Raw genomic sequence first — 57,671 nt, 5'->3', positions numbered from 1 at the left:
ATCCTGGCGCCGCGCGCGGCGTTCACGGTGAGCTCCGTCGGCCACACCATCGGCCAGGTCATCGCGAAGAGCTTCTCCTCGAACTTCGAGACCCACCAGAACCTGCTACCGAGCAGCTCCTGCGTCCCGCCGCCGCCGCCGACGCCGGGCACCCCGGACGTCACGATCACCAAGTCGGCGTCGACCGTGACGCCGACCGGCGGTGACACCTTCACCTACACGCTGACCGCGACGAACGTCGGGGACGCCGGCGCGACCGGGGTCGTCGTCCACGACACCCTGCCGGCCGGAGTCACGTTCGTGTCCGCGTCGGCGCCCTGCACCCAGACCGCGGGCGTCGTCACCTGCGCCGTCGGCAACCTCGCCGCCGGGGCGTCGAGCACGGTCACGATCACGGTGACCGCGAACCCGATCGCCGGCGCCGGCCCCGTCGGCGAGACCGGCGACGAGCACTGGATGACGCCGTACCACCCCGAGGTCCAGGTCGACCTCGAGCCGGGTGAGCAGAAGTCGGTGTCGGTGTCCTGCGACCCCGGGGACATCCTCTCCGACGGAGACTTCCGCATCGACCACGTCGACCAGGGGACCGGCACCTTCTCCGACGTGCAGATCCTCAGCGCGCAGAGCACGGGCCTCGGCACCTGGAAGGGCGTCATCCGCAACGACGCCGCGGGCCGGGTCCAGGCGAAGGCGTTCACCGTCTGCCTCCCGGGCCGGACCGAGGGCGGCAACAACGGTCACCGGCACGACCTGCTCGCCGACGGCGCCCTCGTCACCGCCTCGCAGGCGCTGGCTCCGGGTCGCGCCTCCGTGACGCTGACCTGCCGCACGGGCACCGTCCCGATCGCGCCGGGCTACGACCTCTCGTCCGCGGCGGCGGTGCTCGTCGGCTCGGAGGCCGACTACGCGAACCGCACCTGGACCTTCACCTTCGACGCCTCGTCACCGGTGACCGCCGCCGTCAGCGCCCGGTGCCTGTCGACGACGACCAGCCCCTACGCCGGGCACACGCACCGGCTGCGGTTCACCCACGTCGTGGACACGGTCTCCGTCCCCGGCGACACGGCGGACGAGGGCACCGAGTTCAAGGTGACCTGTCCGGACGACGCGAAGGGCGTCGTCGCGACGTTCGACCTGCCACCGGGCGTGCAGCACTGGGGCAACGACCCGCGGCTCAAGGAGCGCGCCTTCCGGCTGTTCAACCAGTCCGGGACGGCGAAGAGCGCCACGCTCGACCTGCTGTGCCTCAACGACCGCACGGGCACCGAGATGGGCACGCGCGTCCCGGTGACCGTCGTGAACGTCGCGACGGTGACCTCGACGTCGACCGACGCCAACCCGGCGAACAACGCCGCGAGCGCCACGGTGACCGTGCAGCCGGGCTCGGACACCGCGGGCTTCGTCGGCGCCCCACGCCTCGCGGGCTCGTCGTTCTCGATGCGGGTCGTCTCCTCGATGCCCGGCCGGGGCGCGGTCACCGTGAAGGCGGGCGCGAAGGTGCTGGCCCGCGGCACCGTCGGCCTGAAGCCCGGGAGGTCCTCGACCGCGTCGTTGCCGCTCAGCGCCGCGGCGAAGCGGCACCTGGCGAGGCTCGACGCGGTGACCGTGACCGTCGACCCGAGCCGCGGTCGCGCGGTGTCGCGGACGGTGCGGGTCGAGCGCTGATCACACGGGCAGGCCGCGGCTGCGCAGCTCGGTGCGGAGCGCGGCGGCGTCGGTGAAGAGGATCGCGTCCATCCCGAGGGCGCGTGCGGCCGCGACGTTCGCGGGGCTGTCGTCGACGAACACCAGGCGGTCGAAGGGCTGCCCGGCGCGCTCGGCGGCGATCGCGTAGGCGCGCGGGTCGGGCTTGGCCACCTTCACCTCGCCCGACACCACCACGTCGTCGAGCAGCCGCAGCACGGCGAACTCCTCGGCGGCGTACGGGTAGTAGAGCTCGTCGGACCAGTTCGTGAGGCCGACCATGGGTACGCCGGCGGCGTGCAGGTCGCGCACGACGTCGAGGCTGCCCGGGACCTCGCTCAGCGAGGCCGGGAAGTGCTCGAGGTACGCCGCCGCGTGCTCGGCCCAGTGCGGGTGCGTCCGGCCCACCTCCGCGACCCCGTCGGCCCAGCGTCGGCCGCTGTCCTGCACGTGGTTCCACGCGAAGAAGTCGAAGTCGTCGGCGGCGAAGAACCGCGCGGTCTCCTCGGCGCCGACCCCCGCCGCGACGGCGAGGCGGGGGTCCCAGGCGATCAGGACGTTGCCGAGGTCGAGGATCACCGCGGCCGGGGTGTCGGTCACGGCGCCACGCTAGCGAGGTGGGCAACCTCCGTTGGCGTGCACGCGGAAGCGGTGCGACGCCGCCGTCGGGTCGGCGTTGCCGGCGGGGTCGGTCGCCCAGACCGAGAACGTGTGGCGGCCCGGCGCCAGGCACGGGAAGTCGACGCCGGACACGCAGTCCGCACGCGCGCCGCCGTCCATCGAGCACTGGAACGTCGAGCCCTCCTCGGTCGAGGCGAACCGGAACTGCGAGTGGTCGTTGGCCGGGAAGCGCGGCACCGAGGTGATCAGGGTGTCCGGTGCCGACGTGTCGGCGGGTGCGGGCACCGTGAACGTGGCCGTCACGTGGCGCGCCTTGTCCATGGTCACGGCGCAGGGTTTCCCCGAGCAGCCCCAGAACCCGGCGAACTCCGAGCCCGCAGCCGGCCTGGCGGTCAGGGTGACGACCGTGCCCTGGTCGTACGCCTCCCAGCAGTCGGCGCCGCAGTCGATGCCTGCGCCGTCGCTGGTCACGGTGCCCGTGCCGGCGCCCGCGGTCGAGACACGGAGCGTGTTCGAGACCGTCGGAGTGGCCGGAGCGAAGGTGGCCCGGGCCCGCGGGTCCCCGGTCACGGTGAAGGTGCAGCTCGGGGCGGCGCCGGAACAGGCGGGCTCCGGGGCGTCGCGACCGCCGGAGCGGAGCAGGACCGGAGCCGTCCAGCCGGTGAACCGCTGGCCCGCGTCGGGGACGGCGGTCAGCGTCACCTCGGCCCCCCGGAGGAAGTCGCCGTAGCAGGAGGTCTTCTTCCCGCGGGCACGCTGCTGGTCGTCGCCCGCCCGGCACTCGATGCCCTCGGGGTCGGAGACGACCGTGCCGCCCCCCTGGACCTGCACACCCACCACGCGGGTGTCCACGACGAACGTCGCGGTGACCGAGCGGTCCTGGGTCATCGTCACGGTGCAGCGGTTCCCGTCGACGGTCCCGCAGCCCGTCCACTCCAGGAACCGGTGGTCGTCGTCAGCGGTCGCGGTCAGCACCACCGCGCCGCCGCCGTACGTCGACGAGCACGTGGAAGGCATGGCGCGGTGCGCCCGCGGCGGCGGGACCTCGCGGCAGCTGATGGCGGGGTCGCCGGGGGCCGTGACGGTCCCGGCGCCCGACACCGTGACCGTCAGCACCGAACCACACGCGCGGGCCGCCCCGGCGCCGGGGCGGCACCGGGCGTCGTCGGGCGCCGCGGAGGCCGTGCTCGGCTGCCCCACCAGCACCAGGGCCGCGGTGACGACCGTGGCGAGCGTCGCGAGCACTGCTGCGAGACGCGTCCTGCGTTGACTCATCGTGTGTCCCCCGTCGAAGGCGTCGTACGGACGCGCGCCCGAGCGGGCCGGCGACGAAGCGGTCAGATCCCCCGCCGCAGGATGGATGGCGCACCGGCCCGCAGCAAGCGACCGCGCCGGATCGGCGGCCGCCGGTGCAGACCACGGGTGCGCGGAAGGGTGAATTCCGGTCGGTTCTGGTCCGGGCGGCGTCGTGGCGGGCTATGGGGGCGCACGAGCCCGGACGCGACAGGAGCCCCACCGCTGCTGCGGTGGGGCTCCTGTCAGGGCGTGCCGGAGATCAGCTCCAGCGCTCGGACGCGGGGCTTGGTTTCGATACGTGGGTCACGGCTTCGCGGGCTCAGCCGTGCCACTACTCAACCCGGCCCGGGCTTCGTCCGAGCGCTGGGCCTCGCTCCGCTCAGCTCCAGCGCTCGGACGCGGGCACGAAGTCCAGGTTGCGGTCGCCGGTGTAGATCTGCTTCGGCCGGGCGATCTTCTGCTCCTTGTCCTGGACCAGCTCGAGCCACTGGGCCAGCCAGCCCGGGGTGCGGCCGATCGCGAACAGGACCGTGAACATCTCGGGTGGGAACTGCAGCGCCTCGTAGATCAGGCCCGAGTAGAAGTCGACGTTCGGGTACAGCTTGCGGCTGACGAAGTACTCGTCCTCGAGCGCGATCTTCTCCAGCTCCTGGGCGATCTCGAGGAGCGGGTTCACGCCGGTGACCTCGAAGACGTCCTCGCACGCCTTCTTGATGATCTTCGCGCGCGGGTCGTAGTTCTTGTAGACCCGGTGGCCGAAGCCCATCAGCCGCTCGTTGCCGTCCTTCACGCCCTGGATGAAGGCGGAGATGTTGTCCTTGGTGCCGATCCGGCGCAGCATCCGCAGCACCGCCTCGTTGGCGCCGCCGTGCAGCGGCCCGTAGAGGGCGCCGACGCCGGCCGCGACCGCGGAGTAGGGGTCCACCTGGGTCGACCCGACGGAACGGACCGCGTTGGTCGAGGCGTTCTGCTCGTGGTCGGCGTGCAGGATGAACAGCACGTCGAGCGCCTTGACCAGGCGCTCGTCCGCCTCGAACCGGTGCTCGCTCATCTTGAACAGCATCGAGAGGAAGTTCGCGGTGTAGCTCAGCTCGTTGTCCGGGTAGACGAACGGCTTGCCCTGCGCGTGGCGGAACGACCAGGCCCCGAGCGTCGGCATCTTGGCGATCATCCGCACGATCTGCATGTGCCGGTTGTCGGCGTCACTGATGTTGCGCGCGTCCGGGTAGAACGTCGACAGGGCCCCGACCGACGCCATCAGCATCCCCATCGGGTGCGCGTCGTACCGGAAGCCCTGCATGAACTCCTTGACGTTCTCGTGGACGAACGTGTGGTACGTGATCTCGTGGACCCAGGACTCGTACTCCGCCTTCGTGGGCAGGGAGCCGTGGATGAGGAGGTACGCCACCTCGAGGAACGTCGACTTCTCGGCCAGCTGCTCGATCGGGTAGCCGCGGTACTCCAGGATCCCCTTGTCACCGTCGATGAAGGTGACGGCGCTGCGGCAGGACGCGGTGTTGACGAAGCCCGGGTCGTACACGGCCAGGCCGGGGGAGTCCTCGGCGGCCTTGATCTTGCCCAGATCCGCGGCCTTGATGGCGCCGTCAGCGATCGGGACCTCGTACTCCTGTCCGGTGCGGTTGTCGCGGACGGTGAGAGATTCAGTCACGCTCTCAACTTAGACTGCGCCTCCAGCGTCCGCGAAACCCGGTGTCCGAGGACCGTTCACTCCGAGCCTGCGAGGAGGGAACGCCGGCCGAGGAGGTCGAGGAGCGTCGGCGGGGACACGCGCGCCAGCGCGAGGCTTCGCGACGCGTCTCGAGACCCTGGGACCACCGGTCCACGACGGAGCCCGCCCTGCGGTTTTGACCTGCGCAGACGCACCCCCGTACTCTTGTCAGTCGCGCCTCCTGCCGCGCTCCGACCCGCCACGGGATCGGGGTGCAGACCCGGACGCCACCCACGTGGGGAGCCGGGCAGTGTTCGTCAGAAGGCGTAGCACCACCCCCCGGCCGGCACCGAGTCGACCGGGCCCTACGAACGAAGGAAGCTCCTCCGTGCGCACGTACAGCCCCAAGCCCGGCGACATCTCGCGCGAGTGGCACGTCATCGACGCCACCGACGTCGTCCTCGGCCGCCTCGCGGTGCAGACCGCGAACCTCCTGCGCGGCAAGCACAAGCCGATCTTCGCCCCGCACGTCGACACCGGTGACTTCGTCATCGTCGTCAACGCGGAGAAGGTCGCCCTCTCCGGCGACAAGAAGACCACCAAGATGGCCTACCGCCACTCGGGCTACCCGGGCGGTCTGTCCTCCACCCCGATCGGCGAGGTCCTCGAGAAGGACGCCCGCAAGGCCATCGAGAAGGCCGTGTGGGGCATGCTGCCGAAGAACAAGCTCGGCCGTCAGATGCTGAAGAAGCTGAAGGTCTACTCCGGGCCCAACCACCCGCACCAGGCCCAGAAGGCCATTCCGTTCGAGATCAAGCAGATCTCCCAGTAATCATCTGAATCGCCTACGAAAGTCTGAGTGAGGAACATCGTGGCTGACACCACCGCCGAGGTCGAGGAGACCTACGAGGCCGACGAGCAGGGCATCGCCTACAGCTCGGAGAGCGCCCCGTCCGCTGACACCCCCGCCCGTCCGGCGACCATCGCCCCCGCCGCGGCCACCGGCCGCCGCAAGGAGGCCGTCGCCCGCGTCCGCATCGTCCCCGGCACCGGTCAGTGGACCGTCAACGGCCGGACGCTGGACTCGTACTTCCCCAACAAGCTGCACCAGCAGGTCGTGAACGAGCCGTTCGCCGCGCTGCAGCTCGAGGGCCGCTTCGACGTGATCGCCCGCATCCACGGCGGCGGCATCACCGGCCAGGCCGGCGCGCTGCGCCTGGGCGTGGCCCGCTGCCTGAACGCCGTCGACGTCGAGGCGAACCGCCCGTCGCTCAAGAAGGCCGGCCTGCTCACCCGTGACGCCCGCGTCATCGAGCGCAAGAAGGCCGGTCTGAAGAAGGCCCGCAAGGCGCCTCAGTTCAGCAAGCGCTAAGTACGACGCGCATGCCGCGTGTGTTCGGCACGGACGGGGTCCGGGGCCTGGCGAACGGTCAGCTGACCGCCGAGCTGGCCCTGGACCTTTCCGTTGCCGCCGCCCGTGTCCTGGCCGACCGGGGCGAGTTCGAGGGTCACCGCCCGCTCGCCGTGGTGGGCCGGGACACGCGCATCTCGGGCCAGTTCCTCGAGCACGCCGTCGTCGCGGGGCTCGCGGCGGCCGGGGTCGACGTGTTCCGGCTGCGGGTGCTGCCGACCCCAGCCGTGGCCTACATGACGCAGGCGTTGGGCGCCGACCTCGGCGTCGTCATCAGCGCGTCGCACAACCCGATGCCCGACAACGGCATCAAGTTCCTCGCCCGCGGCGGGCTCAAGCTCGACGACCTGGTCGAGAAGCAGATCGAGCAGCACCTCGACGAGGACTGGGACCGGCCGCTGGGCGGTCAGGTCGGGCGAGTGACGCCGTACGGCACCCCGGTCGAGGAGTACGTCGAGCACCTCGTCGGCACGATCGACAAGCCGCTGACCGGCATCAAGGTCGTGCTCGACTGCGCGCACGGCGCGGCGTACGAGGCCGGGCCGGCCGCGCTGCGCGCCGCCGGCGCCGAGGTGATCGCGATCAACGTCGAGCCGGACGGGCTGAACATCAACGACGGCTGCGGTTCGACGCACCTCGAGCCCCTCCGGGCCGCGGTGGTCGAGCACGGCGCCGACGTGGGCTTCGCGCTCGACGGGGACGCGGACCGCTGCCTCGCGGTCGACCACGAGGGCAACGACGTCGACGGCGACCAGCTCATGGCCGTCCTCGCGATCGGCATGGCCGAGACCGGCCACCTCGCGAAGAACACCGTCGTGGCCACCGTGATGAGCAACCTCGGCTTCGTGCACGCGATGCGGGCCGCCGGCATCGGCGTCCGCCAGACCAAGGTCGGCGACCGGTACGTGCTGGAGGCGATGCGGGTCTCCGGCTACTCGCTCGGCGGCGAGCAGTCCGGCCACGTCATCATGAGCGAGTACGCCACGACCGGCGACGGCATCCTCACCGCGCTGCACGTGCTGGAGCGGATGGCCGCCACCGGCCAGAGCCTCCAGTCGCTGGCCTCGGTCGTGACGCGGCTGCCGCAGGTGCTCGTGAACGTCCCCGACGTCGACAAGACCCGGGCCGACGAGGACGCCGTGCTCGCGGCAGCGGTGGCCGAGGAGGAGGCCGTGCTGGGCGACACCGGCCGGATCCTGCTGCGGCCCTCCGGCACCGAGCCCCTGGTGCGGGTGATGGTCGAGGCGGCGACGCAGGAGGAGGCGCGCTCCGTCGCGGAGCGGCTCGCCGGCGTGGTCAGGCGCCAGCTGGCCCTGTGACATGGCCGCCGGGCCCACCCTCTCCGTCGAGGGCCTCGCGAAGAGCTTCGGCTCCGTGCGAGCGGTCGACGGCCTGACGTTCACGATCCGGTCGGGCGCGGTCACCGGGTTCCTCGGCCCGAACGGCGCCGGGAAGACCACCACGCTGCGGATGCTGCTCGGCCTCACCCGGCCCACCGCGGGCCGCGCCCTGGTCGGAGACCGGCCGTACGTCGAGCACGAGCGGCCCGCCCGCGTGGTGGGCGCCGCGCTCGAGGCCTCGTCGTTCCACCCGGGACGCACGGGACTCGGCCACCTCGAGGTGTTCGCCCCGCAGGTCGGCGTCGCCCGGCAGCGGTGCCGGGAGCTGATCGAGTTCGTCGGGCTCGGCGCCGCGGCGGACCGCCGGGTCGGCGGCTACTCCATGGGCATGCGGCAGCGGCTCGCGCTCGCCACCGCGCTCCTGGGCGACCCGCCCGCGATCGTGCTCGACGAGCCCGCGAACGGCCTGGACCCCGAGGGCATCGTCTGGCTGCGGCGGCTGCTGCGCCGGTTCGCGGACGAGGGCCGCACGGTGCTGGTCTCCAGCCACGTGCTCGCCGAGGTGCAGCACACCGTCGACGACGTGGTGATCATCGCGCAGGGCCGGCTGGTGCACGCGTCCTCGCTGGAGGACCTCGCCCATTTGGCCGCGCCGGAGACGTACGTCGAGTCGCCCGACCTCGGCGGGGTCTCGCGGCTGTGCGAGGAGCGGGGGTGGCCGGCGCGACCGGCCGACCGCGGGCTGCTCGTCGGCACCGCGACCGCGGCCGAGGTCGGCGCGGCGGCGTACCGTGCCGGCATCGAGCTGCACCAGCTGGCCAGCCGCGGCGGCGACCTCGAGGACGTGTTCCTGCGGCTCACCGGAGGCACCCGGTGAGGCCCGCCCTCGTCGCGGAGTACCGCAAGCTGGTCAGCACCCGGATGTGGTGGGTGCTGCTGATCGCGCTGGCGGCGTACCTGGCCTTCATCGGCGCGGTGCTGGCGTTCTCGCTGGTCTTCGCCCCCGAGGACCGGTCCGGCGGGGTCACGCTGCACGGCGTGGACGCCGCCACGGCGGTCTACGGGCTCACCAACGGCGTCGGCTACGTCTTCCCCTTGGTGATCGGGAGCCTGGCGATGACCACGGAGTTCCGGCACCAGACCATCACCCAGTCGCTGCTGGTCGAGCCCCGGCGCTCGGTCTTCCTCGGCGCGAAGCTCCTGGCGACGGTCCCGGTGGGCCTGCTGTACGGCCTGGTCGCCACCGCCGCGGTCGTGCTCGGCAGCGCGCCGCTGCTGGCCGGCTGGGGCGACGGTGCGTTCCTGACCGACCCCGACGTGATCGAGGTGCTGCTGCTCAGCGTCGTCGTGACCGCCCTGTGGGCCGTGATCGGCGTGGCGTTCGGCAGCGTGCTGCCCAACCAGGTCGCGGCGATCGTGGTGATCCTGGCGTTCACGCAGTTCGTCGAGCCGATCGCGCGCTTCGCGCTGGGCGCGTTCGACCTCACCGACGGGATCGCGAAGTTCCTGCCCGGCGCGGCCGCGGACGGCGTGATCGGCGCCAGCTTCTTCGTGGCGTACGGCGGCGGGTCGGGCGACCTGCTGCCGCGCTGGGCGGCGCTGATGGTGCTGCTCGGGTACGGCGCGGTGCTGGCGCTGGTCGGGCGGCTCACCACGCTGCGTCGCGACGTGGGCTGATGCGCGGTTTCGGCTGCTGGCAGCCGAAACCCGCACGACACGCCGTGTGCTGCCGGCGTGTCGTGCGGGTTCTGGCTGCTGACCGCCGAACCCCGCGACCGGTCAGAGCTTGCGCAGCCGCACGTAGCGGACCGAGTGGTCGCGGTCCTTGCGCAGCACCAGCGTCGCCCGGGAGCGGGTCGGCAGCACGTTCTGCGCCAGGTTCGGGCCGTTGATGGTGTCCCAGATCCGGCGGGCCTCGTCGACGGCCTCGTCGTGGGACAGGGCGGCGTACCGCGAGAAGTACGACTCCGGGTCGCGGAACGCCGTCTCGCGCAGCCGCAGGAACCGGTCGACGTACCAGTCGCGGATGTGGCTGGTGCCGGCGTCGACGTACACGGAGAAGTCGAAGAAGTCGCTCAGGGTCAGCCCGGTGCGGCCGTCCTCGCGGACCCGGGCGGGCTGCAGCACGTTGAGCCCCTCGATGATCACGATGTCGGGCCGCTTGACCACGACCTTCTCGTCGGGCAGCACGTCGTAGGTCAGGTGCGAGTAGACCGGCGCCTCGACCTCGTCCTTGCCGGACTTGATGTCGACGACGAAGCGCAGCAGCGCGCGGCGGTCGTAGGACTCCGGGAAGCCCTTGCGCTGCAGGAGGCCGCGGCGCTCGAGCTCGGCATTCGGGTAGAGGAAGCCGTCGGTGGTCACGAGCGCGACGTTCGGGTGCTCGGGCCAGTGCGCGAGCATCTGCTGCAGCACGCGGGCGGTCGTGGACTTGCCGACCGCGACCGAGCCGGCGAGGCCGATGACGAACGGCGTGCGCTGCGGCTGGACCTGGTGGAGGAACTCCTCCTGGTGCCGGTAGAGCGTGCCCGCGGACTCGACGTACAGGCTGAGCAGCTTCGACAGCGGCAGGTAGATCTGCTGGACCTCGTCGAGGTCGAGCTGGTCGCCCAGGCCGCGCAGCTGCCGGATCTCGTCGGCGGTGAGCGGGTTCTCCACCTCGGACGCCAGCGCCGCCCAGGCGGAGCGGTCGAGCTCCAGGTACGGCGATGACTCTTCCGGCGGCCCGCCGTTCGAAGACATGGGCGCGATTGTTGCAGGGGCCCGCAGCTAGGGTGACACCCATGTGCGGGATCGTGGGTTACGTGGGTCACAGGGGAGCCCAGGACGTGGTCGTCGAGGGCCTGCGGCGCCTGGAGTACCGCGGCTACGACTCCGCCGGGATCGCCCTCGTCGCGGACGGGCGGCTGGCCACCGAGAAGCGCGCCGGCAAGCTCGCGAACCTCGAGAAGGCGATCGCGGACGACGCGCTGCCGCCGACCACGGTCGGCATGGGGCACACCCGCTGGGCGACCCACGGCGCGCCGAACGACGTGAACGCGCACCCGCACACCGGGGCGACGCGCCGCGTGGCGCTGGTGCACAACGGCATCATCGAGAACTTCGCCGAGCTGCGCGCCGAGCTCGAGGCGGGCGACCACCACCTCGTGTCGGAGACCGACACCGAGGTCGCGGCGCAGCTGCTGGAGCTCGAGGTGCTCGCGGGCGCGGACCTGACCTCGGCGATGCTGGCGCTGGTGCGCCGCCTCGAGGGCGCGTTCACGCTGGTGGCCGTCGACGCCCTCGACCCGTCGCGGGTCGTGGCGGCGCGGCGCAACTCGCCGCTCGTGGTCGGCGTCGGGGAGGGGGAGAACTTCCTGGGCTCCGACGTGGCGGCGTTCATCGAGCACACCCGCGAGGCGATGGAACTGGGCCAGGACCAGGTCGTGACGATCACCCGGGACTCGGTGGACGTGCGCAACTTCGACGGCACGCCGTCCGACGGCCGGCGCTACCACGTCGACTGGGACCTGTCCGCGGCCGAGAAGGACGGCCACGACTGGTTCATGCGCAAGGAGATCTTCGAGCAGCCCCGCGCCGTGGCCGACTCGCTGCTCGGACGCCGTACCGCGGAGGGGCACCTGCAGCTCGACGAGATGCGGCTCTCGGACCAGGAGCTGCGCGACGTCGACAAGATCATCATCATCGCGTGCGGCACGTCGTTCTACGCGGGCCTGGTCGCGAAGTACGCGATCGAGCACTGGTGCCGGATCCCGGTCGAGGTCGAGCTGGCCTCGGAGTTCCGGTACCGCGACCCGATCCTCGACTACTCCACGCTGGTCGTCGCGATCAGCCAGTCCGGCGAGACCGCGGACACGCTGCAGGCGATCCGGCACGCGCGGGCGCAGAAGTCGAAGGTGCTGGCGATCTGCAACACCAACGGCTCGACGATCCCGCGCGAGTCCGACGCCGTCATCTACACGCACGCCGGCCCCGAGATCGGCGTCGCGTCGACCAAGGGCTTCCTGACCCAGCTGGTCGCCTGCTACCTGCTCGCGCTCTACCTCGCGCAGGTCAAGGGCACCCGGTTCGGCGACGAGATCTCGCAGGTGGTGCGCCAGCTCGAGGCGATGCCGTCGCACATCGAGTCGGTGCTGGCGTCGGCCGACGACGTCTACGCCCTGGCGCGCGAGCACGTCGGCACCCGGTCGGTGCTGTTCCTGGGCCGGCACGCCGGCTACCCGGTCGCGCTGGAGGGGGCGCTCAAGCTCAAGGAGCTCGCGTACCTGCACGCCGAGGGCTTCGCCGCCGGCGAGCTCAAGCACGGCCCGATCGCGCTGGTCGAGCAGGGCCTCCCGGTGCTCTGCGTCGTGCCGCCGGCGGGACGGGACCAGCTTCGCGACAAGATGGTCAGTGGCATCCAGGAGGTGCGCGCCCGGGGCGCGCGCACGATCTGCCTGGTGGAGGAGGGCGACGACGCGATCACGCCGTACGCCGACGTGGTGCTCCGCCTGCCGAAGGTGCCGGTGCTGCTGCAGCCGCTGGTGGCCGTCGTGCCGCTGCAGCTCTTCGCGTGCGAGCTCGCGACCGTGATGGGCCACGACGTCGACCAGCCGCGCAACCTCGCCAAGTCGGTCACCGTCGAATGAACACCCCACGAAAACGCGCTTCGCTTGCCTTTTCGCGGGGACCCCGATGATCCTCGGGGTCGGCATCGACGTCGTCGACATCGAGCGGTTCGGGGAGTCGCTGGAGCGGACCCCCGGCTTGGTCGGGCGCATCTTCACCCCCGCCGAGGCGTCCCGGCCGCTCGCGTCGCTGGCGGCCCGGTTCGCGGCCAAGGAGGCGCTCGCCAAGGCGCTCGGCGCCCCCTCGGGGATGCACTGGCACGACGCCGAGGTCGTCTCCGAGTCCTCCGGCCGCCCGCTCTTCGAGGTCCGCGGCTCCGTCGCCGCCCGCGCCGCCGAGCTCGGCGTCTCCTCCGTGCACCTCTCGCTCTCTCACGACGCCGGCATCGCGTCGGCGGTGGTGGTGCTGGAGTCCGCGTGACTTCGGGTCGTGTGCCTGAGCACGCGCTATGCCGCGTTCCCAGGCACACGACCCGGTAGTCCGAGGGCGATCAGGTCGGCGGCGACCTCTGCGGGCTCGAACCGCAGCTCGAACGCCGAGCACCGGATCACGATCCGGTTCGCGGTGGTGAGGCGGCGCCCGCGCCGGTGGTCGCTCATGGACTCGAGCACGTCGAGGTGAAAGGACCCTTCGACCTCGAGCACGAGTGTGGTGCCGTCGGGCAGCGTCCACTCGCAGTCGGTCCACCGTCGCTTGCCGGACCGGTCGACCCGGGCCTGCTGGCCCGTGGGCATCGGGATCCCGTAGCGGCGGCACATGCGTCGCACGTCGAGCTCGGCCCCCGAGTGCGCACCCCCGGCGATGTCGCCCAGGGTGCGCTTGAACGGCTTCGCCCAGCGCAGCGGCCGGAGGACGTCGATCCACTCGACCATGCGCTCGGCCGTGGTCAGCCGCTGCTGGACGCTCGCGGCGATCACGCCGTGGGCGGGCCGAGGGGTCGTCTGGTACGCCGCGAACAGCAGCACGGCGGGCTCGAGTCGGCAGGTCGGGATGACCGGGCGTGGGTGCCGCAGCAGGTCGAACGGGCGGCGACTGCGGAAGAACCGGACCCCGTCGACCGGCTCGAAGCTGAGCTCGTCGTCGACGTAGACCGTCACCGCGTCCCGGTGCCACCCCGTCAGTCCGTGCCGCTCGGCCGCCGTGAGTCCGCCGAGCATGCTGCGCTCGCCGGCGTGGAGGACCGCGAGCCACTCCCGCTGGGCCCGGGTCAGCTCGCCGGTCACGGTGCTGATCACGCGGGGAGTCCGCTCCACCCAGCGTCGCGCATAGCCATGGTCGCGCACCCGGTCCCAGTCGACGCCGTGTCGGTTCAGCTGCCGGCGGGCGACCATGCCGTGCTGCGACGCGATGAGTGCTTCGAGGACGTCGTTCATGCCGGAACGCTTCCCCGATCGCGCGGGCGGGCTCGTCGTTGTCCACAGGGGTCGGGTCGTGTGCCTGAGCACGCGCTATGCCGCGTTCTCAGGCACACGACCCGATGAAAGCGGGCCCGCTAGCGTGAGCCCATGAGGAGCGCGCACACGGTCGAGCAGGTGCGGGCGGCGGAGGCGGCGCTGATGCGGACGCTGCCGGAGGGCGCGCTGATGCAGCGGGCAGCGGCCGGGCTGGCGTACGCCGTCATCGACCTCCTCGGCGGCGCGTACGGCCGGCGGGTGCTGCTGCTGGCCGGGTCGGGGGACAACGGCGGGGACGCGCTGTACGCCGGCGCGCTGCTGGCCCGGCGCGGGGCACGGGTCGAGGCGCGGCTGCTGTCCGACCGCGCCCACGAGGGGGGCGTCGCGGCGCTGAGGAGCGCCGGGGGGCGGATCACCGACGACCCGACCCGCCCGGACCTGGTGGTCGACGGTATCGTCGGGATCGGCGGCCAGCCCGGGCTGCGGGAGGCCGCGCAGCAGGCCCTGGAGGGCGTCCGAGGCGTCCCGGTCGTCGCCGTCGACACGCCGAGCGGCGTCGCCGTCGACACCGGCGAGCTCGACGGCCCGCACGTGACCGCCGACCTGACCGTCACCTTCGGCACGCACAAGGTCTGCCACCTCGTCGACCCGGCCGCGCAGGCGTGCGGCGCGGTGCACCTCGTCGACATCGGCCTCGAGCTCCCCGAGGCGCCGGTCGAGGCGCTCCAGCCCCAGGACGTCGCCCGCCTGCTGCCCCGGCCGGCCCCGGACGCGCACAAGTACACCCGCGGCGTGGTCGGCATCCGCGCCGGCAGCGCGCAGTACCCCGGCGCCGCCCTGCTGAGCGTCGCCGGCGCCGACAGCGGGCTCTGCGGCATGGTCCGGTACGTCGGCGCCGCCGCGGACACCGTGCGCGAGGTGCACCCCGAGGTCGTCGGCGAGGGGAGGGTTCAGGCCTGGGTGGTCGGCTCCGGGGGTGGGGCCGGCGCGCGGGAGGAGCTCGCGGCGGCCCGCGCCGACGGCGTCCCGCTCGTCATCGACGCCGACGCCCTCCAGCACGTCACCGGCCCCGAGGACGCCGCCGTGCTCACCCCGCACGCCGGCGAGCTCGCCGCGATGCTCGGCCAGGAGCGCGCCGACATCGAGGCGCGGCCCCTCCACCACGCCCGGGAGGCCGCGGCCCGCTACGGCTGCACCGTGCTCCTCAAGGGCCGGCACACGCTGGTCGCCCGCCCGGACGGCCGCACCCGGGTCACCACCACCGGCACCCCCTGGCTGGCCACGGCCGGGGCGGGCGACGTGCTCGGCGGGCTGGTCGGCGCGCTGCTCGCGGCCGGCCTGACGCCGTACGACGCCGCGTCGGTCGGCTCGTGGTTGCACGGCGCGGCGGCGACGCTCGCGAGCCGGGGCGGTCCGCTGGTGGCGAGCGCCATCGCGGAGGCGATCCCGGACGCCGTGCGGGGGCTGCCGACCCCGTGATGGGACAATTGACCGCATGACCCCGGTCGCGCGCGCTGAGATCGTCGTCGATCTCGCGGCGATCCGGCACAACGTCCGCACGCTCCGCGAGCTGACCGGCGTGCCGTCGATGACGGTGGTCAAGGCCGACGGGTACGGCCACGGGATGGTCGAGGTCGCCCGCGCCGCGCGCGCGGCCGGCTCGGAGTGGCTGGGTGTCACGACCATCGACGAGGCGCTCGCCCTCCGCGCGAGCGGCGACGACGGCCCGCTGCTGTGCTGGCTCACGGTTCCCGGCGACGACTGGGCCGCCGCGATCGACGCCGGCATCGACGTCACCGCGTACTCGGTCGCCGAGCTCGACGAGATCGCCGCGACGGGCAGGTCCGCCCGCGTCCAGCTGAAGGTCGACACCGGGCTGTCCCGCGGCGGCGCCACGCTCGCCGACTGGCCCGCCGTCGTGGCGCGCGCCGAGCAGGGCGAGCGCGACGGCAGCTGGCGGATCACCGGCATCTGGTCGCACTTCGCGGCCAGCGACGACCCGGACCACCCCGCGAACGACGCCCAGGAGCGGGTGTTCCACCAGGCACTCGCGCTGGCGGGCGGGCTCACCCCCGAGGTCCGCCACCTCGCGAACTCCGCGGCCGGCATCCTGCGCCCCAGCAGCCGGCTGGACCTCGTGCGGTTCGGGCTCGCGTCGTACGGCCTGGACCCCGCGCCCGGGCGGACGCCGGACCTCGGCCTGGTCCCGGCGATGACCGCCCGCGCCACCCTCGCGATGACCAAGCGGATCCACGCCGGCGACGGCGTCTCCTACGGGCACACCTGGATCGCCGACACCGACACGACCGTGGGCCTGGTGCCCGCCGGGTACGGCGACGGCATCCCGCGCCACGCCAGCAACGCCGCCCACGTCCTCGTGGAGGGCAAGCAGCGCGCCATGCGCGGGCGCGTGTGCATGGACCAGTTCGTCGTCGACCTCGACGGCGACAGCCCCGCTCCCGGCGCCGACGTCGTGATCTTCGGCCCCGGCACCCACGGCGAGCCCACCGCGCAGGATTGGGCGGAGGCCGCCGGCACCATCTCGTACGAGATCGTCACCCGCATCGGCGGACGGTTCGCCAGGAGGCATGTCAACGCATGAGGATGCGCACCCACCTGCTCGGCGCCACGGCGACCGCACTCGGCCTGGCCGCCGCCGGCGCCGGCGTCGCCGCCCGCCAGCGCCGCGCGATCAGCCGCCGCCACCCGGGCGACAACCCGGCGTTCGGGTCGCTGCGCGCCGAGCCGGTGACGGTCGTGACCGACGACGGCACGCCGCTGCACGTGGAGGTCGACGAGGCGGACTCCCCGGTCACGCTGGTGTTCTGCCACGGGTACGCGCTGAACCTCGACTGCTGGCACTTCCAGCGCGAGCACTACCGCGGTCGGGTGCGCGCGGTCTACTACGACCAGCGCTCGCACGGCCGGTCCGGGAGGTCGCCGATCGGCCACGCCACCATCGACCAGCTCGGCCAGGACCTCCTGACGGTGCTCGACCACGTGGTCCCCGAGGGCCCGGTCGTGCTCGTCGGCCACTCCATGGGTGGGATGACCATCGTCGCGCTCGCCGAGCAGCACCCCGAGCTCTTCGGTGACCGGGTGGTCGGCGCCGCGCTCGTCTCGACGACCGCGGGCGGCCTCGACCCCAGCCGCATCCTCCTGCCGATGGTGCCGGGCTGGGCCGGCTCGCGCGGCGTGCACCGCGGCGTCGCCACGCTGGCCCGTGGCCACCGGGCGGTCGACGGGCTGCGCAGGATCGGCCGCAACATCGCCCTCGTGGCGACCGACGAGCTCGCCTTCGGCGACGACGTCCCGGCCAGCTACGTGACGTTCGTCGACCGGATGCTCTCGGCCACGCCGTTCGAGGTGGTCGCGGAGTTCTTCCCCGGCTTCAGCGAGCTCGACAAGTTCGACCACGTCGGCGTGCTCGCCAAGGTGCCGACCGCGGTGATCTGCGGGACCGACGACAAGCTGACCTCCATCGGCCACAGCCGGAAGCTGCAGGCCAGGATCGGCGGGTCCACGATCCTGGAGTGCCACGGCGCCGGGCACATGGTGATCCTCGAGCGGTCCGACGAGGTCAACGGCGAGCTCGACAAGCTGCTCTCGCAGGCGGGAGTCGACGCGTGACGCTCGAGGTGAGACGCGTCGGCCCGGAGTCGGCGGCGCAGGTGCTGGAGGTCGTCCGCGCGGCGTTCGAGGCGCGACCGCCGCTGGACCCGCCGGCCGCCGCCCTGACCGAGACCGAGGAGACGATCGCCGCGAAGCTCGCCGGGCACGGTGGCCTGCTCGCCTGCCTGGACGGGGAGCCGGTGGGTGCGCTGGTGCTCGACCCGATCGGGAGCACGACGTACCTGCGCCGGTTCGGGGTGCACCCGGCGGCCCAGGGGCACGGCGTCGCGGCCGAGCTGATCGAGGCCGCGGCCGAGGCCGCCGAGGGCTCGGAGGACCTCACGGTCGTCGCGCGGGAGGAGCTGCCCGCGACCATCCGCTTCTGGGAGCGGCAGGGCTTCCGCGAGATCCGGCGCGACTCCCCGAACGTCGAGCTGCGCCGGCCGCTGCGCACCCACGCCTTCCAGGTCCGCGACGCCGACGCCATGCGCGCCCTGGGACGCTCGCTCGCCGGCCAGCTCGCGCAGGGCGACCTGGTCGTGCTCAGCGGCGAGCTCGGCGCGGGCAAGACCACGTTCACCCAGGGCCTCGGCGCCGGGCTCGGGGTGCGCGGCGACGTCACCTCGCCGACGTTCGTGATCGCCCGCGTGCACCCGTCGCTGATCGGCGGGCCGGACCTGGTGCACGTGGACGCGTACCGCCTCGGCGGCCTCGAGGAGCTCGACGACCTCGACCTCGACACCTCCCTCGACGACGCGGTGACGGTGGTGGAGTGGGGCGAGGGGCTGGCCGAGGGCCTGTCCGAGTCGCGGCTGGAGGTCGCGATCGTGCGCGGCGACGCCCCGCACGACGGCCTCGACCCGCGCCGCGTCGAGATCACGCCCGTCGGTCCTCGATGGCACGCCCTGTCGTTCCGGGCACTAGGCTGAGGCGTCGCCCCACCCGAGCCACGAGGAAGCCCGTGTCCGAAGCACCACCGGAGAACCGTGTCCGTCTCGTCGTCGTCACCGGTTCCGGCCGCAGCGGCACCAGCACCGTGGCCGGCACCCTGAAGCGGCTCGGCCTGCACGTCCCGCAGCCCGAGATGCCGCCGGACGAGACGAACCCGCGCGGCTTCTACGAGCCGATCTGGGTGGTGGACTTCCACAAGCGGCTGCTCAACAGCATCCCGGCGCGCACGAACGACGCCCGGCCCCAGGCCGCCGCCGACGTCTCCGCCGCCGCGGCAGCCCCCGAGGTGCACGACGAACTGCGCACCTGGCTGGCCGAGCACGCCGCGGAGGTCGGGCCCGGCGGGCAGCTGGTCATCAAGGACCCGCGCGCGTTCTGGGCGCACGAGCTCTGGGCGTCCGTCGCCGACGAGCTCGGCATCGAGATGTCGTACCTCACCATGCTGCGGCACCCGACCGAGGTCGTGCAGTCCCGCGAGACCTACTACCTGTCCAACCAGACCGACGAGTTCCGGCGTACCCGCCAGACCGCGAACCTGGCCGGCTGGGTCAACTCGGCGTACGAGACCGAGGTCGCGACCCGGCCGCGCAAGCGCGCCTTCGTGCGCTACACCGACCTGCTCGAGGACTGGCGCTCGGCGATGGCCCGCGCCCAGCAGCAGCTCGGCATCACGTTCAACGCCGACCTCTCCACGCGCGACCACCACGACGTCGACGACTTCATCGACACCAAGCTCTACCGCAGCAAGATCACCTGGGACGACGTGGACACCATCCCCGAGCTGCGCGAGCAGGCGACGATCGCCTGGGACGCGTGCAACACGCTCGTCGACGCGCCGTACGACGAGGGCGCGATCGCGGCCCTCGCGGGCGTCCACGACCGCTACGTCGTGCTGCACCAGTACGCCGAGGCGATCGCCCTCGACCACACCAACCGGGCCGTCGCGCTCGGCCGCCGCGAGGTGCAGGCGAAGAACGCCGAGCTGCGCAAGCGCCTGAACCGGCGCAAGACCGAGGTCGAGCGGCTCCAGGGCCAGCTCGACCAGGCGAGCTCCGGCGGCGGCGGCTCCCGGCTCCCCTGGAAGCGGTGAAGAGCGGCCGCGGCGCGAAGACGTTCCTGCTGGGCGTCGGGGCGCAGAAGGCGGGCACCACCTGGGTGCACCACTACCTGGCGCGGTCGCCGCAGTTCGTGCGCGGCTACCGCAAGGAGTACCACGTCTTCGACAGCAGCGACCTGCCCGACGAGCCGTGGCTGGGGCGCAACCTCGACATGGCGCAGGCCGAGCTCGACAAGCTCCGCCGCGGCGAGCCCGCCGACCCGGTCCACCTGCACCGGGCCGCGATGATCGCCGACCCCGAGTTCTACTTCGACTACTTCACCGGGCTGATCCGCAGCCGGCCGAGGTTCCGGGCGACCGCGGACGTCACCCCCGAGTACGCCGTGCTGCCGGTCGAGCGGCTGGCGTCGATCCGGGACGGGTTCGCGGCCCGCAAGGTGCGCACCCGCGTGCTGTTCCTCATGCGCGACCCGGTGGACCGGATCTGGTCGCAGATCCGGATGCAGGAGGGCCGGCGCCCGGCCCGGTTCCCGGCGCCGGCGGACCAGATGGTCGAGCGGCTCTTCGACGACCCGCGGTACGAGCAGTTCTCGCGCTACGAGCGCACCCTGGACCACCTCGAGGCCGTCTGGGACCGCAGCGAGATCCACTACGGCTTCTACGAGCAGCTCTTCCGCGAGGAGGAGGTGCGCGCGATCTGCGACCTCGTCGGGATCGACTTCCGCACGCCCGACTTCGAGAAGAAGTCGAACGTCTCGTCGGGCAAGGCGGTCGCGGCGCTGCCCGACGACCTGGTCCAGCGGGTGGCGACGTACTTCGGCGACACCTACCACGCGGTCGCGTCCCGGTTCCCCGACGCGGACCTCGCGGCCCTGTGGCCGAGCAGCCGGTTCGTCCTCTAGCTGCTACTCGGCCTTCTCCCACCGTGCGGGCACCGGGAGGTAGAAGGTGAAGAAGTCGTCGAGGACCTCCTTGAGCGCCGCCGGCGTCAACGCGTGGTCGTGGTGGTCGCCGAGGCAGATGAAGTCCTGCTCGCGGGGCTTGAGCCGCCGCAGCTTCCGGATCACGTCGTTGGCGCTGATGTCGACGTAGGCGTTCTCGGAGGACCCGACGACGGCAGTGCCGGTGGCCAGCCCGTAGTGCTGCGCGAACGACGACAGCAGCGAGATGTTGTCGTCGGCGCGGAACGGCGAGCGGGCGGTGCGGGCGATCTCCTCCGGGAACCGCCGCTCGATCTCCTCGAGCACCGACCGGCGGTGGGCGTACGGCGCGTGCGCGAGGCTGTGGGTGCTGACGACCCCGAAGGTCTCGCGCAGCAGCCGCCGGTTGTTCCACGCCGCCTTCAGCCAGGGCGCGGCGTCGCCGTCGTGCTCGATCCCGATGTTGTGGCTGGAGAAGAAGACCGCGGTGTGGCCGGACGGGTCGAAGAACCGCTGCGGCCGCTGCGGGCGCGCGAGGAGGAAGTCGTCGTTGAGGTAGACGAAGTGCTCGGCCAGCCCGGGGATCTTGTGGATGCTGCTCTCGATCGCGTGCGAGTTGAACGTGGGCAGCGCGTCGGCCGGCAGGATGTCGCGGTGGTGCACGAGGTTGACCTGCGGGTGGTCGACCAGCCAGGACGGCACCTGGCCCGCGGTGACGAGGTGGATCGTGCGGATCCAGGGCGCGAACAGGTGGAGGCTGCGCAGGGAGTAGCGCAGCTCGTCGCGGTTGACGAACCGGGCTCGCCCGGCCGCGGTGCGGTCCAGGGGCCGCCCGACCTCCGCGAGCCGGGCCTCGCGGGCGGCGTTCCACTCCGGGTCGTCGCCGTCGACCCAGGTGTAGACGGCGTCGATCGGGAAGGTGCAGTCCCGGACCGTGGGCTGCGCCATCAGCGGCAGCGTGCGGGCGACCACGCCCTCGATCTCGGCCTCGACGGTCTCGAAGTCGGCCGGCAGCCGGTTGGTGTAGGCGTTGAGCCCCGCGGAGACGAGGTCGCCGTTCGGGGCGCTCTCCCAGAACTCGACGTGGATGCGACACCCGGACGACAGCACGCCCGGCCACTGCTCGTCGAGCATCGGCCACGGCTCGAGGCTGACCCGCCCGGTGTGCTCCGGCGCGAGCTCGGCCGCGAGCCGGCCGATCCGGTCGCGCCGCTCCGGCCAGCCGTGGCCCGCGGTGTCGACGAGGCTGAGCCGGTCCGGCGCCTCCGGGCCGCCGAGCTCGGTCAGGAACGCCGAGCGGGCGGCCATCGGGACCACGACCGTCGCGGGGTCGTCGCCGTGGGCGGGCACGACGAACCAGCGCTGCGAGACCCGTGCGGCGCACTGGACGGCCCAGGAGACCGCCATCCGGCGGGCCTCCGCGGGCGTGAGGTCCGTGGCAGCCGTCGGCAGGTCGGCCGTGGCCGCGGGCGTCGTGGCGAGCTCGCTCACGCGCCGGTGCAGGGGCCGCGGGTCGCCCGAGCGGCGCTCGACGGCGCCCTCGAAGATCGTGAGCCAGCGACGGGCGATCGCCTCGGGGGCGTACTGCCGCGAGCTGGCCAGGGCGCCCTCGCCGAGCTGGTGCCGGAGGGCGTCGTCGGTCGCGAGCCGCAGCAGCGCGGTCGACAGGCCGGAGAGCGCGTCGGGGCCGACCAGCAGGCCGTTGACCTCGTGCCGGATGACCGCACGGGAGCCGGACGGGTTGTCGAAGGCGATGACGGGCACGCCGGCGGCCATCGCCTCCTGGACCACCAGCGGCAGGCCCTCGCTGCGCGACGGGAGCGCCGAGATGCTCGCCGCGGCCCACTCCGACGGCATGTCGGCGCTCTGACCGGGCAGCTCGACGCGGTCCCAGAGCCCCAGGCGCCGGATCAGCCGGATGAGGTCGAGGCGCTGCGGGCCGGAGCCGAGGATCCGCAGCCGCCAGCCGGGGATCCGGTCCGCGATCTCCCCGAAGGCCTCGATCAGCTTGGTCATCTGCTTCTCGGCGACGAACCGCCCGGCCGCGACGATCAGCCCGGTCTCGAGCGTCGACCGCGGCTTGAAGCCCTGCGGGAGCGGGTTCGGCACGACGACGGTCTGCGGCGCGACCGGGCCGAGCGTCTCGGTGAGCCACTCCTGCGCGCTGCGGGTCAGCAGCGCGACGACGTCCGCGCGCGGCGCGAAGGTCAGCAGCGGCTCGAGCCCGGACGTGCGGTCCGACGAGGAGCGGTGCTCCTGGTGGACGATCGCCACCCGCCGGGGGAGGAGCTGCACGGCGGCCGCGAGCAGGCCGGGCGTGACGCTCACGACCACGTCGGCGTCCAGCGCCGGCAGGACGTGCTCGTACATGGCGTCGGTCAGCGCGCTGAACTGCGCGTCCCAGCGGTCGGGGACCAGCAGGGACGGGCGCTCGGCCAGCGCCGCCGTGAGGTCGGCGGCGACCACGTCGTCCTCGGTGCGCGGGGTCTCCGGGTCGCGCAGGTCGACGAGCCGGCGGACCGACACCGCCGGGTCGACGTCGTAATGCGGTCGATCGCTCGTCCGCAGCGCGCTCAGGATGGTGACGTCCTGGCCGAGCGCGGCCAGCGCGTTGGCCTGGGTCACCACCGACCGCTCGGTGCCGCCGCCGCCGTCGAGGTTGAGGAGCAGGAACGTGATCTTCACGCGGTCTCTCCGATCGTGCTCACCTTGCGCGCGAAGCGCAGGACACCCTGGTCGGAGAAGACGAAGCGGCCGGCGACCATGTCGGTCTCGGGGTCGAGGAGGAACGGGAGCAGCACGGCTGACGCCTCGACGACCGTCAGGTCGTTCGTCAGGCGCGCCACGGTGACCGGGTCGTCGGCGGGGCCGACCGCGATGCGGTAGCCGCCCTGCGGGGCCGGCACGTCGGCGGCGCCGAGCGTCGCCACGACGTCGTCGCCGTCGGTGACCGCGACGACCGAGTGCGCGACGGTGCCGTCCTTGCGCACGAAGTGCAGGCGGGGCTCGAGCCCGGCCTCCGGTGGGCTGAGCCGCAGCTGCACGCTGCCGCCGGCGCTCGTGATCGCCAGGAGGCGGGCCACGCGGGCGGCCCGGGTGCGGCGTACCCGCAGGAACCCGGCGTCGTCGGTGACCACCAGGAACCGCCAGCGCCCGTCGGGGGTCGGCGGCGTCCGGAGGTGGCTGTCCGCCGGTGCGACCGCCAGCCGGAGCGCGGCCGGCTTCGCCTTGTCGCCGACGGCGACCAGGAGTGCCTCGGCGTCCTCGGTCTCGGGGAGCACGTCGGTGAGGCGCCAGCGGGCCGAGGCGTACGCCGGGTCCTCGTCGGGCAGCGGCTCCGCCTCGGTCAGTTCGCCGGTGGCGGGGTCCTGCAGCGCCGGACGGCCGGCCCCGGCCGGGACCGCCACCCACAGGTGCTCCCCGTCGAGGACGCGCGCGTAGACCGCGTCCGCAGCCTCGCCGGCGAGGTCGCGGACGACCGCACGGGTCGTGCGGGCGGCCTTGCGAACCCCGCCCCCGAGACGTTGCGTGAAGTTCACCTGGTCTCCCTCTGCCGGCAGTGACGCGATGGTAACTGCGCGGCGGGGGCGGGTCAGATTCCGGTGACCCCTTCGTCGCCGTAGCCCTCGGCCTGCTCGTCGAAGTTCTCGTGCTCGAGCAGGTGCAGGATCGGGACGCCGAGCCGGCGCCGGGCCTTCGACGTCCAGTCGAGGTGGAAGAACTCCGCCACCACGTGCGGGCGGGTCAGGATGATCGCCTCGCGGCCGTCGACCTCCGCGACCTTGGCGGCCAGCGCGTCGATGGGCGGGTCCACGACCACCTGGCCGCGGGCGGTGGCGCCGCTGGCGCGCAGCGCCGCGAGGGTCCGGGCGAGCTCGGAGTCGGACCGCTCCTCGCAGTCCTTGCGGACCGCCTCGAGGTCGACCTCGCTCATCGGCATCGTCGGCGACGCCAGCATGTCGCCGGCGGTGAGCGACCCCATGGCGGACTCGATGCGCGCCGCGGCGTCCTCGAGGGGGAGCAGCACGTGGTAGGTCACCGGCTGGTCGAGCCCCTCGTGCAGCGAGTGCACCTGGGCGGCGTCCTGCGGGGTCAGCGCCTGCTCGACGAGCAGGACGACGTCGTAGTCCTCGGTGGTGCCGTTCTCGGACATCTCAACCCTCCTGGTCGACGCGGAGAACACTAGCCAGATCGTAGGAGACCGGCTCGTCGAGCTGGTCGTACCCGCACGACTCGGGGTCCCGATCGGGGCGCCAGCGGCGGAACTGGGCCGTGTGCCGGAACCGGCGGCCCTCCATGTGGTCGTAGGCCACCTCGAGCACGCGCTCGGGCCGCAGCGGCGTGAACGACAGGTCCTTGCCCTGGCTCCAGCGGCTCTGGGTGCCGGGGATCCGGTCCGGGTTGGCGGTCAGGAACTCCTCCCAGTGGCCCCAGGGGTGGTCCTCGATCGGCACGACCAGCGGCTGGAGCTCCTCGATCAGCTCGGCGCGCCGCTTCTCCGTGAAGCTCGCGCTGACGCCGACGTGCTGGAGCTGGCCGTCGCCGTTGTAGAGCCCGAGCAGCAGGCTGCCCAGGAGCGGCCGCTCCGGCGTGCTCGTCTTGTGCTCGCGGTAGCCCGCCACCACCACGTCGGCGGTCCGCTCGTGCTTGATCTTGAGCATCGTGCGGGCGTTGGGCTGGTACGTCGCGCCGAGCGGCTTGGCGACCACGCCGTCCAGGCCCGCGCCCTCGAACTGGTGGAACCACTCCTCGGCCTGCGCCGGGTCGGTCGTGGTGCGGGTCAGGAAGCACGGCCCGTCCAGGTGGCCGAGCGCCTGCGCCAGCGCCGCGCGGCGCTCGGCGAACGGCCGGTCGGCGTACGACTCCTCGTCGAGGGCGAGCAGGTCGAACGCGACGTACGACGCGGGGGTCTTCTCGGCGAGCATTTCGATGCGCGACTTCGCCGGGTGGATCCGCTCCTGGAGCACCTCGAACTCCAAGCGGTCCCCGAGAGCCACGAAGAGCTCGCCGTCCAGGACGCAGCGCTCGGGCAGCTGCTCCCGCATCGCCGCGACCACCTCGGGGAAGTAGCGGGTCAGCGGCTTGGTGTTGCGGCTGGCCAGCTCCACCTCGTCGCCGTCCTTGAAGACCAGGCAGCGGAAGCCGTCCCACTTCGGCTCGAAGCTGAGCCCGCCGAGCTTCTCCGGGTCGGGGATGCCCTGGACCGACTTCGCGAGCATCGGCCGGACGGGCGGCATGACGGGGAGGTCCACGATGTCGAGGCTAGCCGCCGCCGGGACGTCATACGGACGGTGGAAGGGGACACACTGTCCGTATGACGTCCCGGCGCTGCCCTACCCTGTGGGCTGCAGCGAGAGCAATCCCCGGTTGGTCTGCCGGCAGGGCCCGCCTGACTTTGAATCAGGACTAGCGACGTAGGTTCGACTCCTACCCGGGGAGCACAACCAGACGCCCGGGCGTCGCGTCACACCGGTGTGACCGGGAGCGCGATCAGGGCGGTCGTCGTCGTGCTGGTGGGTCCCTCCTCGCCGGGTGCGGCGGGAGCCCGCCTCCGGCCCTGGCGCCGGCGGCGGCTCCGGCGCCGCCAGCGTCGGCCACGGCGGGCCGCGACGCGACGCCCCGAGCTTCGTCGAGCGCGTCGCCGCCGACGCCGCGCCTGAGGGCGTACCCGCACGACGACCAGATCCCGCATGTCTTCTACCACTCGCTCGTGGTCGACCCGCGACGGGCGTTCCACGCGACCGACGGGAGCGCCCAGGGGTACCGCGACTACATGGTCACCGTCCGGGAGTTCCGGGCCGAGCTGCGTCAGATCTACCGTCGGGGCTACGTCCTGGTGCACCCCGAGCGCATCGCCCGCCCTGGCCCGGGCGGCGTGATGCGCTACCGCCGGATCATGCTGCCTCCCGGGAAGACGCCGTTGGTGCTGTCGGTCGACGACGTCAGCTACTACGAGTACATGACCGGCGACGGCTTCGCCACCGACCTGTTCGTCGCGCCCGACGGGACCATCGAGAACCACTACGTCGACGCACGGGGTCGCCGGCTGGTCGGCGCCTACGACGTCGTCCCGATCGTCGACGACTTCGTGCGCGCGCACCCGGACTTCTCCTACCGCGGCGACAAGGGCACGATCGCCCTCACGGGCTACAACGGTGTCCTCGGCTACCGGTCCTCCACCTACGAGTACGGCGACACACCTGCCACCCGACAGGCCCGGAGCCGGGCCACGGTCGTCGCGACCGCGCTGAAGGCGGACGGCTGGCACTTCGCCAACCACACGTGGGGGCACATCGACACGACCGCCGTCGGGATGGATCGACTGCGTTGGGACACGCGTGAGTGGAACGCCGAGGTGGGGCGGATCGTCGGGCCGACGCGCGAGTTCGTGTTCCCCTTCGGGGCCGACATCAGTGGTGTCACGCCGTACGCCGACACCGACCCGGAGTACCGGTTCCTGCACGAGCACGAGGGGTACGCCTACTTCTTCGGCGTCGACGCCACCCGGCTCGCATGGCAGCAGGTCGCGGCCGGCTCGTTGCGTCAGGCGCGGATCGACATGGACGGCATCACCCTCGAGCGGGCGCTGCACGCGCGCGACCCGGTCATCGGCGCGTTCTTCGACCCGCACACGGTCGTCGACCCGCGCCGCCCGTGACGGCGGCGGCCCGGTGGGCCCACCCCGGGACGTCGCTCTAGAGTTGGGCGACCGGCCTCAGGAGGACGCTGCGTGAACCAGCTGACCGTGATCGTGCTCGCCGCGGGCGGCGGCACCCGCATGAAGTCGAAGACCATGAAGGTGCTGCACCCGATCGCGGGGCGCACCATGATCGGCCACGTCCTCGCCGCGGCGCGGGAGACCGAGCCGGAGCGGATCGTCGCGGTGGTGGGGCACCAGCGCGAGGAGGTCGCTGCGCACATCCAGGAGCTCGAGCCCGGGGCGGTGCTCGCCGTGCAGGACGAGCAGCTGGGGACCGGTCACGCGGTCCGGATGGCGGTCGAGGCGCTGGGTGAGGTCGGCGGCACCGTCCTGGTGGCGTACGGCGACACCCCGCTGCTGGAGGGGCGCTCGCTGCGCGACTTCGCGGCCGAGCACGAGGCCGCGCAGCACGCGGTCAGCATCCTCAGCGGCATCGTCGACGACCCGTTCGGCTACGGCCGGGTGCTCCGCAACGAGGAGGGCGACGTCGAGGCGATCGTCGAGGAGAAGGACGCCACCCCGGCGCAGCGCGAGGTGCGGGAGATCAACTCCGGGATCCTGGCGTTCGACGCGGAGTTCCTGCTCGGCGCGCTGCCGCGCATCGGCAACGACAACGCCAAGGGCGAGTACTACCTGACCGACGTGGTCGCGATCGCGCGCGAGGACGGGCTCACCGTCGGCGCCTTCCCGATCGCCGACGTGATGCAGACCGAAGGCGTCAACGACCGGGCCCAGCTGGCCCGGATGGGCGCCGAGATGAACCGCCGGATCGTCGAGGGCTGGATGCGCGAGGGGGTGACCGTGATGGACCCGGCGACCACCTGGATCGACGCCGACGTGAGCCTGGAGCCGGACGTGACGATCCTGCCCGGCGTGCAGCTGCTCGGCGCGACCGTGATCGCCGAGGACGCGGTCGTGGGCCCCGACTGCACGCTCAAGGACTGCGAGATCGGCGCCGGTGCCCGGGTCGTGCGGACGCACGGCGAGCTGGCCGTGATCGGCGCGGGCGCGAACGTCGGCCCGTTCTCCTACCTGCGCCCCGGGACCACGCTGGGCGCCGGCGGCAAGATCGGCGGGTTCGTGGAGACCAAGAACGCCACCATCGGCGACGGCGCCAAGGTGCCGCACCTCTCGTACGTCGGGGATGCCGAGATCGGCGAGGGCACCAACATCGGCGCCGGCACGATCTTCGCCAACTACGACGGGGTGCGGAAGCACCGCACCAAGGTCGGCCGGCAGGCCCGCACCGCCTCGAACAACACCTTCGTCGCCCCGGTCGAGATCGGGGACGGCGCCGCGACCGGCGCCGGCACCGTCGTCCGCCGCGACGTGCCGCCGGGGGCGCTCGCCGTGTCCAGCGGGCCTCAGCGCAACCTCGAAGGCTGGGCGCTGAGCAAGCGGGCCGGCACCCCGCAGGCCGAGGCGGCGGAGCAGGCGCTGGCCGACCGACGAGACGGTGAACAGGGCATGGCAGAATCCTGAGTGGACACTCTCCGGCGACCGAGGAGCAACGCACCGTGACCGGATACAAGAAGACCACCGAGAAGAACCTGATGGTCTTCAGCGGGCGGGCTCACCCCGACCTCGCCACCGAGGTCGCCGACCTCCTCGGCACCGACCTGGTGCCGCAGTCGGCGTACGAGTTCGCGAACTCCGAGATCTACGTCCGCTACGAGGAGTCGGTCCGCGGGTGCGACGCCTTCGTGATCCAGAGCCACACGGCTCCGATCAACGAGTGGATCATGGAGCACCTGATCATGGTCGACGCGCTCAAGCGGGCGTCGGCGAAGCGGATCACGGTCGTGATGCCGTTCTACGGCTACGCGCGGCAGGACAAGAAGCACAAGGGCCGCGAGCCGATCTCGGCCCGGCTGATGGCCGACCTGTTCAAGACCGCGGGCGCCGACCGGCTGATCACCGTCGACCTGCACGCCGACCAGATCCAGGGGTTCTTCGACGGCCCGGTGGACCACCTGATGGCGCTGCCGATCCTCGCCGACTACGTCAAGGAGAAGTACGGCCACCAGTCGCTCGCCGTGGTCTCCCCGGACGCCGGCCGGATCAAGGTCGCCGAGCGCTGGTCGTCCCGGCTCGGGGGAGCGCCGCTGGCGTTCATCCACAAGACCCGGCGCGTCGACCGCCCGAACGAGACCGTCGCCAACCGCGTCGTCGGTGACGTCAGCGGCCGGATGTGCGTGCTGGTCGACGACATGATCGACACCGGCGGCACCATCGTGAAGGCCGCGGAGGCGCTGATGGCCGACGGCGCGGCCGGCGTGATCATCGCCGCGACGCACGCGATCCTGTCCGACCCGGCCGTGGACCGGCTCAAGAACAGCCCGGCCGCCGAGGTGGTCGTCACCAACACGCTCCCGATCTCGCCCGACCGCGTCTTCGACAAGCTCACCTGCCTGTCCATCGCGCCGCTGGTCTCCCGCGCGATCCGCGAGGTGTTCGAGGACGGCTCGGTCACCTCGATGTTCGACGGCGCCAGCTGACGCCGAGTCGGCGCTACTGCAGGCCGTCAGGGCGCCGAGTCGGCGCTACTGCAGGCTCGGCGCCTGCATTCGCGCCGATTCGACGGTCCGAGGACCTGCATTGGCGCCGACTCGGCGGGGGCTGAGCGGCTCGAGGCTCACGATTTCCGGTAGCAGCGGCTCCCCGGTAGGCTGGTGCAGTTGCCTCGGCGAGGGAGCGCTCCGCAGGACAGGTGCTCCGTGATCGACAGGGCTGGCTGATCCTCCCGGGTTTGCGCCGCGCCGTCGTGTCGAGGCCCCCGATCTGTAGTAGCAGCCAGCACGTACGAGGAGTGACAGTCGCGATGAGCGAGAAGATCAAGGCCGAGAAGCGCACCGAGTTCGGCAAGGGCGCCGCGCGCCGCATCCGCCGCGAGGACAAGGTGCCCGCGGTCGTGTACGGCCACGGCAACGAGCCGATCCACCTGACCCTGCCGGGTCACGACACGATGATGGCGCTCAAGCACGGCGGCGCGAACGCGCTGCTCGAGCTCGAGATCGACGGCCAGACCCAGCTGGCGCTGACCAAGCAGGTCCAGATCGACCCGATCAAGCGGCACCTCGAGCACGTCGACTTCGTCGCCGTCCGCCGCGGCGAGAAGGTCACCGTCGACGTGCCGATCCACCTGGTCGGCGAGGCCGCCCGCGAGACCCTCGTGGTCACCGAGAACGCCACCGTCCAGCTCGAGGCCGAGGCGACGCACATCCCGGAGACCATCGAGGTCGACATCGAGGGCGCCGAGGTCGGCACCCAGATCCACGCCTCGGACCTGAACCTCCCCTCCGGCAGCACGCTGCTGACGGACCCGGAGACGCTGGTCGTCAACGTGACCCAGCAGGTCTCCGCCGAGGCCCTCGAGGCCGAGCTGGAGGAGGCCGAGGCCGAGGCCGGCATCGAGCGCGAGGAGCACGAGGAGCCCGCCGGTGGCGAGGCGCCGGCCGAGGCCGCCGCCGACGGCGAGGCCGCGTCGGAGGAGTGACCCTCCGCCACCTGTTCCACGGAAAGGGCCGGGATTCCATGGCCGACTCCACGCCCGTGTGGCTGGTGGTCGGGCTGGGGAATCCCGGCCCTTCCTACGCCGGCCACCGGCACAACGTGGGCCACCTCGTCGTCGACGAGCTCGCCCAGCGGCTCGGCTCGCCCTTCCGCGCGCACAAGTCCGGCCGCGCCGACGTCGTCGAGGGTCGGCTCGGTGCGCCGGGTACGCCGGGGCCGCGCGTCGTCCTGATGAAGTCGCGGTCGTACATGAACGAGTCCGGCGGGCCGGTCAAGCAGCTCGCGAGCTTCTACAAGGTGCCGCCCGAGCGGATCGTCGCGGTGCACGACGAGCTGGACATCCCGTTCGACACCATGCGCGTCAAGGTCGGCGGCGGCGACAACGGCCACAACGGGCTGCGCTCGATGCGGTCCGCGCTCGGCACCGGTGACTTCGCCCGGGTGCGCGTGGGTATCGGCCGCCCACCCGGCCGCCAGGACGTCGCCGACTTCGTGCTGTCCGACTACTCGTCGGCCGAGCGGAAGATCCTGCCGTTCCAGGTCGACCGGGCCGCCGACGCCGTCGAGTCCCTCGTGACCGAGGGCCTCGAGCGGACCCAGCAGAACTTCAACTCGTAGCCATCGACGTAAGGTGCCCCGCATGACGTTCGACCCCGGAACCCCGCCCGCCGAGGCCGCCACCGACGACCACGTGCTCGCGACCTGGCTCGCGACCGTCGCCGGCGAGCGCCTCCTCGAGGTCCGCGGCGAGGGCCTGGAGGGCCGGGAGCTCAAGGACGCCGGCGACCGGGCCGCCCACGAGCTGCTGATGGCCCTGCTGGCCGAGCACCGGCCGGCCGACGCCGTCCTCTCCGAGGAGGGCAAGGACGACAAGGCCCGCCTCGCCAGCAGCCGGGTCTGGATCGTCGACCCGCTCGACGGCACCCGCGAGTTCTCCGAGGTGCCCCGGGACGACTGGGCCGTGCACGTCGCGCTCTGGCAGGACGGCGACCTGGTCGCCGGCGCCGTCGCCCAGCCCGCGCTCGGCGAGACGTTCAACACCGGGACGCCGCCCGTCGTACCCCCCTCGACGTCCGAGCGGCCCCGCATCGCGGTCTCGCGCAGCCGCCCGCCGGCGTTCGTGAACGCGCTGGCCGAGGAGCTCGGCGCCGAGCTGGTGCCGATGGGCTCGGCCGGCGTGAAGATGATCTCGGTGACCCGGGACGTCACCGACGCCTACGTGCACGCCGGCGGCCAGTACGAGTGGGACTCCGCGGCCCCCGTCGCGGTCGCTCGCGCTGCCGGGCTGTTCACCTCCCGCATCGACGGGTCGCCGCTCGAGTACAACCAGGAGGACGTCTACCTCCCCGACGTCGTCGTCTGCCGGCCGGAGCTGGCCGAGCGGATCCTCGCGTTCATCGCCGAGCACGGAGCGGAGTAGCCCCGCACCGCCGTTGCACCGGTAGCGTCGGCGGGTGACCCCCGACCTGCTGCTCGCCTTCGTCGCGGGGCTGGTGATCGCCGTGGTCACGACGTTCGTGACCTCGGTCGTGGGGGCGTCGACGTACGTCGTCCTGTCCGTCGTGGCCGCCGGGTCGATCGCGCCGGACTAGGGGATCGGCATCGCGTGCGGGCTCGGCGGGCTCGCCGTCGGCATCGGGTCGCTCTACCTGGCGCACGGGTTAACCCGTTGAGGTCCGTCGCGGTCGCCGCGAGGCTGCGGGCATGACCTCCTTCGTCTCGCACACGACCATCGACTGCCGCAACGCCTACGAGCTCTCGGAGTGGTGGAAGCCGGTCCTCGGGTACGTCGACCTCGACGGTGACCCCAACCTCCCCGGGCACGAGGAGTGCCTGATCCGCGATCCCGAGACCGGTCACCAGCTGCTGTTCATCGAGGTGCCGGACGAGAAGACCGTGAAGAACCGCGTGCACCTCGACATCCGTCCCTGCTCGGCCCGGCGCGACGAGGAGCTCGAGACGCTGCTCGCCCACGGCGCCACGCTGGTCGCCGACCACCGCGACATCAGGGGCGACGGGACCGGCTGGGTGACGCTGGCCGACCCGGAGGGCAACGAGTTCTGCCTCCTGCGCTCCGACGCGGAGCTCGCGAGGTGAGGGGTGAGCGGGCTGGCGGTTTCCCAGGGCAGCTCCGCCGCCCTCGTGCGGCACGGGGATACTGAGCCCATGTTCCCGAGCCCGCAGGACCCGCGGACGAGCGACGACGGGCACGGCCGCTCCGGATGAGCCCTGCCCGCATCATCGCGTCTCTGGCGGCCGGCCTGCTGGTCGTCGCGGGGCTCGGGTACGTCGCCTCGCAGACCGTGCTGGCCCCGCCGTCGTACGTCGTCTCCGACCAGCAGTACGTCGACGCGCCCGCGCCCGCGGCGAGGGCGGGCCGCGAGGTCGCGCCGGGCGAGCCGGTCGGCCCGCAGCGGGTAGCCCCGCAGTGGGTGTCGGACACCGCGGCCCGCGCGGGCATCCCGGCGCCCGCCGTCCGCGCGTACGCCAACGCGCAGCTCGCCGAGCCGCGCGGCTGCGACGTCGGGTGGACCACCCTCGCCGGGATCGGCTGGGTGGAGTCCCAGCACGGCACGATCGACGGCCGGACGCTCGGCGACGATGGCCACTCCTCGACGCCGATCCTCGGCCCGGCTCTCGACGGCCGGCGGTTCGCCGCGATCCCGGCGACGCCGGAGACGAGCGCCTGGCACGGCGACCCGCGGTGGGACCACGCGGTCGGCCCGCTCCAGTTCATCCCGTCCACCTGGGAGACCTGGGGCGCGGACGGCGACGGCGACGGCACCGCGGACCCCAACGACCTCGACGACGCGGCGTACGCCGCGGTGCGCTACCTGTGCGCCGACGGCCACGACCTCACCTCGGGCGCCGGCTGGGCGGAGGCGATCTTCTCCTACAACCACGCGCAGTCGTACGTGGACTCCGTCTACGCCGCCGCGAAGGCCTACGCCGACCGCACCGCCTGACCGTCGAGTCTCGATTCAACGGGGCCCGTAGAATCGGGGGTACCCCCTGTCGCTCGTCGGCCGGGGGCTCTCGTGCTGTCCCGCTCACCTGCAGAACAGGATCACCCGTGCACCTCTCCGGCCTGGCCGAAGCCGTCCTCGCCGACCCCACGCTCGACGAAGCGATGGCCGATGCGCGCGCCGGGACCGTGCGCGCCCTCGATCTCACCGGACCCGAGGCGATGCGGCCGTACGTCGTCGCGGGGCTGGTGCGCGCGGGCCGGTCGGTGCTCGCGGTGACCGCCACCGCGCGGGAGGCCGAGGACCTGGTCGAGGCGCTCGGCGACCTCGTCGACCCGGCGCGGGTCGCCTACTACCCGAGCTGGGAGACGCTGCCCCACGAGCGGCTCAGCCCGCGCAGCGACACGGTCGGCCGCCGGCTGGCGGTGCTCCGACGGCTGCGCCACCCGGGCGACGACGTCAGCAACGGCCCGCTCCAGGTCGTGGTCGCCCCGGTGCGCTCGGTGCTCCAGCCCCAGGTCAAGGGCCTGGGCGACCTCGAGCCGGTCGAGCTGGTCCCCGGCGACACCGAGCCCCTCGAGGACGTCGTACGACGGCTGAGCGCCGCGGCGTACTCCCGCGTCGACCTGGTCGAGAAGCGCGGCGAGTTCGCGGTCCGCGGCGGCATCGTCGACGTGTTCCCGCCCACCGAGGAGCACCCGCTGCGCGTGGAGTTCTGGGGCGACGACGTCGAGGAGATCCGCTCGTTCTCGGTCGCCGACCAGCGCACGCTGGAGAAGGCGGAGCGGCTCTGGGCGCCGCCGTGCCGCGAGCTGCTGCTGACCGACGAGGTCCGCGCGCGGGCGGCCGAGCTGGGCCGGCAGCACCCGCAGCTGCTCGAGCTGACCGACAAGATCGCGGCCGGCATCGCCGTGGAGGGGATGGAGTCGCTCGCCCCGGTGCTCGTCGACGAGATGGAGCTGCTCGTCGACCTGATGCCCGACGACACCCACGTGCTGGTCCTCGACCCCGAGCGCGCCCGCAGCCGCGCCCACGACCTGGTCGCCACCAGCGAGGAGTTCCTCGGCGCGAGCTGGGCCGCCGCGGCCGGCGGGGGCACGGCGCCGATCGACCTGGGCGCCGCGTCGTACCGGTCGATCGCCGAGGTGCGTGAGCACAGCCTCGAGGCCGGCAAGCCGTGGTGGACGGTCAGCCCGTTCGGCATCGAGACCGACGAGAAGGCCGAGATCGACGTGCACGCGGTCCCGACCCGCCTGCTCCCGGCGAAGCCGGCCGAGGCCTACCGCGGCGAGATCGAGCGCGCCATCGGCGACATCGACCGCTGGCGCCAGGACGGCTACCGGGTCGTCGTGCTGCACGCCGGCCACGGCCCGGCCGAGCGGATGCGCGAGGTGCTCGCCGAGCACGACGTTCCGGCTCGCATCGCCGAGGACCTCCAGGAGGCCGGCGACCTGACCACCGACGTGGTCACGGTGACCTGCGGTGCCGCCGATCACGGCTTCGTCGACGACGCCAACCGGATCGCCGTCCTCACCGGCGAGGACCTCAGCGGTCAGAAGGCGTCGACCCGCGACATGCGGAAGATGCCGGCCCGCCGCAAGCGCCAGATCGACCCGCTCGAGCTCAAGGCCGGCGACTACGTCGTGCACGAGCAGCACGGCGTCGGCCGGTTCGTGGAGATGAAGCAGCGCGAGGTCGGGGGAGCGGTGCGCGAGTACCTCGTCCTCGAGTACGGCGCCTCCAAGCGCGGTGGCCCCCCGGACCGGCTGTACGTCCCCGCCGACGCCCTCGACCAGGTCACCCGGTACGTCGGCGGCGAGCAGCCGTCGCTGGACCGGCTCGGCGGCGCCGACTGGACCAAGCGCAAGAACCGGGCCCGCAAGGCGGTCCGCGAGATCGCCGCCGAGCTGATCAAGCTGTACGCCGCCCGCCAGGCGACGAAGGGCTACGCGTTCGGCGCGGACACCCCGTGGCAGCGCGAGCTGGAGGACGCGTTCCCGTTCCAGGAGACCCCCGACCAGCTGAGCACCGTCGACGAGGTCAAGGGCGACATGATGCGCCAGGTCCCGATGGACCGCCTGGTCTGCGGCGACGTGGGCTACGGCAAGACCGAGATCGCGGTGCGCGCGGCGTTCAAGGCCGTGCAGGACGGCAAGCAGGTCGCCGTGCTGGTGCCGACGACGCTGCTGGTCACCCAGCACCTCAGCACGTTCTCCGAGCGGATGAGCGGCTTCCCGATCGTGCTCAAGGGCCTGTCCCGGTTCCAGACCGACGCCGAGGCCCGTGAGGTCATCGCCGGCCTCGCCGACGGGTCCGTCGACATCGTCGTCGGCACGCACCGCCTGCTGAACCCCGACATCAAGATGAAGGACCTCGGGCTGATCATCGTCGACGAGGAGCAGCGCTTCGGCGTCGAGCACAAGGAGCAGATGAAGCGGCTCCGCACCTCGGTCGACGTGCTGTCCATGTCGGCGACGCCGATCCCGCGCACCCTGGAGATGGCGATCACGGGCATCCGCGAGATGTCCACGATCACCACGCCGCCGGAGGAGCGGCACCCGGTGCTGACCTATGTCGGCGCGTACGAGGACCGCCAGGTCATCGCCGCCGTACGCCGCGAGCTGCTCCGCGAGGGCCAGGTCTTCTACATCCACAACCGCGTGAACTCGATCGAGAAGGCCGCCGCGAAGATCCGCGAGCTGGTCCCCGACGCGCGGGTGGCGACCGCGCACGGCCAGATGGGGGAGCACCAGCTCGAGCAGGTGATGCTGGACTTCTGGGAGAAGCGCTTCGACGTGCTGGTGTGCACCACGATCGTCGAGTCCGGCCTGGACGTCTCCAACGCGAACACGATGATCATCGAGCGCGCGGACACCCTCGGCCTCTCCCAGCTCCACCAGCTGCGCGGCCGCGTGGGTCGGAGCCGGGAGCGGGCGTACGCCTACTTCCTCTACCCGGCCGAGAAGCCGCTCACCGAGACCGCGCACGAGCGGCTCGCCACGCTCGCCCAACACTCCGACCTCGGCGGCGGCATGGCGATCGCGATGAAGGACCTCGAGATCCGCGGCGCCGGCAACCTGCTCGGCGGGGAGCAGTCCGGGCACATCGCCGACGTCGGCTTCGACCTGTACGTCCGGCTGGTCGGCGAGGCGGTCAACGAGTTCCGCGGGGACCGGGAGCCGGAGCTCGACGAGGTCCGCATCGAGCTGCCCGTCGACGCCCACCTGCCGCACGACTACATCCCCAGCGAGCGGCTCCGGTTGGAGATGTACAAGCGGCTGGCGGAGGTCCGCTCCGACGAGGACGTCGACCTGATCAACGAGGAGCTGCTCGACCGGTACGGCGAGCCGCCCCAGGAGGTCGTGTCGCTGCTGCTGGTCGCCCGGTTCCGCGCCCGCGCCCGGCAGGCAGGGATCGGCGAGGTGACGATCGCGGGGAAGAACGTCCGGTTCGCGCCGGTCGAGCTCCCCGACTCCCGCGTGGTCCGGCTCAACCGGCTCTACCCGAAGTCGATCGTCAAGGCGCCGGTGAAGACCATCCTCGTACCGCGGCCCCAGACCGCGGTGGTCGGCGGCAAGCCCATCGCCGGGATCGCCCTGCTTGAATGGGCCCGGCAGGTGATCGACACCGTCATCGACCCCCAGGAGAACTCGTGACCCGGATCCGTCTCGTCGGCGTGGCGCTCGCCGCCACCGTGCTGCTCACCGGCTGCAACGAGGTCCCGGCGTTCAACCCGGGCGTGGCCGCCCGGGTCGGTGACGACACGATCTCGATCAACACGGTCGACGAGATGACCGCGGCCTACTGCCAGGCCGCCGAGACGCAGCTCCAGGCGGGCCAGGCGCTCCCGCAGCACTACCTGCGCGGCCAGGTCGCCGGCAGCCTCGCGCTGCGGGCGGCGGCCGAGCAGTTCGCCGCCGAGCAGGGGGTCACCGCGGACCCGTCGTACGACGCCGCGGTCCAGCAGGCCGAGCAGTCGCTGGCCGACCTCGGCGAGGCGCAGCGGCGGGCGATCATCGAGGTGCAGGGCGCCGCGACGTACGTCGGCGCGGTGGAGAAGGCCGTCGGCGCGGCGCTGGGCGGGGGTGGCGGTGACAAGGCCCAGCAGGCGGCCGGCCAGCAGGCGTTCCAGGACTGGCTCGCGGACCAGGACATCTCGATCGACCCGCGCTTCGGCGTGTCGATCTCCGACGGCACCTCGCAGCTCACCGACACCAGCCTCTCCTACGGCCTCAGCGACACCTCCACGAAGGCGGATGCGGACCAGCCCGACGCCGAGTACGCCGGTGCGCTCCCGGACAACCAGCGCTGCGGCTGACGGGACCGGGATGACCGCGGCGTCCGGCGAGCCGCTCCTCGAGTTCCTCGAGGTGATGCGCCGCCTGCGCGCGGAGTGCGCCTGGAAGGCCGGGCAGACCCACCGCTCGCTCGCGCGGTACCTCCTCGAGGAGACCCACGAGACCCTCGAGGCCATCGACACCGGCGACGCCGGGCACCTGCGCGAGGAGCTCGGTGACCTGCTGCTGCAGGTCTACTTCCACGCGGTGATCGCGGAGGAGAGCGGCGAGTTCACGCTCGACGACGTCGCCACGGACATCGTCGCCAAGATGGTCCGCCGCAACCCGCACGTGTTCGGGGCGGGCGAGGGCGGGACGCCCGAGCAGATCAACGAGGTCTGGGAGTCGATCAAGCGCGAGGAGAAGCGGCGCACGTCGGTCACCGAGGGGCTGCCGCCCGGCCTGCCGGCGCTCCTGTACGCCGACAAGGTGCTCGACCGGCTCCAGCGCGAGGGGAGGCCGGCCGAGCCCGCCGGCGACGGCGTGGGCGACCGGCTGCTCGCCCTCGTGGCGGAGGCGCGTGACCAGGGTGTGGACGCCGAGCAGGCGCTCCGGGACGCGGTCCGCCGGCTCCTCTAGGGTCGGACCGTGGCGCGGGTACTCATCGTCGAGGACGACTCCGACGTGCGCGACTGGATCGCCCACTGCCTGCTGCGCGAGGGCCACGAGCTGCGCGGGGTGCCGGACGGCGCGCACGCGCTCACGCTGGTCCGCGACGAGCCGGGATACCGGCCGGACCTCGTCCTCATGGACTACGCCCTGCCCGACACCGACGGCGTCGCGCTGCTCGCCGAGCTGGCCGCGGTCTGGGAGGGCCTGCCCGCCGTCTTCGTCACGGTCCAGTGGACGGGCGAGATCATCGCCCGGATCGAGCAGACCGGGCACGAGCGGGTCGCCAAGCCGTTCGACGCCGACGACCTGCGCGCCGCCGTACGGCGGGCCCTCGCTCCTGGAGGTCACCGGGCTTGAGCTGGGCACGCCTCTACGACCTCCTGGGCTTCGCCGCCAGCTTCGTCCTGGCGGCGGTGCTCGGCCGGCAGGCCATGCTCGACGGGTCGGGCCTCGCGCTCGTGTGGCCCGCGGCCGGCGTCGCCGCGGCCTGGCTGGCGGCCAACGGCTGGAGCCGCTGGACCTGGCTGGACGCGGTGGTGCTGTTCGCCCTCTCCGCGGCCGTCAACACCCTCACCGGCGCGAGTCCCGGGCTGGCCTTCGGGCTCGCGTTCGCGACCGTGCTCCAGACGCTGGTCTTCGGACTGCTGATCATGCGGTGGTGCCCGGGCTGGTGGGGCTTCGGGACCGAGCCGCCGCCCGGCGTGGAGCGGGTCCGCGACCTCGGCTACCTCGCCGCGGCCGCGCTGCTGGCCGCCGTCGCCTCCGCCGTCGTCGGCCCCGCCGCGGTCCTCTCGGTCGCCGACACCAGCTGGAAGGAGGTCGTCTCCTGGGTGCTGCGCAACGGCACCGGGGTGCTGGCGGTCTTCCCCCTCGCCCTGACCGCGCGACACCTGACCCGCGCCAGTGACCCGCAGCGTGGCCCGGCGCCGGTCGGGCCCACGCGCGGCCGTGGCCCGGTCGAGCTGGCGGCCCTGGCCCTGGCCAGCGCCGTCACCGCCTGGCTGGTGTTCTTCGTGAACAGCTCGCTGCCGATCCCGTTCCTGGTGCTCGCGGTGAGCGCCTGGACGGGCGCCCGCTTCTCGCCGTTCGTCGCCGTCGTGCACGCGATCCTGCTGAGCGGCGCCGCCACGGTCGCGACCGTCCTCGGCATGGGGCCGTTCACGCTCATCGAGGACCCCGCCACCCGCGCCCTGGTGCTCCAGGCGTACGTCGCGGTCGTGGTGGTGCTGACGCTCGCGCTGTCCGCCGGCCGCAGTGAGGTGCTGACGCTCAACGACCGGTTGGCCGAGCAGGCGGCCATGGTGCGGACCATCGTCGACACCATGGCCGACGGCGTCAGCGTGATCGACGCGAGGGGACGGCTGGTGCTTCGCAACCCCGCGGCACAGGCGCTGGTGGGTGACCCCAGGCGCGACGCCGGAGGCCGCGTCGACGTCGACGCCTACGGGCTGCGCCACGTCGACGGGCGACCGCTCGCCCCCGAGGAGAACCCGGTCGCCCTCGCGCTCTCGGGCCGCACCATCGAGAAGGAGGACCTCGTCGTGCGGAACGCCCTGGTGCCGGGCGGGCGGATGCTCGAGGTCACCGCGCGGCCGCTGCCGGGCACGGACCCGCCGCTGGTGGTGGTCGTCTTCCACGACGTCACGGCGGAGCGTCGCGAGCGCGACGAGCTGGCGTCGTTCGCCGGCGTCGTCGCCCACGACCTGCTCAACCCGCTCACCGTCATCGACGGCTGGTCCGACGCCCTGCTCGAGGAGGCTCGGGCCGGGACTCCGGTCGACGCCGAGACCCAGATGCACCGGCTGGACCGCATCCAGCGCGCCGCGCAACGCATGCAGCACCTGATCAGCGACCTGCTCGCGTACACGACCGCGCGGGACCGCGACATCAACCCGGTGCGCGTCGAGCTCGACCCGCTGGTCGGCGACATCGCGCGGGCCCGGGTCGAGTCCAGCCGGGTGCGCGGTCTCCCGGAGCCGGTGATCAGCGTCGACCCGGACCTGCCCGCGGTCCTCGCCGAGCCGGTGCTGCTGCGCCAGGTCGTCGACAACCTGATCGGGAACTCGATCAAGTACGTCGCGCCCGGCGCCCGCCCCGAGATCAGCGTGCGGGCCCGGCGCGCCCACAGCGCCGTCGGCCCGATGGTGGAGCTCGACGTCTCCGACAACGGCATCGGCATCCCCGCCGGTCAGCACGACCAGGTCTTCGACAGCTTCCACCGGGCGCACCACGACGGCTACCGCGGCACCGGCCTCGGCCTGTCCATCGTGAAGCGGATCGTCGAGCGGCACGGCGGCATCGCCCGCGCACGCGACAACCACGACGGTGGGACGACGATGACCGTCTCCTTCCCCGCCGCTAGGCTCGTCGACGGACCGATCGAACCCCCAGCCCAGGAGCAGTGACGTGGCATCCATCGAAGCTGTCGGCGCCCGCGAGATCCTCGACTCGCGCGGCAACCCCACGGTCGAGGTCGAGGTGCTCCTCGACGACGGCGCGTTCGCGCGGGCGATGGTCCCCAGCGGCGCGTCCACCGGGGCCTTCGAGGCGGTCGAGCTGCGCGACGGCGGCCAGCGGTACGGCGGCAAGGGCGTCGAGCAGGCCGTGAACGGCGTGATCCAGACGATCGCCCCCGCCGTCGAGGGCCTCGCGGCCGACGACCAGCGGCTGCTCGACCAGACCATGCTGGAGCTGGACGGGACCCCCAACAAGGCCAGGCTCGGCGCGAACGCCATCCTCGGCGTCTCGCTCGCCGTCGCCCGGGCCGCGGCCGAGTCCGCCGAGCTGCCGCTCTACCGCTACGTCGGCGGCCCGAACGCCTACCTGCTCCCGGTGCCGATGATGAACATCCTCAACGGAGGCGCGCACGCCGACTCCAACGTCGACGTGCAGGAGTTCATGATCGCCCCGATCGGTGCGCCGTCGTTCCGCGAGGCGCTGCGCTCCGGTGCCGAGGTCTACCACGCGCTGAAGTCGGTGCTGAAGCAGAAGGGCCTCTCGACGGGCCTCGGCGACGAGGGCGGCTTCGCTCCGAACCTGGACAGCAACCGGGCGGCGCTCGACCTGATCGCCGAGGCGGTCGACGCGGCCGGGCTGAAGCTGGGCAGCGACATCGCGCTGGCGATGGACGTCGCCGCGTCGGAGTTCTTCCGCGACGGCTCCTACGCGTTCGAGGGCGGGACGAAGTCCGCCGAGGAGATGACGGCGTACTACGCCGACCTGGTGGCGTCGTACCCGATCGTCTCGATCGAGGACCCGCTCGACGAGGACGACTGGGACGGCTGGAAGGCGATCACCGACGAGCTCGGCACCAGGACCCAGCTGGTCGGCGACGACCTGTTCGTGACGAACGTCGAGCGGCTGCAGCGCGGCATCAGCGGCGGCCAGGCCAACGCGCTGCTGGTGAAGGTCAACCAGATCGGCACGCTGACCGAGACGCTGGACTCCGTCGAGCTCGCCCACCGCAACGGCTACCGCTGCATGATGAGCCACCGGTCCGGCGAGACCGAGGACACCACCATCGCCGACCTGGCCGTCGCGACCAACTGCGGCCAGATCAAGACGGGTGCCCCGGCGCGGTCCGACCGGGTCGCGAAGTACAACCAGCTGCTGCGGATCGAGGACGAGCTGGGAGATGCCGCGCGCTACTCCGGCGCGTCGGCGTTCCCTCGGTACGGTGCCTGAGCGACCCTAGGGGACATGCCCTCCGAAGCCCGTCGTACGCCGTCGCGCGGACCCCGGGGCCGGAGCATGCCGCGCCGGGCGGCACCGCGCGTCGTCGCGGCGCCCGCCCCGGCGGCCGGGGCGCGCCGGCAGCGGTTCACCGGCCGTGCGGCGATCCTCGTGCTCGTGGTCGCCGTGCTCACGGTCAGCTACGCCTCGTCGCTGCGGGCCTACCTGCAGCAGCGCTCGCACATCGAGGACCTGAAGAGCCAGATCGCGCTGCGCCAGGCGAGCATCTCGGACCTCGAGCGGGAGAAGGAGCGCTGGCAGGACCCGGCGTACGTCCGGCAGCAGGCGCGCGAGCTCAACTACGTGATGCCCGGCGAGACGTCGTACGTCGTCCTCGACGAGAACGGCGAGCCCCTCGAGCAGAACAGTCGGCTCACCGACCCGTCCACGGTCGCGCGGAAGCCGCCGACCGCCTGGTGGTCGACGGCCTGGCAGTCCGTCGAGATCGCCGGCAACCCGCCGAGGCCCGAGCCGCCCCCGGCCGCGAAGATCGACGAGAAGCCCTGACATGATCGAGGCGTGATCGACCCGGACGACGTCAGCGCCATCGAGGCCCAGCTCGGCCGCGAGCCCCGGGCGATCCACGAGGTCGGCCACCGGTGCCCGTGCGGCAACCCGGACGTGGTCACCACCGAGCCGCGGTTGCCCAACGGCACGCCGTTCCCGACCACCTTCTACCTGACCTGCCCGCGGGCGGCGTCGCGGATCGGCACCCTCGAGGGGTCCGGCCTGATGAAGGAGATGCAGGACCGGCTCGGCGCGGACGAGGAGCTCGCGGCGGCGTACCGCAGCGCCCACGAGCGGTACCTGGAGTTCCGCTCGGCCTTAGGCGAGGTGCCGGAGATCGAGGGCATCTCGGCCGGCGGCATGCCCGACCGGGTCAAGTGCCTGCACGTGCTGGCCGGCCAGGCGCTGGCGATGGGCCGGGGCGTGAACCCGCTCGGCGACGAGGTCCTGGACCGGCTCGGGCCGTGGTGGGAGCCCGGTCCGTGCGTGTAGCGGCGATCGACTGCGGCACCAACACCATCAAGCTGCTGGTCGGGGACCTGCCGTCCATCGACGTCCGCGAGCTGCGCATGGTCCGGCTCGGGCAGGACCTCGACCGGACCGGCCGGATCGCCGACGAGGCGCTGGAGCGGGCGTTCGCCGCGATCGACGAGTACGCCGCGATCATCCGCTCGTACGACGTCCCGCCGGCGCGGGTGCGGTTCGTCGCGACCTCGGCCACCCGGGACGCGTCGAACTCCGACGTGTTCGTCGCGGGGGTCCGCGACCGGCTCGGCGTGGAGCCCGAGGTGGTCAGCGGCGCCGAGGAGGCCGCGCTCTCCTTCGACGGCGCGGTGCGCAACCTGCGGACCCCGCCGGCCGAGCCGGTGCTCGTCATCGACGTCGGGGGCGGGTCCACGGAGCTGATCGTCGGGTCCACGCACCCCGACGCCGCCGACTCGATGGACATCGGCTCGGTCCGGCTGCACGAGCGGCACCTCCACTCCGACCCGCCCGCGCGGGCGGAGGTCGACGCCTGCGTGGCCGACGTCGACGCCCACCTCGACGCGTGCCCGGTCCTACCCGCCGACGCCGCGACGGTGGTCGGCGTGGCCGGCACCGTGACGCAGCTGGCGGCGGTCGCGCTCGACCTGCCGGCGTACGACCGGGAGGCCGTGGACCAGGCGGCGCTCCCGATCGCGCAGGTGCAGGAGACCGTGGACCGGCTGCTCGCGATGACGGTGGCCGAGCGGCGGGCGCTGCCGTCGATGCACCCGGGCCGCGCGGACGTGATCGGAGCCGGGGCGCTGATCCTCGCGCGGGTGCTGCGACGCGCCGGCGTCGAGTCGCTGGTCGTCTCGGAGTCGGACATCCTCGACGGGATCGCCTGGTCGTTGGTCGAGCGCTGACACCCGCCCCGGCTGTTTCCGACCGCGTCCGGCTGGGCACCGAGGCCCCATGAGCGACTCACGACCCACGGACGAGCCGATCGGCGCGGTCGTGCACCGGCTCTCCGAACAGATCCCGGAGCTGGTGCGCAGCGAGATCCGGCTGGCGCAGGCCGAGCTGACCCAGAAGGGCAAGCGGGCCGGGCTCGGCCTCGGCATGTTCAGCCTGGCCGGCCTGCTGGCGTTCTTCGCGGTCGCCGTGCTGATCGCGACGGCGGTCATCGCCCTCGACCTCGTGCTGCCGCTGTGGGCGGCGGGACTGATCGTCGCCGCGGCGCTGCTCGTGGGCGCGCTCGGCGCCGCCCTGGGCGGACGGAGCGAGATCCAGCAGGCGACCCCGCCGGTGCCCGAGCACGCGGTCGCGGGGGTCAAGCAGGACATCGCGACGATCAAGGACCACGCATGAGCTCCAACGGCACGACCCCGCAGCAGATCGAGGCGGACATCGCCCGCCAGCGCGAGCAGCTCGCCGCGACCATCGACCAGCTCCACGACACGCTCCAGGACCGGGCCCGGACCACCGCGCGGGTCGCGACCATCGTGGCCGCCGCCGGGGCCGTGGCGATCGTCGGGCTGCTCGTGTGGCGGCGTACCCACCACTGAGGAGGAGAACCAATGTTCAGCAAGTCCAGCCTGCTCGTCGGCTTCGCGGCCGGCTACGTCCTCGGCTCCCGCGCGGGCCGGGAGCGCTACGAGCAGATCAAGGCCGGCGCGACGAAGGTCGCGCAGAACCCCAAGGTCCAGGCGGCCGCCGACCGCGCCCAGGACGCCGTGTCCGAGCAGGCCTCGTCGGTGGTCGACGCCGCGAAGGAGAAGGTCACGTCGCGTCCGTGACGTCCCGTGGGGGGACCGCGGGAGGATGGGCCGCGTGAGCGACCTCCTCCCGCACCCCGCGACGGGCCGGCTGTTCCCCTCGCCGGTGCCGCCCGGCTCGGGATGGCCGGGGGAGCCCGCGACCGCAGACACCCCGGTCGCCGGGACCGCCGCGCAGGTACGCCGGCTCGCCCGCTCGGTCCCGCTCGACGAGCTGGATGCGCGCATCTCCGTCTGCCGGGCCTGTCCGCGGCTGGTGCGGTGGCGCGAGGACGTCGCCCACGCCAAGCGCGCGTCGTTCGCGGACCAGCCGTACTGGGGCCGCCCGATCCCCGGCTGGGGCTCGGACACCCCCGCCGTCCTGATCGTCGGCCTCGCGCCCGCCGCGAACGGCGCCAACCGCACCGGCCGGATCTTCACCGGCGACCGCAGCGGCGACTGGCTGTTCGCCTCGCTGCACCGGGTCGGCCTGGCGACGCGGGGCACCAGCGTGCACGCCGCCGACGGCCTCGAGCTGGTCGACACCCGGATGGTCGCGGCCGTGCGGTGCGCGCCGCCGCAGAACAAGCCCACGACCGTCGAGCGCGACACCTGCGCGCCGTGGATCGAGGCCGAGGTCTCGCTGCTCGTCCCGCACGTCCGGGTGGTCGTGGCGCTCGGCTCGATCGGCTGGGACGCCGCCCTGCGCACCTTCGCCGCCCTCGGCTGGGCCGTCGCCCGGCCCAAACCCCGCTTCACCCACGGCTCCGAGGCCGCCCTCGTCCACGGCGACCGCTCGATCACGCTGCTCGGCTGCTACCACCCCAGCCAGCAGAACACCTTCACCGGCAAGCTCACCGAGCCGATGCTCGACGACGTCCTCGCCCGGGCGGCCGCACTGGGCAGAATGTAGCCAGCCGCCCGGGACGTCATACGGACAGTGCGTCCCCTTGCACCCTCCGTATGACGTCCCGGGCCGGGACGCCCCTGTATCCCAATCGGCAGAGGAAGCCGCCTTAAAAGCGGCCCAGTCTGGGTTCGAGTCCCAGCGGGGGCACCCGCCGGCGGGGCCGTCCCCTAGCCGCGGAGGCCGGCCTTGCGGGCCAGCCGGTCGGCCAGGTCGGCGGGGTCGAGCCGCCCCTCCAGGACCTGCCGGGTCGGCCAGTCGCCCACGTCGAGGCCGGACAGCCGCGTGAACAGGTCGAGGTCGTCGGCGTACACCTCGGCGAGTCGGCTGACGTCCGCGGCCGTGGGTGCGGGCGCGGCCAGGTCGCGCCGCGTGGACTGGATGACCGGCAGCCGCGGCTCGCGGGAGTAGGGCGCCAGGCCGAGGAAGGCCGTCGTGCGGTCGAGCGTCTCGCGGTGGTCCCCGACGAACCGGTGGAAGTCCAGGAACAGCCACTGCTCGCGCGGGAAAAGCTCGAGCCCGCGCCGGACCTGGGCGCCGTACAGGCCCCGGGGGATCATCGACCACCGCCGCATGCGCAGGTGGTTCCAGCCCTCCGGGATCCGGTCGAGCAGCGCCGCGCGAGCCGGGCCCTGGGCGAGCTTGCTGAAGCTGGGGTAGGAGGCGAGCTTCCCGTAGTACATCGCCCAGTGCGAGAAGGCCCGGTCGATCGGGTCGCGGAAGCTGGCGATGAGCCTCATGTCCGGGCGGTAGGCGCGCATCCGCTCCATCGCCTGCGGCCAGAACAGGTACGACGGGGTGCCGTCGATCGCGATCCGCTGCCGGTCCGTCCGCCCCGGCGCCCAGTAGTCGGAGTAGTCCGGCTGGTCCCACGACCGCTTCTCGTCGTCGAAGAGGTGCCACTCCTTGCGCGGCCCGGCGCACACCTCCGGGTGCTTGCGCAGGAGGTCGAAGAGCGAGCTGGTCCCGGCCTTCTGGACACCGACGATCCCCACGTTGACGGGGACCCGGGGGGCCTCCTCGAGGGAGAACTTCTGCATGCAGCGGCCTTCGGTCTCGGTTCGGACGGTCCCCCACGGATACCACACCCCTCCGGCCGACCCGGGCCGCCGACCCGGCCCGCTACGGTGAGGCATGCCCTGGATCCGCTCCCGTGACCGAGCGACGCCCGAGCCGCCCGACCGGCCGGCGGGACCACCGAGCGGGGCGCCGCCCGGCAGCCGGACGATCGAGCGGGGGTTCTTCGACGACCACCCGCGCTTCTTCGAGACCAGCGAGACGTCGTCGTACCCGTGGCGGCTGAACCTGCGGCACGCCGCGATCTTCGACGAGTACGCCGACCTGTTCCCCGGCGCGCGGGTGCTCGACATCGCCAGCCACGACGGCCGGTGGTCGCTCGCGGCCCTGGAGGCCGGCGCGGACTCGGTGATCGGCATCGAGGCGCGGCCGGACCTGGTCGGGCACGCGAAGGCGAACCTCGCGGCGTACGAACCCCGGGGACGGTTCGACTTCGTGGCCGGCGACGTGTTCGAGGTGCTCGCGAGCGAACGGCCCGAGGTGGACGTCGTGCTGTGTCTCGGGTTCCTGTACCACACGCTCCGGCACACCGAGCTCTTCACGCGGATCCGTCAGACGTCCGCCCGGCACGTCGTCGTCGACACCGAGGTGCACCGCAGCCCCGAGCCGATCGTCCGCCTGGCCGACGAGGGGGTCGAGCGGGAGGGCAACGCCGTCGCCGACGCCTACACGTACGGCGACACCGTGCTGACCGGCCGGCCCACGCTGGCGGCGCTGGACCTGCTCGCCCGGACCCAGGGGTACGCCGTCGAGCGGCTGTCGGACTGGGACGGGCTGCTCCGCGACAACCCGGAGGCGAACCAGATCCGCGACTACCGGATCGGTCGGCGCGCGACGGTGCTGATGTCGGCGGCCTTCCCGCGGTAGGCACGGACCGGGTGGGTACCGGTGCAGCGTGGCGACCGGGCCGACCCTGCCGGGAACCATCCACGCCCGGCCGCCGTTGGACCGGGTGAACCCACCTAGGATGGGTGTGACAGTCGCGGCCTCGAGGAGAGACCCCATGCAGAGCAACAACCCGGTATTCCGCCGGTCGGAGGAGTTCAACCGGCCGGGCGCCACGGCGTACGCCGGATCCGGCTACACCGATCCCGCCACCTGGGGCACCGGTACGCCGGGCGTGCCGAGCGCCCCCACCACCGCCCAGCAGCCGATGACGATCGACTCGGTCGTCCAGAAGACGGCCGCCGCGCTGGCCGTCGTGATCGTCACCGCGGCCATCACCTGGGTGATGAGCCCGGACGTCGGCACGGGCACCGACCCGTCGTCGATCAGCGGCCTCTTCGCCGTCGCCGGACTCGGCGCGCTCGGCGCGTTCGCCCTGTCGATGGTCAACTCGTTCAAGCGCGTCATCAGCCCCGCGCTGGTGCTGCTGTTCTGTGCCTTCGAGGGTGTGGCCCTCGGCGCGATCAGCAAGGTGTTCGAGCTCGCCTACCCGGGCGTCGTGCCCGCCGCGGTCCTCGGCACCTTCGGCGCGTTCGCCGGCACGCTCGCGGTCTACAAGTTCTTCAACATCAAGGTCGGCAGCAAGTTCCGGACGATGGTGATCGCCGCCATGTTCGGCATGATCGGCATCGGCCTCATCGAGATGGTGCTCGGCATGTTCGGCGCCCAGATCGGCCTGTTCGGGATGGGTGGCGTCGGCCTGCTGTTCGCGGTCGCCGGCCTGGTGCTCGGCGTGTTCATGCTGGTGCTCGACTTCGACTTCGTCGAGCAGGGCATCGCCAACCGGATCCCCGACCGCGAGGGCTGGCGCGCCGCCTTCGCGATGACCGTCAGCCTGGTCTGGATCTACACCAACCTGCTGCGCATCCTCGCGATCCTGCGCGGCAGCGACTGACCGCTGGATCGGTACGACGGGCCTCGGAGCGATCCGGGGCCCGTCGTCATGTCGTGGCGCGTCCGGGGTGGTGGTGCGCCCGGCGGCAGGACGCGGACTTGTCGTGCGAAACCCGACCGACACGCCGGGCCGCCTCGGCGTGTCGGTCGGGTTTCACCGGTCAGCCGGGGAAACCCGCCGGCGTGTCGCCCAGCGCAGCCACGCTCACCCCTCGGCCGGCTCGAGCTCCTCGTCGTGCTCGTCGTTCTCGTCCGGCGCCTGACCCTCGGCGCCCGGTTGGCGCCGCCGGCGCCGCAGCTCGACCCAGAGCCCGCGGACGCCGCGCCGCGAGCCGCCGACCTCGGTCGCGTCCAGCTCGGTGCCGGGCGAGTTGACCGCCCGGATGGCGGCGGCGGTGATCGGCAGGACGCCCTCGCCGCGGTAGGCCTCGGGCTCCGCCTCGTCGTCGGGGATCAGGCCGAGCGCGGCGAGCGTGGAGGGCAGCAGCACCTGGACGAGGGAGCGGTAGCCCTCGGCGGACGGGTGGAACTGGTCCGGCCCGAACAGCACCGCGGGCGCCGCGGCGAACTCCGGTCCGAGGATCGAGCCCAGCGAGACCGTGCGGCCGTCCTGCTCGAGGACGGCGATGGTCTGCGCGGCCGCGAGCCGCCGCGACCACACGCGGGCCACCTGCTTGAGCGGCGGCGCGATCGGCTTGATGGTGCCGAGGTCCGGGCAGGTCCCGACGAGCACCGCGACCCCGGCCTCGTGGAGCCGCTGCACGCCCTCGGACAGGTGGCGCACGGAGGCCGACGGCAGCACTCGGTGCGTGACGTCGTTGGCGCCGACCAGGATCACCGCGACGTCGGGCTCGTTGGGCAGGCACTGGTCGATCTGGCCGTCCAGGTCGGACGACCGGGCACCGACGACCGCGACGTCCTGCAGGTAGACGCGCCGGTCGGCGCGCTCGGCGATGCCGCTGGCCAGGAGTGCGCCGGGCGTCTCCTCGACGCGCTCGACGCCGTACCCGGCCGCACTGGAGTCGCCGAGCAGGGCGACCTTGATCGCGGGGCCGGGGCGGCCGCGGCCGTAGTAGCCGGTGGGGTCCGGCGAATCGCCCTCGGCGTTGCCGATCGCCCGCCGCGCAACCGCCGCCTCGGCCCGCAGCACGCCGTAGAGGCTCAGGCCGAGCGCAGACAGCCCGCCCCCGCCGTACGCAGCGGCGGAGGCCAGCTTCCGTGCGGCACCGGCTTTCCCCACGCCCTCACTCTAGGAGCCGACGTTTGCGGGCTGACCGCCGCCCGGCCCTAGATTGTCCGGATGCAGTACGTGAACTCCCTGCTCGAGCTGATCGGCCACACCCCGCTGCTCAGGCTCTCGAAGTCCATGGGCTCCCTGGAAGGCGCGAAGGGACCGATCGTCCTCGCCAAGGTGGAGTACCTCAACCCCGGCGGCTCCGTGAAGGACCGCATCGCCACCCGCATGATCGAGGCCGCCGAGGCCTCGGGCGAGCTCCAGCCGGGCGGCACGATCGTCGAGCCGACGTCCGGCAACACCGGCGTCGGGCTGGCGATGGTCGCCCAGGAGAAGGGCTACAAGTGCATCTTCGTCTGCCCGGACAAGGTCAGCGAGGACAAGCGCAACGTGCTCAAGGCGTACGGCGCCGAGGTCGTGGTGTGCCCGACCGCTGTCGAGCCCGAGCACCCGGACTCCTACTACAACGTGTCCGACCGGCTCGCGTCGCAGCCCGGCGCGTGGAAGCCGGACCAGTACTCCAACCCGAACAACCCGCGGTCGCACTACGAGACCACGGGCCCGGAGATCTGGGAGCAGACGGACGGGAAGATCACGCACTTCGTCGCGGGCGTCGGCACCGGCGGCACCATCAGCGGGACCGGCCGCTACCTCAAGGACCAGAACCCCGCGGTCCAGGTGATCGGCGCGGACCCGGCCGGCTCGGTGTACTCCGGCGGCAGCGGCCGTCCCTACCTGGTCGAGGGCGTCGGCGAGGACTTCTGGCCGGACGCGTACGACCGCTCGGTCGCCGACCGGATCATCGAGGTCTCGGACGCCGACTCGTTCGCGATGACCCGCCGCCTCGCCCGCGAGGAGGCGCTGCTCGTCGGCGGCTCGTCGGGCATGGCGGCGTACGCCGCGATCCAGCTGGCGCACGAGCTCGAGGGCACGCCCGAGGGCGAGGACGCGGTCATCGTCGTCCTGCTCCCGGACTCCGGCCGCGGCTACCTGACCAAGATCTTCAACGACGACTGGCTGGCGCAGTACGGCTTCCCGGTCGACGGCGCCGAGCGCCCGGGGCGGACCGTCGGCGAGGTGCTGCGCGGCAAGGACGGGCGGCTGCCCGACCTGGTGCACACGCACCCGAACGAGACGATCGCCGAGGCCGTCGCGATCCTGCAGGAGTACAACGTCTCGCAGATGCCGGTCGTCCGCGCCGAGCCCCCGGTCGTGGCGGCCGAGGTCGTCGGCTCGGTCTCCGAGCGGACCCTGCTCGACCTGCTCTTCACCGGCACCGCGAAGCTCACCGACCCGGTCGGCCAGCACATGGCGGACCCGCTCCCGACGATCGGCTCGACCGAGCCGGCGTCGGACGCCGTCACCGCGCTGGAGGGCGCCGACGCGCTGCTCGTGCATGAGGACGGCAAGCCGGTCGGCGTGGTCACCCGGCACGACCTGCTGGCGTACCTGGCGCGCGGCTGAACGCGTGCGGGGTCCGGCTGCTGACAGCCGAACCCCGCACGACACGCCGATGCGCCCCGGCGTGTCGTGCGGGTTCTGGCTGCCAGCAGCCGAAACCCGCAGCTCGATCGCACCGCCAGGCCCCCTATAGTGAGAACACGTTCTAGTTCTCTGGAGGATGCATGACGGCGACGCCCGCCATCGAGGGCTGGTTCACGACGGGCCCGGACCCGGCGCTGCTCGGGTCGCGGTGCACGGTGTGCGGGACGGTCTTCTTCCCGCGCACGGCCGGCTTCTGCCGCAACCCCGGCTGCGCGGGCGAGGAGTTCGAGGAGGCCGAGCTGTCCCGGCGCGGCACGGTCTGGTCCTACACGGACGCGCAGTACCAGCCGCCGCCGCCGTACCTCCCCCGCACCGACCCGTACGAGCCGTTCGCGCTCGCGGCCGTCGAGCTGCCCGAGGGGCTGGTCGTCGTCGGCCAGGTCGCCGACGGGTACGCCGTGCGCGACCTGCGGGTCGGCGGCGAGGTCGAGCTCGTCGTCGAGACGCTCTACACCGACGACACCGGCGACCGCACGATCTGGCGCTGGAAGCCCGTCACCGAGATGGGCGAGGAGGCGGACCAGTGAGCGTCGCGGTGCTGGGTGTCGGCATGCACCCGTGGGGCAAGTGGGGCCGGCACTTCGTGGAGTACGGCGTGCACGCGGCCCGCGCCGCCCTCGCCGACTCCGGCGTCGACTGGCAGGACGTCGACCTGGTCGTGGGCGGCGAGACCGTCCGCAACGGCTACGGCGGGTACGTCGCCGGCGCGACGTTCGCCCAGGCGCTCGGCTGGAACGGCGCACGGGTCGCGACGTCGTACGCCGCCTGCGCCACCGGCGCCCTGGCCCTGGACACCGCCCGAGCGCGGATCCTCGCCGGGCTGTCCGAGGTGGCGCTCGTCGTCGGCGCCGACACCACCCCCAAGGGGTTCCTGGCGCCCAACGCCGGCGAGCGCTGGGACGACCCGGACTGGCTGCGGTTCCGGCTGCTGGGCATGACCAACCCGGCGTACTTCGCGATGTACGCGCGCCGCCGGATGGACCTCTACGGCGCCACCCCGGAGGACTTCGCGGCGGTCAAGGTCAAGAACGCCCGGCACGGGCTCGAGAACCCGAACGCGCGCTACCGCAAGGAGGTCGCCCTCGAGGACGTGCTGACGTCCGCGGTCGTGTGCGACCCGCTGCACCTGCTCGACATCTGCGCGACGTCCGACGGCGCCGCGGCGGTCGTGCTCACCAGCGCCGAGTACGCCAAGCGGCACGGCGTCGACCGCCCGGTGCGGATCGACGCGGTCGCCACCGTCACGCCGACGTTCCCGAACACCGTCCTGGACATGCCGAACATCTCGACCGACGCGAGCACGGCGGTCGCCGCGCCCGAGCGCACGTTCAAGGAGTCGATCGGCCAGGCGGCGTACGAGGAGGCCGGCATCGACCCGGCCGACGTGAGCCTGGCCGAGGTGTACGACCTGTCGACGGCCCTGGAGCTGGACTGGATGGAGGACCTCCAGCTCTGCAAGCGCGGCGAGGCCGAGGCGCTGCTGCGCGCGGGGGAGACGACCCTCGGGGGCCGGATCCCGGTCAACCCCTCCGGCGGTCTGGCCTGCTTCGGCGAGGCCGTGCCCGCCCAGGCGCTCGCCCAGGTCTGCGAGGTCACCTGGCAGCTGCGCGGCCAGGCCACCGGGCGCCAGGTCGAGGGTGCCCGGGTCGGCATCACCGCCAACCAGGGCCTGTTCGGCCACGGCTCCTCGGTGCTCCTCAGCCGCTGACGCCGACTCGGCGTGCCGGGACCATTTCGGGACCTTTGGCCCGATCCGGAGGACCCTCGGCACGGGCCGCCGGTGCACCGCCGTTCCTAGCGTTTCCTCGTCGCACCACGACGCCGGAGCGGAGAGAGCACACGTTGGACACCATCCTCGACATCGCACGGTGGCAGTTCGGGATCACGACCGTCTACCACTTCCTGTTCGTGCCGATCACCATCGGCCTGACCGCCCTGGTCGCCGCGATGGAGTCCCAGTGGCTGCGCACCCGGCAGCCCGAGTGGCTCCGGCTCACCAAGTTCTTCGGGCGGCTGATGCTCATCAACTTCGCCATCGGCGTCGTGACCGGGATCGTGCAGGAGTTCCAGTTCGGCATGAACTGGTCGGACTACTCCCGCTTCGTCGGTGACATCTTCGGCGCCCCGCTCGCGGTCGAGGCGCTGCTGGCGTTCTTCCTGGAGTCGACGTTCCTCGGCCTCTGGATCTTCGGCTGGGACAAGCTGCCCCGCGGCCTGCACGCGGGCTGCATGTGGCTGGTGCACATCGGCACCCTGGCCAGCAGCTGGTTCATCCTCGCGGCGAACTCCTGGATGCAGCACCCCGTCGGCTACACCTACAACCCCGAGAACGGCCGCGCCGAGCTCACCGACTTCTGGGCGGTGATGTTCAACAAGGTCCAGCTCGCGACGTTCCCGCACGTGGTCACCGCCGCGTACATGACCGCCGGCGCCTTCGTGCTCGGCATCAGCGCCTGGCTCTACGTCGCCAAGCGCCACCAGCACGACCGCGCGCTGTACCGCAGGGGCATCCGCTTCGGCGCCTCAGTGACCCTGGTCGCCGGCCTGCTGGTCGCGGTCACCGGCGACTACCAGGGCAAGATCATGACCGAGGTCCAGCCGATGAAGATGGCGGCGGCCGAGGCGCTCTACGACACCGAGGACTCCTGCGCGCCGTTCTCGCTCTTCACCATCGGGACGCCGGACGGCAAGGAGGAGAAGTTCTCCATCACCGTCCCCTGCGTGCTGTCCTTCCTCGCGACCGGCAGCACCGACGGCAAGGTCGAGGGCATCAACGACCTGCGCGCGCAGTACCAGGAGCAGTTCGGCCAGGACCCGGGCGCGCGCTACTACGACCCGACCGCCAACTACTCGCCGATCATCCCGGTCACGTACTGGACGTTCCGCTACATGATCGGGCTCGGCTTCCTGGCGGCGCTGTTCGCCGCGCTGATCCTGTTCTTGACCCGCAAGGGCCGCGCGCCGACGTCGAGGTGGTTCGGCCGGATGGCGGTCGCGACGCCGATCGTCATGGTGCTCGGCAACTCGGCCGGCTGGATCTTCACCGAGATGGGCCGGCAGCCGTGGGTGGTGTTCGGGCTGATGAACACCGCGAACGGCGTCTCGCCCGGCGTGAGCGTCGCCGAGGCGTGGATCTCGATCATCACGCTCACGCTGCTGTACGCCGTCCTCGCGGTCATCGAGCTGGGGCTGATCGTCCGCTTCGTCAAGCGCGGCGCCGACCCGTTCGTGGAGCCACCGGACCCGACGCTGCGCGGCAGCGACGACGACCAAGACCGCCCGCTGGCGTTCGCCTACTGAGAGAGGAGCGGAGACATGGAGCTCAGCACCGTCTGGTTCATCCTGATCGCCGTCCTCTGGATCGGCTACTTCACCCTCGAGGGCTTCGACTTCGGCGTCGGCATGCTGCTGCCCTGGCTGGCCCGCGACGACCGCGAGCGCCGCATCATGATCAACACCATCGGCCCCGTGTGGGACGGCAACGAGGTCTGGGTGCTGACCGCCGGAGGTGCGACCTTCGCGGCCTTCCCGGAGTGGTACGCCACGCTGTTCAGCGGCTTCTACCTGCCGCTGCTGCTGATCCTGCTGGCGCTCATCGTGCGCGGCCTCGCGTTCGAGTACCGGCACCAGCGCCCCGAGGCCGCCTGGCACTCGTGGTGGGACCGGGCCATCATCGTCGGCTCGTACGTCCCGGCGGTGCTCTGGGGCGTCGCGTTCGCCAACATCGTCCGCGGCGTCCCGATCGACGAGACCAAGGACTTCACCGGCACGATCTTCACGCTGCTCAACCCCTTCGGGCTGCTCGGCGGGCTGGTCACGCTGCTGCTGTTCCTGACCCACGGCGCGATGTTCCTGGCGCTGAAGACCGACGGCCACATCCGGCACCGCGCCCGTGCCCTGGCCGTGAACCTCGGCCTGGCCACCGCGCTGGCCGCCGTCGTGTTCCTCGTCTGGGCCCAGGCCGAGACCGGCAACGCGGGCTCCGCGGTCCTGTTCGTGCTCGCCGCGCTCGCGCTCGTCGGCGGCGTGCTGATGGCGCGGGCCGGCCGGGAGGGCTGGGCGTTCCTCGGGACCTTCGCGACCATCGCGCTGGCGGTCGCCGGCCTGTTCGTCGGGCTGTTCCCCGACGTGATGCCGTCGACCACGGACGCGGCGTACTCGCTCACCACGTCGAACGCCTCGGCCACCGACTACACGCTGAAGGTGATGACGATCGTCGCGGCGATCTTCACCCCGATCGTGCTGGGCTACCAGGCCTGGACGTACTGGGTGTTCCGCAAGCGGATCGCCGAGCACCACATCCCGGACGCGGAGCTCGAGGCCGTCGGATGAGGCCCACCGATCCGCGGGTGCGCCGGCAGCTGACGCCGGCGCACCGCCCTCTCGGGGCGGTGCTCGCCGCCGGCGTGCTCGGCAGCCTGCTGCTGGTGGGACAGGCCTGGGCGGTCACCGAGCTGCTCCTGGCCGCGCTCCGCGACGGCGACGTGGCGCCCTGGGCGGCGGTGGTGGTCGCGGTGTTCGCGGCCCGGGCCCTCACCGGGTGGGTCACCGACACCGCCGCGGCCCGCGCGGCCGCGCTCGTCGGGTCGGACGTACGACGCCGGGTGGTCCGCGCGATCCTGCGCGACGGCGGGGGTGGGCGAGCCACAGGGGAGCTCGCCGGCCTCGCCACGCGGGGCGCGGCGGCGGCCGAGCCCTACCTGACCCGGTACCTGCCGGCGCTGGTGCTCGCCGGCGTACTGCCGGTCGTCACCCTCGTCGCGATCGCGACCCAGGACCCGATGAGCGCGCTGGTCGTGCTCTGCACGCTGCCGCTGATCCCGGTCTTCGGGATCCTGGTCGGCCTGGCCACCCAGGACCGGGCCCGCTCCCAGTGGCGCGCGCTGGCCTCCCTGTCCGGCCACTTCCTCGACGTGATGCGCGGGCTGCCGACGCTGGTCGCGTTCCGCCGCGCCGAGGCCCAGGCGGCCACGATCCGCGCGGCCACCGACCGGTACCGGCGGCGGACGGTCGCGACGCTGCGGATCGCGTTCGCCTCCTCGGCGGTGCTCGAACTGGTCGCCACGCTCTCGGTCGCGCTGGTCGCGGTCACCGTCGGCATCCGCCTCGCCGGCGGCGGCCTGGACCTCGAGACCGCGCTGGTCGTGCTGCTCCTCGCGCCCGAGGCGTACTGGCCGCTGCGCCGGGTCGGCGCCGAGTTCCACGCCGCCTCCGAGGGGGTCGCGACGTTCGAGGCCGCGAGCGAGCTCGTCGACGACGCCGGCGACGGACCGGTACGGCGACCGGGCGCACTGCGCGCCGCGCACGTCACCGTGCTGCGGCCCGGCCGCGCCGTACCCGCCCTCGACGACGTCTCCCTCGACGTGCCGCGGCGCGGCGTCGTCGCGATCACCGGGCCGTCCGGGTGCGGCAAGTCGACGCTGCTCCTCGTGCTGGCCGGGCTGCTGGAGCCGACCGCCGGCACCGTGGAGGGTCCGGCCCGCGACCGGATCGCGTGGCTGCCGCAGCGCCCGGTGTTCGTGACCGGCACCGTCGCCGACAACCTGCGGCTCGCCGTGCCCGACGCCACCGACGAGCAGCTGCGCGCGGCGCTCGCGAAGGTCGCGCTCCGGATCGACCTCGACGGCGAGCTCGGCGAGGACGGCACCACGCTGTCCGCCGGGGAGCGGGCCCGGCTCGCGCTCGCGCGGGTGGTGCTGGCGGCCCGCCCGTACGTGCTGCTCGACGAGCCGACCGCGCACCTCGACCCGGCCACCGAGCGGGTGATCGCCGAGACGGTCCGCGAGCTGGGCCGCACCAGCGGCGTGGTCGTCGTCGCGCACCGGCCGGCGCTCGTCGCCGCCGCGGACCGCGTGCTCGAGCTGCTGGCGCCCGCCCCGGACGTCGCCGCCCGGCCCGGCTCGGTGGCGGCCCGGCCGGCG

Annotated in this window: 55 protein-coding genes and 2 tRNA genes (1 of these 57 running past the window's edge); 46 read left to right on the top strand and 11 right to left on the bottom strand. The window is 72.8% G+C overall.

Annotated features, from left to right (window positions below):
• On the top strand, positions 1-1,665 hold the 3' portion of the coding sequence (locus tag ABD086_RS25000) for a choice-of-anchor A family protein (RefSeq protein ID WP_343911359.1). It extends 831 nt beyond the left edge of the window; only the last 1,665 of its 2,496 coding nucleotides appear in the window; its start codon lies beyond the left edge, outside the window; the stop codon is at positions 1,663-1,665.
• Here the strand turns inward: ABD086_RS25000 and ABD086_RS24995 are convergent, their stop codons facing one another.
• The 3 genes from ABD086_RS24995 to ABD086_RS24985 all read right to left on the bottom strand — a co-directional run bounded on the left by ABD086_RS24995 (position 1,666) and on the right by ABD086_RS24985 (position 5,269).
• A complete protein-coding gene (locus ABD086_RS24995; RefSeq protein WP_343911357.1) occupies positions 1,666-2,283 on the bottom strand; it encodes an HAD family hydrolase in 618 nt (205 codons plus the stop codon).
• Positions 2,284-2,292: 9 nt separating this feature from the next.
• A complete protein-coding gene (locus tag ABD086_RS24990; RefSeq protein WP_343911355.1) occupies positions 2,293-3,579 on the bottom strand; it encodes an InlB B-repeat-containing protein in 1,287 nt (428 codons plus the stop codon).
• Between the two features lie 400 nt (positions 3,580-3,979).
• Positions 3,980-5,269, bottom strand: coding sequence for a citrate synthase (locus tag ABD086_RS24985; RefSeq protein WP_343911354.1), 1,290 nt, complete (start codon positions 5,267-5,269; stop codon positions 3,980-3,982).
• Between the two features lie 388 nt (positions 5,270-5,657).
• On the opposite strand from ABD086_RS24985, the gene rplM reads away from it, so the two are divergent.
• From rplM to ABD086_RS24960, 5 genes are read left to right on the top strand one after another with little or no spacing between them, the layout of a single operon-like run.
• On the top strand, positions 5,658-6,101 hold the full coding sequence (gene rplM / locus ABD086_RS24980) for a 50S ribosomal protein L13 (protein ID WP_343911353.1): 444 nt from the start codon (positions 5,658-5,660) through the stop codon (positions 6,099-6,101).
• A 39-nt stretch (positions 6,102-6,140) separates the two neighbouring features.
• On the top strand, positions 6,141-6,641 hold the full coding sequence (rpsI, locus tag ABD086_RS24975) for a 30S ribosomal protein S9 (protein WP_343911351.1): 501 nt from the start codon (positions 6,141-6,143) through the stop codon (positions 6,639-6,641).
• Positions 6,642-6,652: 11 nt separating this feature from the next.
• Positions 6,653-7,999, top strand: coding sequence for a phosphoglucosamine mutase (glmM, locus tag ABD086_RS24970; RefSeq protein WP_343911349.1), 1,347 nt, complete (start codon positions 6,653-6,655; stop codon positions 7,997-7,999).
• Position 8,000: 1 nt separating this feature from the next.
• Complete coding sequence (locus ABD086_RS24965) at positions 8,001-8,897, top strand: ABC transporter ATP-binding protein (RefSeq protein ID WP_343911347.1); 897 nt, start codon at positions 8,001-8,003, stop codon at positions 8,895-8,897.
• Positions 8,894-9,697, top strand: a complete 804-nt coding sequence (locus tag ABD086_RS24960; RefSeq protein ID WP_343911345.1) for an ABC transporter permease — start codon at positions 8,894-8,896, stop codon at positions 9,695-9,697. Before ABD086_RS24965 ends, ABD086_RS24960 begins: the two co-directional genes overlap by 4 nt.
• 102 nt (positions 9,698-9,799) lie before the next feature.
• Here ABD086_RS24960 and coaA read toward each other — a convergent pair whose 3' ends face one another.
• On the bottom strand, positions 9,800-10,762 hold the full coding sequence (gene coaA, locus ABD086_RS24955) for a type I pantothenate kinase (RefSeq protein WP_343911343.1): 963 nt from the start codon (positions 10,760-10,762) through the stop codon (positions 9,800-9,802).
• 41 nt (positions 10,763-10,803) lie between these two features.
• On the opposite strand from coaA, the gene glmS reads away from it, so the two are divergent.
• A complete protein-coding gene (gene glmS / locus ABD086_RS24950) occupies positions 10,804-12,648 on the top strand; it encodes a glutamine--fructose-6-phosphate transaminase (isomerizing) (protein ID WP_343911341.1) in 1,845 nt (614 codons plus the stop codon).
• Between the two features lie 46 nt (positions 12,649-12,694).
• Positions 12,695-13,048 (top strand): holo-ACP synthase, encoded by a 354-nt coding sequence (locus ABD086_RS24945; RefSeq protein ID WP_343911339.1) that lies wholly within the window; start codon positions 12,695-12,697, stop codon positions 13,046-13,048.
• A 26-nt stretch (positions 13,049-13,074) separates the two neighbouring features.
• Here the strand turns inward: ABD086_RS24945 and ABD086_RS24940 are convergent, their stop codons facing one another.
• Positions 13,075-14,001 carry a hypothetical protein gene (locus tag ABD086_RS24940; protein ID WP_343911337.1) on the bottom strand — a complete coding sequence of 309 codons (927 nt, stop codon included), beginning with the start codon at positions 13,999-14,001 and terminating at the stop codon, positions 13,075-13,077.
• Between the two features lie 132 nt (positions 14,002-14,133).
• Between ABD086_RS24940 and ABD086_RS24935 the strand changes: the two genes are divergently transcribed.
• From ABD086_RS24935 to ABD086_RS24910, 6 genes are read left to right on the top strand one after another with little or no spacing between them, the layout of a single operon-like run.
• Entirely contained in the window at positions 14,134-15,501 is a 1,368-nt protein-coding gene (locus ABD086_RS24935) for an NAD(P)H-hydrate dehydratase (protein WP_343911335.1), read from the top strand.
• A 16-nt stretch (positions 15,502-15,517) separates the two neighbouring features.
• Positions 15,518-16,624 (top strand): alanine racemase, encoded by a 1,107-nt coding sequence (gene alr / locus ABD086_RS24930; RefSeq protein ID WP_343911333.1) that lies wholly within the window; start codon positions 15,518-15,520, stop codon positions 16,622-16,624.
• Entirely contained in the window at positions 16,621-17,652 is a 1,032-nt protein-coding gene (locus ABD086_RS24925) for an alpha/beta fold hydrolase (protein WP_343911331.1), read from the top strand. Before alr ends, ABD086_RS24925 begins: the two co-directional genes overlap by 4 nt.
• Positions 17,649-18,563 carry a tRNA (adenosine(37)-N6)-threonylcarbamoyltransferase complex ATPase subunit type 1 TsaE gene (gene tsaE, locus ABD086_RS24920; RefSeq protein WP_343911329.1) on the top strand — a complete coding sequence of 305 codons (915 nt, stop codon included), beginning with the start codon at positions 17,649-17,651 and terminating at the stop codon, positions 18,561-18,563. The genes ABD086_RS24925 and tsaE overlap by 4 nt, the downstream gene beginning before the upstream one ends.
• Before the next feature lie 32 nt (positions 18,564-18,595).
• Positions 18,596-19,675, top strand: coding sequence for a sulfotransferase family protein (locus ABD086_RS24915; RefSeq protein ID WP_343911327.1), 1,080 nt, complete (start codon positions 18,596-18,598; stop codon positions 19,673-19,675).
• Complete coding sequence (locus ABD086_RS24910; protein WP_343911325.1) at positions 19,672-20,544, top strand: sulfotransferase; 873 nt, start codon at positions 19,672-19,674, stop codon at positions 20,542-20,544. Before ABD086_RS24915 ends, ABD086_RS24910 begins: the two co-directional genes overlap by 4 nt.
• A gap of 3 nt (positions 20,545-20,547) precedes the next feature.
• Here ABD086_RS24910 and ABD086_RS24905 read toward each other — a convergent pair whose 3' ends face one another.
• From ABD086_RS24905 to ABD086_RS24890, 4 genes are read right to left on the bottom strand one after another with little or no spacing between them, the layout of a single operon-like run.
• A complete protein-coding gene (locus tag ABD086_RS24905) occupies positions 20,548-23,247 on the bottom strand; it encodes a stealth conserved region 3 domain-containing protein (protein ID WP_343911323.1) in 2,700 nt (899 codons plus the stop codon).
• Entirely contained in the window at positions 23,244-24,101 is an 858-nt protein-coding gene (locus ABD086_RS24900; protein WP_343911321.1) for a hypothetical protein, read from the bottom strand. Before ABD086_RS24900 ends, ABD086_RS24905 begins: the two co-directional genes overlap by 4 nt.
• A 53-nt stretch (positions 24,102-24,154) precedes the next feature.
• Positions 24,155-24,715 carry a hypothetical protein gene (locus ABD086_RS24895; protein WP_343911319.1) on the bottom strand — a complete coding sequence of 187 codons (561 nt, stop codon included), beginning with the start codon at positions 24,713-24,715 and terminating at the stop codon, positions 24,155-24,157.
• A gap of 1 nt (position 24,716) precedes the next feature.
• The gene (locus ABD086_RS24890) at positions 24,717-25,814 is read right to left on the bottom strand and encodes an ATP-dependent DNA ligase (protein ID WP_343911317.1); all 1,098 of its coding nucleotides are present in this window, start codon (positions 25,812-25,814) and stop codon (positions 24,717-24,719) included.
• Positions 25,815-25,922: 108 nt separating this feature from the next.
• Between ABD086_RS24890 and ABD086_RS24885 the strand changes: the two genes are divergently transcribed.
• The 24 genes from ABD086_RS24885 to ABD086_RS24770 all read left to right on the top strand — a co-directional run bounded on the left by ABD086_RS24885 (position 25,923) and on the right by ABD086_RS24770 (position 46,205).
• A tRNA-Gln gene (locus ABD086_RS24885) sits at positions 25,923-26,001 on the top strand.
• Positions 26,002-26,272: 271 nt separating this feature from the next.
• Positions 26,273-27,220 (top strand): polysaccharide deacetylase family protein, encoded by a 948-nt coding sequence (locus ABD086_RS24880; RefSeq protein WP_343911315.1) that lies wholly within the window; start codon positions 26,273-26,275, stop codon positions 27,218-27,220.
• Between the two features lie 72 nt (positions 27,221-27,292).
• Positions 27,293-28,744, top strand: coding sequence for a bifunctional UDP-N-acetylglucosamine diphosphorylase/glucosamine-1-phosphate N-acetyltransferase GlmU (gene glmU / locus ABD086_RS24875; protein WP_343911313.1), 1,452 nt, complete (start codon positions 27,293-27,295; stop codon positions 28,742-28,744).
• Between the two features lie 35 nt (positions 28,745-28,779).
• Complete coding sequence (locus ABD086_RS24870) at positions 28,780-29,760, top strand: ribose-phosphate diphosphokinase (protein WP_343911312.1); 981 nt, start codon at positions 28,780-28,782, stop codon at positions 29,758-29,760.
• Between the two features lie 323 nt (positions 29,761-30,083).
• Positions 30,084-30,758, top strand: a complete 675-nt coding sequence (locus tag ABD086_RS24865) for a 50S ribosomal protein L25/general stress protein Ctc (RefSeq protein ID WP_343911310.1) — start codon at positions 30,084-30,086, stop codon at positions 30,756-30,758.
• A gap of 38 nt (positions 30,759-30,796) precedes the next feature.
• Complete coding sequence (gene pth / locus ABD086_RS24860; RefSeq protein ID WP_343911308.1) at positions 30,797-31,393, top strand: aminoacyl-tRNA hydrolase; 597 nt, start codon at positions 30,797-30,799, stop codon at positions 31,391-31,393.
• A gap of 22 nt (positions 31,394-31,415) precedes the next feature.
• Positions 31,416-32,195: a 3'(2'),5'-bisphosphate nucleotidase CysQ gene (locus tag ABD086_RS24855; protein ID WP_343911306.1), complete on the top strand. Its 780-nt coding sequence runs from the start codon at positions 31,416-31,418 to the stop codon at positions 32,193-32,195.
• A gap of 34 nt (positions 32,196-32,229) precedes the next feature.
• A complete protein-coding gene (locus ABD086_RS24850) occupies positions 32,230-32,367 on the top strand; it encodes a hypothetical protein (protein WP_343911304.1) in 138 nt (45 codons plus the stop codon).
• 112 nt (positions 32,368-32,479) lie between these two features.
• The gene (locus tag ABD086_RS24845) at positions 32,480-32,872 is read left to right on the top strand and encodes a VOC family protein (protein WP_343911303.1); all 393 of its coding nucleotides are present in this window, start codon (positions 32,480-32,482) and stop codon (positions 32,870-32,872) included.
• A gap of 125 nt (positions 32,873-32,997) precedes the next feature.
• A complete protein-coding gene (locus ABD086_RS24840; protein ID WP_343911301.1) occupies positions 32,998-33,741 on the top strand; it encodes a lytic transglycosylase domain-containing protein in 744 nt (247 codons plus the stop codon).
• A gap of 107 nt (positions 33,742-33,848) precedes the next feature.
• Complete coding sequence (gene mfd, locus ABD086_RS24835) at positions 33,849-37,397, top strand: transcription-repair coupling factor (RefSeq protein ID WP_343911299.1); 3,549 nt, start codon at positions 33,849-33,851, stop codon at positions 37,395-37,397.
• Positions 37,394-38,059 (top strand): hypothetical protein, encoded by a 666-nt coding sequence (locus ABD086_RS24830; RefSeq protein ID WP_343911297.1) that lies wholly within the window; start codon positions 37,394-37,396, stop codon positions 38,057-38,059. The genes mfd and ABD086_RS24830 overlap by 4 nt, the downstream gene beginning before the upstream one ends.
• Positions 38,060-38,069: 10 nt before the next feature.
• Positions 38,070-38,657: a nucleoside triphosphate pyrophosphohydrolase gene (locus ABD086_RS24825; RefSeq protein ID WP_343911295.1), complete on the top strand. Its 588-nt coding sequence runs from the start codon at positions 38,070-38,072 to the stop codon at positions 38,655-38,657.
• A 9-nt stretch (positions 38,658-38,666) separates the two neighbouring features.
• A complete protein-coding gene (locus ABD086_RS24820) occupies positions 38,667-39,047 on the top strand; it encodes a response regulator (RefSeq protein WP_343911293.1) in 381 nt (126 codons plus the stop codon).
• The gene (locus ABD086_RS24815) at positions 39,044-41,095 is read left to right on the top strand and encodes an ATP-binding protein (protein ID WP_343911291.1); all 2,052 of its coding nucleotides are present in this window, start codon (positions 39,044-39,046) and stop codon (positions 41,093-41,095) included. The genes ABD086_RS24820 and ABD086_RS24815 overlap by 4 nt, the downstream gene beginning before the upstream one ends.
• Position 41,096: 1 nt before the next feature.
• Positions 41,097-42,374 carry a phosphopyruvate hydratase gene (gene eno / locus ABD086_RS24810; RefSeq protein WP_343911289.1) on the top strand — a complete coding sequence of 426 codons (1,278 nt, stop codon included), beginning with the start codon at positions 41,097-41,099 and terminating at the stop codon, positions 42,372-42,374.
• A gap of 15 nt (positions 42,375-42,389) precedes the next feature.
• Entirely contained in the window at positions 42,390-42,929 is a 540-nt protein-coding gene (locus ABD086_RS24805) for an FtsB family cell division protein (protein WP_343911287.1), read from the top strand.
• Positions 42,930-42,941: 12 nt separating this feature from the next.
• Positions 42,942-43,421: a DUF501 domain-containing protein gene (locus ABD086_RS24800; protein ID WP_343911285.1), complete on the top strand. Its 480-nt coding sequence runs from the start codon at positions 42,942-42,944 to the stop codon at positions 43,419-43,421.
• The gene (locus ABD086_RS24795) at positions 43,412-44,317 is read left to right on the top strand and encodes a Ppx/GppA phosphatase family protein (protein WP_343911283.1); all 906 of its coding nucleotides are present in this window, start codon (positions 43,412-43,414) and stop codon (positions 44,315-44,317) included. Before ABD086_RS24800 ends, ABD086_RS24795 begins: the two co-directional genes overlap by 10 nt.
• 49 nt (positions 44,318-44,366) lie before the next feature.
• The gene (locus ABD086_RS24790; protein ID WP_343911281.1) at positions 44,367-44,762 is read left to right on the top strand and encodes a phage holin family protein; all 396 of its coding nucleotides are present in this window, start codon (positions 44,367-44,369) and stop codon (positions 44,760-44,762) included.
• Positions 44,759-44,959: a DUF3618 domain-containing protein gene (locus ABD086_RS24785; protein ID WP_343911279.1), complete on the top strand. Its 201-nt coding sequence runs from the start codon at positions 44,759-44,761 to the stop codon at positions 44,957-44,959. The genes ABD086_RS24790 and ABD086_RS24785 overlap by 4 nt, the downstream gene beginning before the upstream one ends.
• A 12-nt stretch (positions 44,960-44,971) precedes the next feature.
• On the top strand, positions 44,972-45,190 hold the full coding sequence (locus tag ABD086_RS24780) for a hypothetical protein (RefSeq protein ID WP_343911277.1): 219 nt from the start codon (positions 44,972-44,974) through the stop codon (positions 45,188-45,190).
• Positions 45,191-45,215: 25 nt separating this feature from the next.
• Positions 45,216-46,061, top strand: a complete 846-nt coding sequence (locus ABD086_RS24775) for a uracil-DNA glycosylase (RefSeq protein WP_343911275.1) — start codon at positions 45,216-45,218, stop codon at positions 46,059-46,061.
• A gap of 70 nt (positions 46,062-46,131) precedes the next feature.
• A tRNA-Leu gene (locus ABD086_RS24770) sits at positions 46,132-46,205 on the top strand.
• Between the two features lie 20 nt (positions 46,206-46,225).
• Here the strand turns inward: ABD086_RS24770 and ABD086_RS24765 are convergent.
• On the bottom strand, positions 46,226-47,095 hold the full coding sequence (locus tag ABD086_RS24765; protein ID WP_343911273.1) for a sulfotransferase family protein: 870 nt from the start codon (positions 47,093-47,095) through the stop codon (positions 46,226-46,228).
• 94 nt (positions 47,096-47,189) lie between these two features.
• On the opposite strand from ABD086_RS24765, the gene ABD086_RS24760 reads away from it, so the two are divergent.
• Entirely contained in the window at positions 47,190-47,999 is an 810-nt protein-coding gene (locus ABD086_RS24760) for a class I SAM-dependent methyltransferase (RefSeq protein WP_343911271.1), read from the top strand.
• A gap of 136 nt (positions 48,000-48,135) precedes the next feature.
• Complete coding sequence (locus ABD086_RS24755; RefSeq protein WP_343911269.1) at positions 48,136-48,972, top strand: Bax inhibitor-1/YccA family protein; 837 nt, start codon at positions 48,136-48,138, stop codon at positions 48,970-48,972.
• 204 nt (positions 48,973-49,176) lie between these two features.
• On the opposite strand, the gene ABD086_RS24750 is transcribed toward ABD086_RS24755, so the two are convergent.
• Positions 49,177-50,211, bottom strand: coding sequence for an SGNH/GDSL hydrolase family protein (locus ABD086_RS24750; RefSeq protein WP_343911267.1), 1,035 nt, complete (start codon positions 50,209-50,211; stop codon positions 49,177-49,179).
• 60 nt (positions 50,212-50,271) lie between these two features.
• Here ABD086_RS24750 and ABD086_RS24745 point away from each other — a divergent pair, with 60 nt between their 5' ends.
• The 6 genes from ABD086_RS24745 to cydD all read left to right on the top strand — a co-directional run.
• Positions 50,272-51,669, top strand: a complete 1,398-nt coding sequence (locus tag ABD086_RS24745) for a cystathionine beta-synthase (protein WP_343911266.1) — start codon at positions 50,272-50,274, stop codon at positions 51,667-51,669.
• A 161-nt stretch (positions 51,670-51,830) separates the two neighbouring features.
• Positions 51,831-52,277: a Zn-ribbon domain-containing OB-fold protein gene (locus ABD086_RS24740; protein ID WP_343911264.1), complete on the top strand. Its 447-nt coding sequence runs from the start codon at positions 51,831-51,833 to the stop codon at positions 52,275-52,277.
• Positions 52,274-53,458: a lipid-transfer protein gene (locus ABD086_RS24735; protein ID WP_343911263.1), complete on the top strand. Its 1,185-nt coding sequence runs from the start codon at positions 52,274-52,276 to the stop codon at positions 53,456-53,458. The genes ABD086_RS24740 and ABD086_RS24735 overlap by 4 nt, the downstream gene beginning before the upstream one ends.
• Before the next feature lie 134 nt (positions 53,459-53,592).
• Entirely contained in the window at positions 53,593-55,050 is a 1,458-nt protein-coding gene (locus tag ABD086_RS24730; RefSeq protein ID WP_343911261.1) for a cytochrome ubiquinol oxidase subunit I, read from the top strand.
• Between the two features lie 15 nt (positions 55,051-55,065).
• A complete protein-coding gene (gene cydB, locus ABD086_RS24725) occupies positions 55,066-56,082 on the top strand; it encodes a cytochrome d ubiquinol oxidase subunit II (RefSeq protein ID WP_343911259.1) in 1,017 nt (338 codons plus the stop codon).
• On the top strand, positions 56,079-57,671 hold a 1,593-nt coding region (cydD, locus tag ABD086_RS24720; protein WP_343911257.1), incomplete at its 3' end, for a thiol reductant ABC exporter subunit CydD. The genes cydB and cydD, both read left to right, overlap by 4 nt.

Origin of the sequence: Nocardioides aquiterrae, from assembly GCF_039526625.1 — a bacterium.
GTDB lineage: Bacteria > Actinomycetota > Actinomycetes > Propionibacteriales > Nocardioidaceae > Nocardioides > Nocardioides aquiterrae.
This window is presented reverse-complemented; position numbering and strand designations above follow the sequence as displayed.

Bases quoted from the DNA above. Each gene is read 5' to 3' on its own strand.
- ABD086_RS24990 (WP_343911355.1), bottom strand. From the start codon at position 3,579: ATGAGTCAACGCAGGACGCGTCTCGCAGCAGTGCTCGCGACGCTCGCC.
- glmM (WP_343911349.1), top strand. From the start codon at position 6,653: ATGCCGCGTGTGTTCGGCACGGACGGGGTCCGGGGCCTGGCGAACGGT.
- ABD086_RS24965 (WP_343911347.1), top strand. From the start codon at position 8,001: ATGGCCGCCGGGCCCACCCTCTCCGTCGAGGGCCTCGCGAAGAGCTTC.
- coaA (WP_343911343.1), bottom strand. From the start codon at position 10,762: ATGTCTTCGAACGGCGGGCCGCCGGAAGAGTCATCGCCGTACCTGGAG.
- glmS (WP_343911341.1), top strand. From the start codon at position 10,804: ATGTGCGGGATCGTGGGTTACGTGGGTCACAGGGGAGCCCAGGACGTG.
- ABD086_RS24945 (WP_343911339.1), top strand. From the start codon at position 12,695: ATGATCCTCGGGGTCGGCATCGACGTCGTCGACATCGAGCGGTTCGGG.
- ABD086_RS24940 (WP_343911337.1), bottom strand. From the start codon at position 14,001: ATGAACGACGTCCTCGAAGCACTCATCGCGTCGCAGCACGGCATGGTC.
- ABD086_RS24935 (WP_343911335.1), top strand. From the start codon at position 14,134: ATGAGGAGCGCGCACACGGTCGAGCAGGTGCGGGCGGCGGAGGCGGCG.
- alr (WP_343911333.1), top strand. From the start codon at position 15,518: ATGACCCCGGTCGCGCGCGCTGAGATCGTCGTCGATCTCGCGGCGATC.
- ABD086_RS24925 (WP_343911331.1), top strand. From the start codon at position 16,621: ATGAGGATGCGCACCCACCTGCTCGGCGCCACGGCGACCGCACTCGGC.
- ABD086_RS24895 (WP_343911319.1), bottom strand. From the start codon at position 24,715: ATGTCCGAGAACGGCACCACCGAGGACTACGACGTCGTCCTGCTCGTC.
- ABD086_RS24865 (WP_343911310.1), top strand. From the start codon at position 30,084: ATGAGCGAGAAGATCAAGGCCGAGAAGCGCACCGAGTTCGGCAAGGGC.
- pth (WP_343911308.1), top strand. From the start codon at position 30,797: ATGGCCGACTCCACGCCCGTGTGGCTGGTGGTCGGGCTGGGGAATCCC.
- ABD086_RS24855 (WP_343911306.1), top strand. From the start codon at position 31,416: ATGACGTTCGACCCCGGAACCCCGCCCGCCGAGGCCGCCACCGACGAC.
- ABD086_RS24845 (WP_343911303.1), top strand. From the start codon at position 32,480: ATGACCTCCTTCGTCTCGCACACGACCATCGACTGCCGCAACGCCTAC.
- ABD086_RS24840 (WP_343911301.1), top strand. From the start codon at position 32,998: ATGAGCCCTGCCCGCATCATCGCGTCTCTGGCGGCCGGCCTGCTGGTC.
- ABD086_RS24825 (WP_343911295.1), top strand. From the start codon at position 38,070: ATGACCGCGGCGTCCGGCGAGCCGCTCCTCGAGTTCCTCGAGGTGATG.
- ABD086_RS24805 (WP_343911287.1), top strand. From the start codon at position 42,390: ATGCCCTCCGAAGCCCGTCGTACGCCGTCGCGCGGACCCCGGGGCCGG.
- ABD086_RS24790 (WP_343911281.1), top strand. From the start codon at position 44,367: ATGAGCGACTCACGACCCACGGACGAGCCGATCGGCGCGGTCGTGCAC.
- ABD086_RS24785 (WP_343911279.1), top strand. From the start codon at position 44,759: ATGAGCTCCAACGGCACGACCCCGCAGCAGATCGAGGCGGACATCGCC.
- ABD086_RS24780 (WP_343911277.1), top strand. From the start codon at position 44,972: ATGTTCAGCAAGTCCAGCCTGCTCGTCGGCTTCGCGGCCGGCTACGTC.
- ABD086_RS24775 (WP_343911275.1), top strand. From the start codon at position 45,216: ATGGGCCGCGTGAGCGACCTCCTCCCGCACCCCGCGACGGGCCGGCTG.
- ABD086_RS24765 (WP_343911273.1), bottom strand. From the start codon at position 47,095: ATGCAGAAGTTCTCCCTCGAGGAGGCCCCCCGGGTCCCCGTCAACGTG.
- ABD086_RS24760 (WP_343911271.1), top strand. From the start codon at position 47,190: ATGCCCTGGATCCGCTCCCGTGACCGAGCGACGCCCGAGCCGCCCGAC.
- ABD086_RS24755 (WP_343911269.1), top strand. From the start codon at position 48,136: ATGCAGAGCAACAACCCGGTATTCCGCCGGTCGGAGGAGTTCAACCGG.
- ABD086_RS24745 (WP_343911266.1), top strand. From the start codon at position 50,272: ATGCAGTACGTGAACTCCCTGCTCGAGCTGATCGGCCACACCCCGCTG.
- ABD086_RS24740 (WP_343911264.1), top strand. From the start codon at position 51,831: ATGACGGCGACGCCCGCCATCGAGGGCTGGTTCACGACGGGCCCGGAC.
- cydB (WP_343911259.1), top strand. From the start codon at position 55,066: ATGGAGCTCAGCACCGTCTGGTTCATCCTGATCGCCGTCCTCTGGATC.